The sequence below is a fragment of the Bacteroides sp. Phil13 genome (assembly GCF_001940965.1).
In the GTDB taxonomy this organism is placed as follows: Bacteria; Bacteroidota; Bacteroidia; order Bacteroidales; family Bacteroidaceae; genus Bacteroides; species Bacteroides intestinalis.
On record NZ_MSHA01000100.1, the window covers coordinates 57,672 to 115,342 of the forward strand.

The 57,671-nt window shown below is 40.4% G+C and carries 50 protein-coding genes and 1 pseudogene (2 of these 51 cut by a window edge); 40 read left to right on the forward strand and 11 right to left on the reverse strand.

Going from position 1 to position 57,671, the window contains the following annotated elements:
- Positions 1–720: the 5' portion of a DUF3298 and DUF4163 domain-containing protein gene (locus BWI44_RS19405; protein WP_195208865.1), read on the reverse strand. The gene continues 141 nt to the left of window position 1, outside the view; 720 of the gene's 861 nt are visible here — the first part of the coding sequence; it begins with the start codon at positions 718–720; the stop codon falls past the left edge of the window.
- A 139-nt stretch (positions 721–859) separates the two neighbouring features.
- On the opposite strand from BWI44_RS19405, the gene BWI44_RS19410 reads away from it, so the two are divergent.
- The 4 genes from BWI44_RS19410 (at position 860) to BWI44_RS19425 (ending at position 6,433) form a co-directional block, all read left to right on the forward strand.
- The gene (locus BWI44_RS19410; RefSeq protein ID WP_021967635.1) at positions 860–1,258 is read left to right on the forward strand and encodes a thioredoxin domain-containing protein; all 399 of its coding nucleotides are present in this window, start codon (positions 860–862) and stop codon (positions 1,256–1,258) included.
- Positions 1,259–1,485: 227 nt separating this feature from the next.
- The gene (locus BWI44_RS19415) at positions 1,486–3,702 is read left to right on the forward strand and encodes a TonB-dependent receptor (RefSeq protein ID WP_195208866.1); all 2,217 of its coding nucleotides are present in this window, start codon (positions 1,486–1,488) and stop codon (positions 3,700–3,702) included.
- Positions 3,703–3,755: 53 nt separating this feature from the next.
- Entirely contained in the window at positions 3,756–4,067 is a 312-nt protein-coding gene (locus BWI44_RS19420) for a heavy-metal-associated domain-containing protein (RefSeq protein ID WP_007663305.1), read from the forward strand.
- A gap of 158 nt (positions 4,068–4,225) precedes the next feature.
- Entirely contained in the window at positions 4,226–6,433 is a 2,208-nt protein-coding gene (locus BWI44_RS19425; RefSeq protein WP_118295888.1) for a heavy metal translocating P-type ATPase, read from the forward strand.
- Here BWI44_RS19425 and BWI44_RS19430 read toward each other — a convergent pair.
- Positions 6,430–7,263, reverse strand: a complete 834-nt coding sequence (locus BWI44_RS19430) for a helix-turn-helix domain-containing protein (RefSeq protein WP_117692125.1) — start codon at positions 7,261–7,263, stop codon at positions 6,430–6,432. The two genes, BWI44_RS19425 and BWI44_RS19430, sit on opposite strands and share 4 nt — an antisense overlap.
- 62 nt (positions 7,264–7,325) lie before the next feature.
- On the opposite strand from BWI44_RS19430, the gene lipB reads away from it, so the two are divergent.
- Positions 7,326–7,988: a lipoyl(octanoyl) transferase LipB gene (gene lipB, locus BWI44_RS19435; protein ID WP_117692123.1), complete on the forward strand. Its 663-nt coding sequence runs from the start codon at positions 7,326–7,328 to the stop codon at positions 7,986–7,988.
- Positions 7,989–8,057: 69 nt separating this feature from the next.
- Here the strand turns inward: lipB and dpp5 are convergent, their stop codons facing one another.
- The 4 genes from dpp5 to pyrG form a co-directional block, all read right to left on the reverse strand.
- A complete protein-coding gene (gene dpp5, locus BWI44_RS19440) occupies positions 8,058–10,166 on the reverse strand; it encodes a dipeptidyl-peptidase Dpp5 (protein ID WP_195208868.1) in 2,109 nt (702 codons plus the stop codon).
- A 41-nt stretch (positions 10,167–10,207) separates the two neighbouring features.
- On the reverse strand, positions 10,208–11,539 hold the full coding sequence (locus BWI44_RS19445) for an MATE family efflux transporter (RefSeq protein WP_286816032.1): 1,332 nt from the start codon (positions 11,537–11,539) through the stop codon (positions 10,208–10,210).
- A 93-nt stretch (positions 11,540–11,632) separates the two neighbouring features.
- On the reverse strand, positions 11,633–13,483 hold the full coding sequence (gene yidC / locus BWI44_RS19450) for a membrane protein insertase YidC (RefSeq protein WP_195208870.1): 1,851 nt from the start codon (positions 13,481–13,483) through the stop codon (positions 11,633–11,635).
- A 42-nt stretch (positions 13,484–13,525) separates the two neighbouring features.
- Positions 13,526–15,157 carry a CTP synthase gene (gene pyrG / locus BWI44_RS19455; RefSeq protein ID WP_115501825.1) on the reverse strand — a complete coding sequence of 544 codons (1,632 nt, stop codon included), beginning with the start codon at positions 15,155–15,157 and terminating at the stop codon, positions 13,526–13,528.
- Between the two features lie 233 nt (positions 15,158–15,390).
- On the opposite strand from pyrG, the gene BWI44_RS19460 reads away from it, so the two are divergent.
- The 9 genes from BWI44_RS19460 to galE all read left to right on the forward strand — a co-directional run bounded on the left by BWI44_RS19460 (position 15,391) and on the right by galE (position 24,186).
- Entirely contained in the window at positions 15,391–16,833 is a 1,443-nt protein-coding gene (locus BWI44_RS19460; RefSeq protein WP_195208871.1) for a DUF3078 domain-containing protein, read from the forward strand.
- A 500-nt stretch (positions 16,834–17,333) separates the two neighbouring features.
- Positions 17,334–17,753, forward strand: a complete 420-nt coding sequence (locus BWI44_RS19465) for a SoxR reducing system RseC family protein (protein ID WP_021966979.1) — start codon at positions 17,334–17,336, stop codon at positions 17,751–17,753.
- Positions 17,754–17,797: 44 nt separating this feature from the next.
- Entirely contained in the window at positions 17,798–18,772 is a 975-nt protein-coding gene (locus tag BWI44_RS19470; protein ID WP_138291945.1) for a Fe-S cluster domain-containing protein, read from the forward strand.
- A 38-nt stretch (positions 18,773–18,810) separates the two neighbouring features.
- Entirely contained in the window at positions 18,811–20,148 is a 1,338-nt protein-coding gene (rsxC, locus tag BWI44_RS19475; RefSeq protein WP_007663250.1) for an electron transport complex subunit RsxC, read from the forward strand.
- Positions 20,149–20,154: 6 nt separating this feature from the next.
- Entirely contained in the window at positions 20,155–21,147 is a 993-nt protein-coding gene (locus tag BWI44_RS19480; RefSeq protein ID WP_007663248.1) for an RnfABCDGE type electron transport complex subunit D, read from the forward strand.
- The gene (locus tag BWI44_RS19485; protein WP_195208872.1) at positions 21,144–21,806 is read left to right on the forward strand and encodes an RnfABCDGE type electron transport complex subunit G; all 663 of its coding nucleotides are present in this window, start codon (positions 21,144–21,146) and stop codon (positions 21,804–21,806) included. Before BWI44_RS19480 ends, BWI44_RS19485 begins: the two co-directional genes overlap by 4 nt.
- Positions 21,807–21,823: 17 nt before the next feature.
- A complete protein-coding gene (gene rsxE / locus BWI44_RS19490; RefSeq protein WP_007663246.1) occupies positions 21,824–22,408 on the forward strand; it encodes an electron transport complex subunit RsxE in 585 nt (194 codons plus the stop codon).
- A gap of 13 nt (positions 22,409–22,421) precedes the next feature.
- Positions 22,422–23,000 (forward strand): electron transport complex subunit RsxA, encoded by a 579-nt coding sequence (rsxA, locus tag BWI44_RS19495; RefSeq protein WP_007663245.1) that lies wholly within the window; start codon positions 22,422–22,424, stop codon positions 22,998–23,000.
- 151 nt (positions 23,001–23,151) lie between these two features.
- Positions 23,152–24,186: a UDP-glucose 4-epimerase GalE gene (gene galE / locus BWI44_RS19500; protein ID WP_044534918.1), complete on the forward strand. Its 1,035-nt coding sequence runs from the start codon at positions 23,152–23,154 to the stop codon at positions 24,184–24,186.
- A 223-nt stretch (positions 24,187–24,409) separates the two neighbouring features.
- Here galE and BWI44_RS19505 read toward each other — a convergent pair whose 3' ends face one another.
- A complete protein-coding gene (locus BWI44_RS19505) occupies positions 24,410–25,159 on the reverse strand; it encodes an IclR family transcriptional regulator (RefSeq protein ID WP_021966973.1) in 750 nt (249 codons plus the stop codon).
- A gap of 236 nt (positions 25,160–25,395) precedes the next feature.
- Between BWI44_RS19505 and BWI44_RS19510 the strand changes: the two genes are divergently transcribed.
- The 12 genes from BWI44_RS19510 to BWI44_RS19565 are packed head-to-tail and all read left to right on the forward strand — an operon-like array spanning position 25,396 to position 41,928.
- Positions 25,396–28,407 carry a SusC/RagA family TonB-linked outer membrane protein gene (locus tag BWI44_RS19510; protein WP_286816038.1) on the forward strand — a complete coding sequence of 1,004 codons (3,012 nt, stop codon included), beginning with the start codon at positions 25,396–25,398 and terminating at the stop codon, positions 28,405–28,407.
- 10 nt (positions 28,408–28,417) lie between these two features.
- Positions 28,418–30,088, forward strand: a complete 1,671-nt coding sequence (locus BWI44_RS19515; RefSeq protein WP_118220429.1) for a RagB/SusD family nutrient uptake outer membrane protein — start codon at positions 28,418–28,420, stop codon at positions 30,086–30,088.
- 21 nt (positions 30,089–30,109) lie between these two features.
- Positions 30,110–32,185 carry a GH39 family glycosyl hydrolase gene (locus tag BWI44_RS19520; protein WP_286816042.1) on the forward strand — a complete coding sequence of 692 codons (2,076 nt, stop codon included), beginning with the start codon at positions 30,110–30,112 and terminating at the stop codon, positions 32,183–32,185.
- 1 nt (position 32,186) lies between these two features.
- On the forward strand, positions 32,187–33,845 hold the full coding sequence (locus BWI44_RS19525) for a sodium:solute symporter family transporter (RefSeq protein ID WP_286816044.1): 1,659 nt from the start codon (positions 32,187–32,189) through the stop codon (positions 33,843–33,845).
- Between the two features lie 3 nt (positions 33,846–33,848).
- The gene (locus BWI44_RS19530) at positions 33,849–34,796 is read left to right on the forward strand and encodes a mannonate dehydratase (protein WP_021966968.1); all 948 of its coding nucleotides are present in this window, start codon (positions 33,849–33,851) and stop codon (positions 34,794–34,796) included.
- A gap of 8 nt (positions 34,797–34,804) precedes the next feature.
- Positions 34,805–35,527: an RraA family protein gene (locus BWI44_RS19535; protein WP_021966967.1), complete on the forward strand. Its 723-nt coding sequence runs from the start codon at positions 34,805–34,807 to the stop codon at positions 35,525–35,527.
- 12 nt (positions 35,528–35,539) lie between these two features.
- Positions 35,540–36,940: a glucuronate isomerase gene (uxaC, locus tag BWI44_RS19540; RefSeq protein ID WP_286816046.1), complete on the forward strand. Its 1,401-nt coding sequence runs from the start codon at positions 35,540–35,542 to the stop codon at positions 36,938–36,940.
- A 2-nt stretch (positions 36,941–36,942) separates the two neighbouring features.
- Complete coding sequence (locus BWI44_RS19545; protein ID WP_044532875.1) at positions 36,943–37,788, forward strand: SDR family NAD(P)-dependent oxidoreductase; 846 nt, start codon at positions 36,943–36,945, stop codon at positions 37,786–37,788.
- 30 nt (positions 37,789–37,818) lie between these two features.
- The gene (locus BWI44_RS19550) at positions 37,819–38,949 is read left to right on the forward strand and encodes a glycoside hydrolase family 88/105 protein (protein WP_286816047.1); all 1,131 of its coding nucleotides are present in this window, start codon (positions 37,819–37,821) and stop codon (positions 38,947–38,949) included.
- Between the two features lie 10 nt (positions 38,950–38,959).
- On the forward strand, positions 38,960–40,258 hold the full coding sequence (locus BWI44_RS19555; RefSeq protein WP_286816049.1) for an alpha-l-rhamnosidase: 1,299 nt from the start codon (positions 38,960–38,962) through the stop codon (positions 40,256–40,258).
- 6 nt (positions 40,259–40,264) lie between these two features.
- Positions 40,265–40,579, forward strand: coding sequence for an L-rhamnose mutarotase (gene rhaM / locus BWI44_RS19560; protein ID WP_007663220.1), 315 nt, complete (start codon positions 40,265–40,267; stop codon positions 40,577–40,579).
- Positions 40,580–40,620: 41 nt separating this feature from the next.
- Positions 40,621–41,928: an alpha/beta hydrolase family protein gene (locus tag BWI44_RS19565; protein ID WP_007663219.1), complete on the forward strand. Its 1,308-nt coding sequence runs from the start codon at positions 40,621–40,623 to the stop codon at positions 41,926–41,928.
- Positions 41,929–41,981: 53 nt separating this feature from the next.
- Here the strand turns inward: BWI44_RS19565 and ispE are convergent, their stop codons facing one another.
- From ispE to BWI44_RS19585, 4 genes are all read right to left on the reverse strand, one after another.
- On the reverse strand, positions 41,982–42,812 hold the full coding sequence (gene ispE, locus BWI44_RS19570) for a 4-(cytidine 5'-diphospho)-2-C-methyl-D-erythritol kinase (protein WP_195208880.1): 831 nt from the start codon (positions 42,810–42,812) through the stop codon (positions 41,982–41,984).
- A gap of 172 nt (positions 42,813–42,984) precedes the next feature.
- Complete coding sequence (locus BWI44_RS19575) at positions 42,985–43,686, reverse strand: DUF4373 domain-containing protein (protein ID WP_007663216.1); 702 nt, start codon at positions 43,684–43,686, stop codon at positions 42,985–42,987.
- Between the two features lie 31 nt (positions 43,687–43,717).
- Entirely contained in the window at positions 43,718–44,080 is a 363-nt protein-coding gene (locus tag BWI44_RS19580; RefSeq protein ID WP_044535398.1) for an SH3 beta-barrel fold-containing protein, read from the reverse strand.
- Positions 44,081–44,259: 179 nt separating this feature from the next.
- Entirely contained in the window at positions 44,260–44,427 is a 168-nt protein-coding gene (locus BWI44_RS19585) for a hypothetical protein (RefSeq protein ID WP_227073402.1), read from the reverse strand.
- A gap of 831 nt (positions 44,428–45,258) precedes the next feature.
- Between BWI44_RS19585 and BWI44_RS19590 the strand changes: the two genes are divergently transcribed.
- The 14 genes and pseudogenes from BWI44_RS19590 to BWI44_RS19660 form a co-directional block, all read left to right on the forward strand.
- Positions 45,259–45,795, forward strand: coding sequence for a UpxY family transcription antiterminator (locus BWI44_RS19590; protein ID WP_286816054.1), 537 nt, complete (start codon positions 45,259–45,261; stop codon positions 45,793–45,795).
- Positions 45,796–45,860: 65 nt separating this feature from the next.
- The gene (locus BWI44_RS19595) at positions 45,861–46,349 is read left to right on the forward strand and encodes a UpxZ family transcription anti-terminator antagonist (RefSeq protein ID WP_118448138.1); all 489 of its coding nucleotides are present in this window, start codon (positions 45,861–45,863) and stop codon (positions 46,347–46,349) included.
- A 187-nt stretch (positions 46,350–46,536) separates the two neighbouring features.
- Positions 46,537–47,431: pseudogene (locus BWI44_RS22405) on the forward strand (IS66 family transposase); the annotation flags it as partial.
- 213 nt (positions 47,432–47,644) lie between these two features.
- Complete coding sequence (locus BWI44_RS19610) at positions 47,645–49,108, forward strand: oligosaccharide flippase family protein (RefSeq protein WP_118448136.1); 1,464 nt, start codon at positions 47,645–47,647, stop codon at positions 49,106–49,108.
- 2 nt (positions 49,109–49,110) lie between these two features.
- A complete protein-coding gene (locus BWI44_RS19615; RefSeq protein WP_118448134.1) occupies positions 49,111–49,518 on the forward strand; it encodes a sugar 3,4-ketoisomerase in 408 nt (135 codons plus the stop codon).
- Positions 49,508–49,936, forward strand: a complete 429-nt coding sequence (locus BWI44_RS19620; protein WP_118448132.1) for a sugar 3,4-ketoisomerase — start codon at positions 49,508–49,510, stop codon at positions 49,934–49,936. Before BWI44_RS19615 ends, BWI44_RS19620 begins: the two co-directional genes overlap by 11 nt.
- Positions 49,923–50,381, forward strand: coding sequence for a MaoC family dehydratase (locus tag BWI44_RS19625; protein ID WP_118448130.1), 459 nt, complete (start codon positions 49,923–49,925; stop codon positions 50,379–50,381). Before BWI44_RS19620 ends, BWI44_RS19625 begins: the two co-directional genes overlap by 14 nt.
- 1 nt (position 50,382) lies before the next feature.
- Positions 50,383–51,276, forward strand: a complete 894-nt coding sequence (locus BWI44_RS19630; protein ID WP_286816061.1) for an HpcH/HpaI aldolase/citrate lyase family protein — start codon at positions 50,383–50,385, stop codon at positions 51,274–51,276.
- A 4-nt stretch (positions 51,277–51,280) separates the two neighbouring features.
- Positions 51,281–51,943, forward strand: coding sequence for a PglD-related sugar-binding protein (locus BWI44_RS19635; RefSeq protein WP_118448125.1), 663 nt, complete (start codon positions 51,281–51,283; stop codon positions 51,941–51,943).
- Positions 51,944–51,945: 2 nt separating this feature from the next.
- Entirely contained in the window at positions 51,946–53,055 is a 1,110-nt protein-coding gene (locus BWI44_RS19640; protein WP_286816064.1) for a DegT/DnrJ/EryC1/StrS family aminotransferase, read from the forward strand.
- Positions 53,056–53,277: 222 nt separating this feature from the next.
- Positions 53,278–54,405, forward strand: a complete 1,128-nt coding sequence (locus tag BWI44_RS19645; RefSeq protein WP_286816066.1) for a glycosyltransferase family protein — start codon at positions 53,278–53,280, stop codon at positions 54,403–54,405.
- 125 nt (positions 54,406–54,530) lie between these two features.
- On the forward strand, positions 54,531–55,586 hold the full coding sequence (locus tag BWI44_RS19650; RefSeq protein ID WP_118448119.1) for an EpsG family protein: 1,056 nt from the start codon (positions 54,531–54,533) through the stop codon (positions 55,584–55,586).
- Positions 55,583–56,743 carry a glycosyltransferase family 4 protein gene (locus tag BWI44_RS19655; RefSeq protein ID WP_118448117.1) on the forward strand — a complete coding sequence of 387 codons (1,161 nt, stop codon included), beginning with the start codon at positions 55,583–55,585 and terminating at the stop codon, positions 56,741–56,743. The genes BWI44_RS19650 and BWI44_RS19655 overlap by 4 nt, the downstream gene beginning before the upstream one ends.
- Positions 56,736–57,671 carry the 5' portion of a glycosyltransferase family 4 protein gene (locus tag BWI44_RS19660; RefSeq protein WP_118448115.1) on the forward strand. It continues 75 nt past the right edge of the window, so only the first 936 of its 1,011 coding nucleotides appear in the window; its start codon is at positions 56,736–56,738; its stop codon lies off the right edge, out of view. Before BWI44_RS19655 ends, BWI44_RS19660 begins: the two co-directional genes overlap by 8 nt.

Below are 57,671 nucleotides of genomic sequence, written 5' to 3' on the forward strand. Positions count from 1 at the left end.
TTTTTCGCTCAGGTAGAAGTTCTCGATTGGTTCCAAGTCTCCAGTGCTTGTATATCCCATTTCTTCTACTTCCTGGCGTGTAGTGGCCTTGTTATCTGCCATGAGTTGGTTCCACAGCAGGTCAGTGAGTGCTTCCTGATATTCTCCTACAAAAATATCGTCCAGACGTATCGGACTCAAAGTACGCAAGTCCATATTGAGGAAAGTGGACATATAAATGCCATGGGCGCCTCCGGTAAACTCGTTGTAATCGATGCGGTAAACCAGCAGATTCTTTTTGTAATATTGTACATGGCCTTCTACACCTTTATAATAGGAGTACCAGGCACTTATGGATGCTGAATCTTCTTTTTCCGCTTCATCTTTGGCATACATGGGTTCCAGATCTTTCAGATAATCCTGAATATAGGTTTCTTTATAAGCTTTTACAGCCTCTTCGGGTGTCATCGTCATGTACTTATCGCCGAAGCAGGCAGAGAGAAAATAGGTGTTGAGACTATCTTTCAGTTTCTCGTCGGACGATTTGCTGGCATAGGCAAAGTTGATGGTAATGTTACATCCGGGCTTTGCAGTATCTCCGAACAGGTGGGCAGTCTCATTTACCTGTATACTGTCGAACTCCAACGCACCGGCGTTTTTGTTCATGGTGTTACCACAAGAAAATAAAAAGCCACTTGCCGCAAGTAGAATGACAAGTAGGCTGACATATTGCTTTTTCATTTGGACTTTCTTCGTTAAATTCAACATTTCGGTTTCAGTTCGCTATCGACAAATATAGGACATATAAACGAATAGAACATATAAAAAATGAAAAAATAATAGGCATAAATGCTTTTATCTGCCTATCTTTGTATCAGATATGAAGAGACTTCGCTACATATTGGCAATATTATTGTCCCTGACGGTTGTGTATGCAGGGGCCGGAGTTTCTATTGTCCACTATTGTTGTGCACGTTGTGCCACAGAGCAGGCATGCTGCACCAATGGTTGTGCTAAATGTCACAAATCTTATCATAATCCGGAGAAATCTTGTAAGGATGAAGGCTGTACGGCTACCTTTTATAAGGTAAATCTTGTGAAGTATTCGTGCGAAAGTCCTGTTATAACTGTACCGGTTATTCAACTTTTCTGTGAAGCATTACCGGATTTCCAATACTCCTTGCCTACAGGTGAATTGGAGGAGGTAGCTTATAATGTACCTCCGCATCCTGACAGCTCAAGGCGGTATTTGGCTCTTTATTCTGTTCTCATCATTTAGAATTCCCTTATTACGGAGTGAATCCGCTCCTGTAAGTTTGAGAGATTTTCATTTCTTTCAAATAGGGTAGGCACTGTGCCCTAACTATACCAAGTCCGTATCAAGTCCATACCAAGTCCGTACCAAGTCCAAGCGTATAGACACGGAACAAGTACGGACCGGATAAGAAGCAAATACAGTGCAGGTCATTTAAAATGATTGCAAGAACTAATAGAATTTTAAGAATAATGAGATTTTTATATATTTTTCTTTTTCTCTCCATAACCTTGAACTTGCAGGCGCAAGTGACGGGTGTTGTAAAAGACACTGCCGGAGAACCCATTCCAGGTGCAAATGTTTTCTGGATAAATACAACCGAAGGAGCGACCACTAATGAAGATGGTAACTTCTCTATTCATAAACCTGCCCGCAGCCATCTGCTTGTAGTTAGCTTTATTGGATTTGAAAATGATACGGTACATGTGGATAAGGGCAATCAGCAACTTGAGATTGTGCTTCGTGAAGGAGTGGAATTAGGTGAAGTGAACATTGTAACCCGTAAAATGGGTACCATGAAGTTGCGCTCCAGTGTGATGAACGAAGATATGATCAGCAGTGCCGAACTGACACGTGCAGCCTGCTGTAACCTGGGCGAGAGTTTTGTGACAAACCCTTCTGTCGATGTAAGCTATTCGGATGCTGCTACGGGAGCCAAACAGATTAAACTATTGGGGCTCTCCGGCACCTATGTACAGATGATGACTGAGAATATTCCGAATTTCCGTGGAGCAGCCGCTCCTTATGGATTAGGATATGTACCAGGACCATGGATGCAGAGTATACAGGTCAGTAAAGGAAGTTCATCCGTGAAGAATGGCTATGAGTCTATAACCGGACAAATTAATGTGGAGTTCAAGAAGCCTCAGTTGCCGGAAGCGGATTGGGTGTCGGCAAATCTTTTTGCCAGCAGCACAAACCGGTATGAAGCTAATGCGGATGCTACGGTGAAGCTTTCGAAGCGCTGGAGTACTTCTTTGCTGGCGCATTATGAAAATGAGACGAAATCTCACGACTCCAATGATGATGGTTTTGTGGATATTCCGCGTGTGGAGCAGTATAACTTCTGGAACCGATGGGCGTATATGGGCGATCATTATGTATTTCAGGCAGGTATAAAGGCTTTGCATGAAACCCGTAACAGTGGTCAGACAGCTCATGGACAGACACCTACTCATGACCTATACGAAATAGGCATCCAGACAAACCGTTACGAAGCCTTCACCAAGAATGCTTATATTTTCGATAAAGAAAAGAATACGAATCTTGCCTTGATTCTGCAAGGAACTTTGCATAATCAGGATGCCACTTACGGACGTAAACTGTATGATGTGGATCAAAGCAATTTCTATGCTTCGTTGCTTTTTGAAACGGAGTTCAGCAAACAGCATAGTCTATCCACGGGATTGAGTTTCAATTATGATGGTTTCGATCAGCATTACCGGCTGACAAACCAGGTAGAAGACGGATTGACGAAGAAATATGTAAAGGAGTCTGTTCCGGGAGCATATGTACAGTATACATTCAATCTGAATGACCAGTTGATGTTGATGGGGGGTATCCGAGGGGATTACAGCAGCGAACATGGTTTCTTTGTAACACCGCGTGCACACGTCAAGTATAATCCGAATGAGTATCTGCATTTTCGTTTGTCTGCCGGTAAGGGATACCGTACCAATCATGTATTGGCGGAGAATAACTATCTCCTGGCAAGCAGCCGTAAAATGAAGATTGCCCCTCATCTGGATCAGGAGGAAGCGTGGAATTACGGAGCGAGCGTGTCTACTTACATTCCTGTTTTTGGCAAGACGCTGAATGTGAATGCCGAATATTACTATACGGATTTTCTGAAACAGGTGGTTGTGGATATGGATAGCAATCCGCATGAAGTGGCCTTTTATAATCTGGATGGACGTTCTTATTCACATGTGTTCCAGGTAGAGGCAAGTTATCCGTTTTTCAAAGGTTTCAACCTTACGGCAGCCTACCGTCTGACAGACGCGAAGACCACCTACAATGGTAAACTAATGGAGAAACCACTTACCGGAAAGTATAAGGGTTTATTGACAGCTTCCTATCAGACACCTCTGGGACTATGGCAGTTTGATGCTACCCTTCAGTTGAATGGGGGTGGAAGGATGCCCGATCCTTACGAACTCGCTGACGGCAGTCTTTCGTGGGAACGTCGTTATGGCAGCTTCCAGCAACTTAGTGCCCAGGTAACGCGTTATTTCCGTCGCTGGTCTATTTATGTTGGTGGTGAAAACCTGACTAACTTTAAGCAGAAGAATCCGATAATCGATGCCTCTAATCCATGGGGAGAGAACTTCGATGCTACCATGGTGTGGGGACCGATGCATGGTGCTAAGGCATATATCGGGTTGAGGTTTAATCTGGCAAGAAACTAGTAGCTTGTAGCTCGTAACTAAAATAATATTAACCAATAACTAAGGAGATATTTATGAAAACAAGAAGAATGATGGCTGCTCTCGTAGTAGCTTTATTGAGTGTAACAGCAGTGATGGCAAAAGATATCCGTACCGCTGTTTTTAAAGTTTCACAGATGCATTGCGAAAACTGTGAACGGAAGGTGAAAAACAACATTAAATTTGAGAAAGGGGTAAAAGAATTCTCTACAGACTTGAAAACAAAAACTGTGTCTATTACCTACGATGCTGAAAAGACAAATGTAGACAAATTGAAAGCTGGTTTCAAGAAGTTCAACTACGAAGTTGAGTTCGTTAAGGAGACGAAGCAAGAGGATAAGAAGTAGTCGAACAATCGGCCTGTAGAGATTGTTATTTACTGCATGAGTATGGGCTGAATGATAATTTGCAATAGGCATATAAGCCTTTCAGCCTGTTATATTATCATTCCTCCCATTCTTGTACAATTATCAGCTAATTTTGATAAATCATAAAAACAATATATATGGCTAATTTAAAGAAACAGACGTTTCCCGTACTGAACATGCATTGTGCGGGATGCGCCAATAACGTAGAAAAGACTGTTCGCAAGTTGGTGGGCATTACGGATGCTTCGGTCAACTTCGCTTCCAATACACTGTCTGTCTCATACGAGATGGATAAGCTGACACCCGGAGAAATTCGTGCTGCCGTACTGGCTGCGGGCTATGACCTCATTATTGAAGAAGATCATGTCGAAGAGCGCCAGGAGGAAGAACAACAGAAGCGTTACCGTCGCCTGAAAGGGCGGGTGATAGGAGCGTGGCTATTTGCTATTCCTCTGCTGTTGCTTTCCATGGTCTTTATGCATGTACCTTATTCCAACGAAATACAGATGGTATTGGCTATTCCAGTACTGGTGTTGTTCGGTACACCGTTCTATACCGGTGCCTGGAAACAGGCTCGTTTGGGACGCAGTAATATGGATACCTTGGTTGCACTGAGTACATCCATTGCTTTTTTGTTCAGTGTTTTTAATACCTTCTTCCCCGATTTCTGGTATAGCCGTGGCTTGGAGCCTCATGTTTATTATGAAGCTGCTGTGGTTATTATCGCTTTCGTACTGACTGGTAAGCTGATGGAAGAGCGTGCTAAAGGTAACACCTCTACCGCCATCCGCAAGCTGATGGGATTACAGCCCAAGATAGCCCGTGTGGTGCGCAACGGTAAGGAAGAGGATATTCCTTTGGAACAGCTGAGAATTGACGACCTGGTCAGCGTACGTCCCGGTGAGCAAATTCCCGTTGACGGCTTTTTAACTGAAGGAGATTCTTATGTCGATGAAAGTATGATCAGCGGTGAACCTATCCCGGTAGAAAAGAAGGCCGGTTCGCACGTATTGGCTGGAACCATCAATCAGAAAGGTTCATTCATTATTCGCGCCGAGAAAGTCGGTAGTGAAACGGTGCTGGCGCGTATCATCCGTATGGTGCAGGAAGCACAGGGCAGTAAAGCTCCCGTACAACGTATCGTGGATAAGGTGACAGGTATCTTTGTTCCTGTAGTATTGGGCTTGTCCGTACTGACATTCTTTATTTGGATGTTCTTCGGTGGTGTAGATATGCTTTCCCATGCCATGTTATCAGCGGTTTCCGTATTGGTGATTGCTTGTCCCTGTGCATTGGGGTTGGCTACGCCTACGGCTTTGATGGTAGGTATTGGTAAAGCTGCCGATCATCATATCCTGATAAAAGATGCTGTGGCACTGGAACAGATGCGAAAGGTGAATGTGGTGGTGTTGGATAAGACCGGCACATTGACTGAAGGGCATCCCACTGTTACCGGATGGTTATGGGCACAGCCGCAGGAGGAGCACTATAAAGATGTTCTTCTGGCTGCCGAACTTAAATCCGAACATCCGTTGGCAGCTGCTATTGTGACTGCCCTGCAAGAACAGGAGCATATCGAACCGGCAGCTTTGGACAGCTTTGAAAGTATTACCGGAAAAGGGATTAAAGTTTCTTATCAGGGTACTGAGTACTGGGCTGGTAGTCATAAACTATTGAAAGATTATCATGCCGCTCTTACTGATGTATTAGGAGAGATGCTGGCACAGTATGAATCGGATAGTTGCAGTATCATTTATTTCGGACGTAAGAATGAGCTGCTTGCCATTGTAGCTATCAAGGACCAGATAAAAGCTACATCCGTCGAGGCTGTCCGCGAACTTCGTACTCAGGGTATCGATGTATATATGCTGACGGGAGACGGAGAACGCACTGCGTCTTCTGTTGCCGCACGCTTGGGCAATATCCAATACATTTCTGATGCTATGCCGGATGATAAGGAAGAGTTTGTCCGTCAGCTCCAGCTTCAAGGAAAGACGGTGGCGATGGTAGGCGATGGAATCAATGACTCACAGGCTTTGGCTTGTGCCGATGTCAGCATTGCCATGGGTAAAGGAACTGATATTGCTATGGATGTAGCAATGGTAACCCTTATGACTTCGGACCTGTTACTATTGCCGAAAGCGTTCAACCTCTCCCGGCAAACTGTACGTTTGATTCATCAGAATCTGTTTTGGGCATTTATCTACAACCTGATAGGTATTCCTATTGCAGCAGGACTGCTTTACCCCATCAATGGATTATTGCTGAACCCTATGCTGGCAAGTGCGGCTATGGCGTTCTCCAGTGTATCGGTGGTATTGAATAGCCTTCGACTGAGGTACTAACTATTTCTATATTCCAACGGACTCATTCCCATGTGCCTCTTGAAGTACTTTCCAAAGAAAGAGGCACTGGGGAAGTTCAGTGAATAGGCTATCTCCTGGATAGTCATATCTGTAGATTTCAACCGTGCCTTGACGTCGATGATGACTACATGTGAAATGATATCAAGCACGTTCCTTCCAGTTACTTGTTTTACAGTGGTACTGAGGTGCTGCAATGAAATTCCTAATTTGTCGGCATAGAACTGGGCACGACGTTCGGTCATATAGTTCTCGATAACCAGTTGTACAAACTTATGGCAAATTTCCTCTTTACGGCTTTTGGCAAGAATGTTTTGCGGACGACGGGCATAGAGAGTATTTATCCCAAGCAAAATGCTGTGAAGTACACTTTGTCCCATAGCTGTGCTGGTGGGGTGTGCAATGGATATACGCGTCAGTAGTGCGAAATAATCTATAAAATAAGAGGCTACAGTATCGTTGACATTGATAATAGGGTTGTCCCATATTTTGGAGAATGACCCCATAGTAGCTTGCAGCAGGTTGATGCCGTTGACACAATGAGCGGAGAAGCCTACGAAACAAAGCCGCACTTTTTCTTTTTGTTCATTGAGTTGTATGATAGTGCCCGGCATTAGGATAATCAAATCATTCTTCTTTATCTCGTATTCCATCAGGTTGATAGATGCCTTAATGGTTCCTTCGGTACATAATGCAAAAATACAAGCCTTTAATCGGCACGACTGGCGATAGAGATTCAGAATATCTTCTGTAACATCTCTCCATGCCAGCATTTCGACCGGCAAATCTACTTGTGGGAAGTTATGTTTCATCTTTTTTCATTTTGCTGTCGGCAAATATACGATTTTATCCCTAAAATCTTAACTTTGTCGGCATGAAACTGAATGTTACAGACTGGAATATTATTCCGTATGCCGATGCATGGACTCGGCAGACTGAGTGGTTTGATACTCTTGTTCGCGCCAAGCAGGCGGGGGAGGAGTATGAAAATCACATTATTTTGTGTGAACATCCGCATGTTTATACTTTAGGCCGTAGTGGTAAAGAAGGGAATATGTTGCTGAGTGAGGAACAACTTCAGAAGATAGGAGCTACGCTCTATCATATTGACCGTGGCGGAGATATTACCTATCACGGTCCGGGACAGCTGGTATGTTATCCTATCCTGAATCTTGAAGAATTCTCATTGGGACTGAAGGAGTATGTGCATTTGCTGGAGGAAGCAGTCATCCGTGTGTGTGCCTCTTATGGAATCATTGCTGGAAGGTTAGAGAAAGCAACAGGCGTGTGGCTGGAAGGGGATATGCCACGTGCCCGTAAGATATGTGCCATTGGTGTGCGTAGCAGCCACTTTGTCACCATGCACGGGCTGGCACTGAATGTGAATACGGATTTACGTTATTTCAGTTATATCCATCCTTGCGGATTTATAGATAAGGGAGTCACTTCACTTCAGCAGGAGCTGAAACGGGAGATGCCGATGGAAGAGGTGAAACAGCGACTATGCAGGGAATTACAAGAATTACTTCATAGATAAAAAACAGTCCATCTATTTACAACGGATAGATGGACTGTTTTCAGAATAATTATTAATTGCTTTTATCTTTTATTTCAGCCATTCGTCCAGCCATTCGAAGAATGTGCGCTGCCAGAGAATACCATTCTGAGGTTTCAATACCCAGTGGTTCTCGTCTGGATAGATCAGCAGTTTGGCAGGAACACCACGCATTACGGCAGCATCAAAAGCAGCCATTGCCTGGTTGGCAAGAATGCGGTAATCCTTTTCACCGTGAATACAAAGGATAGGCGTATCCCATTTGTCTACAAACTGGTGTGGAGAGTTGGCGAATGTGCGTTGAGCCACCGGATTCTGTTTTTCCCAGTATGCGCCACCCATATCCCAGTTGGCAAACCATTTTTCTTCAGTTTCCAGATATTGCATTTCCATGTTGAAGATACCATCATGTGCGATGAATGCTTTGAATCGCTTGTCATGATGTCCGGCAAGCCAGTAAACGGAGAAGCCGCCGAAGCTGGCGCCTACACAACCGAGACAGTCTTTGTCTACAAACGGTTCTTTCGCCATTTCATCAATCGCTGTGAAATAATCCTTCATACACTGACCGCCGTAATCTCCACTGATAGCCTCATTCCATTCTACTCCGAAACCCGGAAGACCGCGGCGGTTGGGAGCTACGATGATATAATCGTTGGCAGCCATAATCTGGAAGTTCCAGCGATAGCTCCAGAACTGGCTTACGGGGCTTTGCGGACCACCTTCACAGAACAGGAGGGTGGGGTATTTCTTATTCGGGTCAAACTGTGGCGGATAGATTACCCATGTCAGCATCTGTTTGCCGTCTGTAGTCTTCATCCAGCGAGCTTCAACCTTACCCATTTCCAATTGGTCGTAAATCTGCTTGTTTTCGAAGGTCAGTTGCTTTGCTTCGGCAAAAGCATCACCGTTGCGGGTGGCAGATACGGCATAGATTTCATCACCCATACTCATTGAATGGCGTAAAGCGATTACCTTATCTCCTGCAAGGGCAAGGGAAGCATAGTCATACATGCCGTCTGTCAATTGTGTAATCTTATCATTGGCAGCAAGGTCTACATTATAAATCTGTGTTTCACCATGCCAGACACCGATGAAATAAATACTTTTAGAGTCTTTATTCCATAAGAAACCGTCTACATTCGATTCAAATTCCTTGCTGACGAAACGTTTCTCACCTGTTTCCAGATTCATAATGAAGAGGCGGTTTAAGTCTGCTTCATAACCGTCACGTTCCATGCTCTGCCAGGCAATGTATTTACCATCGGGAGAGTATTGAGGATTCGTGTCGTAACCTTTGTTTTCTTCGGTGATATTGTCTGTCTTCTTAGTTGCAAGGTCATAGATGTAAATATCCGAGTTGGTGGAGATGGCATAAGCCAGACCGTTTTTTTTACGGCAAGTATATGCTACCTTGTCTCCGGCAGGACTCCATGCCAGTTGCTCGATGCCACCCCAAGGTCTCATCGGGCTTTCGTAAGGTTTCCCTTCCAGTATATCTTTTATATTACTGATACTGTTTCCATCAAAATCGGCTACAAAAGGATGTGGAGCACCGGTTACCCATTCATCCCAGTGTTTGTACATCAGGTCGGTAACGATGATCCCCGTTGCTTTAGGCAGATCAGGATACTTATCCGCGGTACTTGGTTTAGTTTTCACTTGTGCAATGAAAAGCAACTTCTTGCCGTCGGGAGAGAAAGAATAACCTTCGATATCACCATCATATTGCGTCAATTGCTTGCGTCCGCTGCCATCAGGATTCATTTCCCACAACTGACTGCTGCCACTTTCATTAGAAAGGAACGCCAGTTTAGTACCGCCTTTTATCCAGTTTACTTCGTTCTCCTGCCAAGGAGTACGGGTGATTTGTTGGTTGCCTGTTCCATCTGTGTTCATCACAAAGACTTCACGGTTGCTCTTGTTCTCCGGCACACTGTAGTAAGCTACCGTGTAAGCAATCTGCTTTTCATCGGGAGATACGGCTACACCGCCGATACGCCCCATAGCCCAGAGAGCTTCGGGAGTCATGCGCTTGCCTTCAATCTTGATGTTCGACCGCTCGATAAGTGGTACTCCGGCTTGCCCTGCGTCTTTTGTCCCGCCGCAGGCAGCCAATGTCATAGCTGCTGACATAAGCAATAAGTTTACTTGTTTCATATAGGTTGTTCGTTACAGTTATTTTGCGACAAATATACAAATTATATGCGTTTCTTCTGCCATTGTCCTCGTTTAATATACCGCCAGCAAAATAGTAGAATAAAGATGGAATACACCATTTCTGATGTCCAGCATAGGGCTACATCCAACTTAAGGTAAAGAATGGTGTAAGTAATATAGGCCACATAGATCACCAGTGTGGCTAGTTCCATTACCAGTGCTGTGCGTGTATTTCCAGTTCCGGAAACTGACTGGAAATATACATTGGCAGGTACGAGAAATAAATATGCAGAACACATCACCCAAAGTGAGTGTACGGCTGCATCCTGTAAATCGGTCATATCGGTGTAGATGCCCAGTATCAATTTGGGGAATAGTACGAAGAGCAATGCCAATGGTAAGACAAATATATAGGTAAGACGTATATGTTGCCGGATAGTCCCTTCTACACAATCTTTCTCGCCGGCACCTATTAGGTTGCTGACTAGTGAACCGCATGTCGAGGCAAATGCCATCATTACCATAAACAGTATACCGGATACACTCCGGACAATGTTTGTAACGGCAAGCGACCGCTCTCCCAGGTGCTCTACATAGAGGAAGAATAAAAACCAAGTGGACAAAGAAATAACATTCTGTATCATTGTCCAGAAAGAGATGTTTAACATCCGTTTTAATACTTCCGGACGGAACTTAGGAATACGATCCAGTCCATACTTGCGGCAATCGATGCGACTACGGGTATAGAGGATGAAAAATGCCAATGAAACTAATTCTGCAAGCGATGAGCCAATGGCTGCACCTGCAATACCGAGGGCTGGGAAACCGAACTTTCCAAAAATCAATATATAGTTGAACACTACGTTGCTCAATACCATAACTATTGAGTTCAGGGTCAGGGTTTTTGTTTGTGTAGTTCCCAGAAAGAAAGCACGGAATATGACTGCACTGAATGAGAAGAAAGCTCCGAAGACACGCCAGTTCAGGTAGCTAATAGCTGCTTCATAAATGTGTTCGGAGGCAACGATACGCTTTAGTATAATCGGCGACAGGAAGTAGGAGAGCAGGAACATGATTGTTGCCAATCCTATCTGGAAGTAAATTCCCTGATAGAAAAGGTCACCAATTTCCCGGTACTGTTTTTCACCGTTTCGCCGTGCTATCAGTATCTGTGCTCCGATGCTGAAGCCGAAAGCTGCCATAAAGATTACCATATAGAAAACACCTGCAATGGCTGATGCTCCTAGTTCTACTTCGCCTACCCGTCCTAGAAAGACGGTGTCTGTCATACCTATCATTTGTTCCATCAGCAGGCTGATAAGGATCGGATAGGCTATCATCCAAATCTGTTTGTTGGTGTATTTAGTTTTCATTTAAATTATAGTTATAGTTGTTATAAGAGAAAGAAAGCCGGACAATTACATCAATTGCCCGGCTTTTATTATCAAGTGATGAAAAACGGAGACTTACTTTTTATTCTGTCTCTCTTTCATCAACTGTTCCTGTTGTTTCTGCATTGCCTCCAGGCGAGCGGCAAAGCCGGTTTTCTTAGCTTTCTTCGGATCTTTCTTTCGGGCTTCCAATTGGGCAAGAAGTTTCTCTTCATTCGTAGTCTTGCGCAGAATGAGAGTAGTCACCACACTAATCAATGTCGATATGAAGTAGTAATAGTTCAAACCTGAAGGATAGCTGTTCAAGATAAACAACATCATAATCGGCATGAGATAGGTCATCCACTTCATCGCTGCCATCTGCGGGTTTGCTCCGGTATCCTGTTGTTGCATCATGAACTTGGAGTTCAGAATATTCACAACGGTCATCAGTAAGCAGAACAAACTGAGGTGACTGCCCAGAAACGGGATATTGAACGGGAAGTTGATGAAAGCATCATACGTTGAAAGGTCATCAGCCCATAAGAAGCTCTGTTGACGTAATTCGATAGCACTTGGCACGAACATGAACAGCGCAATCAGAACGGGAAATTGTACCAACATCGGCAAACAACCACCCATCGGACTCACACCATACTGGCTGTACATTCCCATTACCTCCTGTTGCTTCTTCATCGCATCTTCCTGCTTGGGGTATTTCTTGTTGATTTCGTCTATTTTCGGTTTCAACACGCGCATCTTGGCAGAAGATATATACGTTTTCCAGGTAGCGGGGAATACGACTGCTTTTACAATCAATGTCATCAGTAACAATACGATACCCATGCTCAGACCCCAACCGGACAACCAGTCAAAGATATTAATAGTAAACCATTTGTTAATCCAGCGAATCAACGGCCAACCTAAATAAACCAGACGGTTCAGTTCCCATTTTTCCGAACGTCCCTTATCCAGTGCGGTCAGTGTCTTGTAATGGTTCGGGCCGAAGTAAAAGAACATCTGTGTAGGCTGTTTGCCTGTCGGGTCAAAGCTCGTACTCATTTCAGCAGAGTAGTCCTTGATGTATCCACTGCCTTCTCTCTCCATTTTAGATACTAACTTCGTTTTTTCAAAGTCGGTGTCTGCAATAAATACTGAAGAGAAGAACTGATTCTTGAAAGCAATCCAGTCCAGACGTTCCGGTACTTCTTTTTCATCATCTTTATTGGCTGATAAATAATCTGTACCATCACCCATGAACTTGTAAGTCAGTTCAGACAGACGGTTCTCGTATACATAACCCTTTTCGATCTGACGGGCGCGTTGTGCCCATTCGATGTCTACATAGTTATTACTTGCTGCCAACTTATCTGCCATGCCTTTAGCTTCGATGCTGAAGTCCACCAGGTAAGTGTTGGGATGCAATGCATACTTGAAGTCTATAAAACTTGCACTGTCAGCAGACAGACGCATCGTTACAGTGCTGTCCGTACGGTTCACAGTGGTGAAGTAATAGTCCTTAGTCTGTATTGTTTCCTTTTTATTATAGAAAAGGAAATTCATGGAAACATCGTTTCCGGTGAATAAGGTTACAGGAGTCTTCTTGTCCTGCTCCATATACTCTTTCAATACAGCGGAGAATATGGAACCGCCTTTGGTGCTGAGGGTCAACTCAGCCACGTCGTTCTGAATAGTAATCAGCGAATCTGTTCCTTGGAGAGCATTGAAGAAGAGTGAAGTAGAATCCACAGTTTCTACATCTTTTTCATTTGCCAATGCTGCATCCGCTTTGGCTTTCAGTGCTTCTTCACGTTGCTGTACCAGCGCAATGGAATCATAATAACGCTGCTGTGCCTCCAATTGCTCTTTGCTGGGGCGACTCAGAAAACTGAAGCCGACTAACAAAATTGCTATTAAAACAAGACCTGTAATGGTGTTTTTATCCATGAATAATTTCTAGTTTACAATTTTATAATTATTGAAATAATCTTATTTCTTTGCTTTTTCCTTTTCCTCGAAACTTTCGATAGATGCTTTAATGAAAGCCACGAACAACGGATGGGGATTCAATACCGTACTGCTGTATTCCGGATGGAATTGAGTTCCGACAAACCACTTCAGTTCCGGTATTTCTACGATTTCCACCAAGTCCGATTCCGGGTTGATACCTACACATTTCATGCCGGCTGCTTCATACTCCGTTTTATACTGGTTATTGAATTCATAGCGATGGCGGTGGCGTTCCTGGATGTGTTCTGTTCCGTATGCCTCGTATGCCTTGCTGCCTTTTTGCAAAATACATTCGTAAGCTCCCAGACGCATCGTTCCACCCATATTGGTGATGGATTTCTGCTCTTCCATGATGTCAATCACATTATGCGGAGTTTTCTCATTCATTTCGCGTGAGTCAGCATCAGTATATCCCAGTACGTTGCGTGCAAATTCGATAGCAATGCATTGCATTCCCAGGCAGATACCGAAAGTCGGAATATCATGCGTGCGTGCATATTTGATAGCTACGAACTTACCGGCAACACCACGTTCGCCGAATCCCGGGCCAATCAATATACCTGCCATGCCTTTCAATGCTTCCGCTACATTTTCTTCCGTGAGCTTTTCACTGTTCACGAAGTCTACAGATACCTTACAGTCATTGTACGTACCGGCTTGTGACAGGGCTTCACGGATGGATTTGTATGCATCCTGCAAATCATATTTGCCAACTAGTGCGATGTGCAGCGGTTCTGTATTTTCCGCTTTATGACGGCGTTCAAGAAAAGCACGCCACGGGCCCAGTCCCGGTGTGTCGCCTACGGGCAATCCCATTTTCTTCAATATTGTTTCATCCAGTTTCTGAGCCTGCATCAGGATGGGAACTTCGTAGATGGTAGGAGCATCGATGCTCTGTACTACTGCGTTTTCATCCACATTACAGAACAAAGCAACTTTCTTGCGTACGTTGCTACTCAATTCGTGTTCCGTGCGCAAAACCAATATATCCGGTTGGATACCTGCACTCTGCAATTCCTTTACGGAGTGTTGTGTCGGTTTGGTTTTCAATTCACCGGCGGCTGTGAGGTAAGGCACATATGTAAGGTGTACACACAATGCGTCACGTCCCAGTTCCCACTTCAACTGACGGATACTTTCCAGATATGGCAAGGATTCGATGTCGCCCACCGTACCGCCGATTTCTGTAATTACAAAATCGAATTTATATTTGTTACCCAGCAACTTTACGTTTCGTTTGATTTCGTCCGTGATATGAGGAATGACTTGAATGGTCTTACCTAAATAATCACCACGGCGTTCTTTATCGATAACGCTTTTATAGATGCGTCCGGTTGTGATGTTATTGGCTTTTGTAGTCTGGATGCCAAGAAAACGTTCGTAGTGGCCTAAGTCAAGGTCAGCTTCATGTCCGTCTACAGTCACATAACATTCTCCGTGTTCGTAGGGGTTTAAAGTACCCGGGTCAATATTGATATACGGGTCAAACTTTTGAATGGTTACTTTGTAACCTCTTGCTTGTAGCAATTTACCAATGGATGAGGCGATGATACCTTTACCTAAAGATGAGGCAACGCCACCGGTGACGAAAATATACTTTGTTTCTCCCACAGCTATACTGTTTTTAATATTATTGTTTTGTTTTGGTGCGATGTACACATTTGTGTATCTATCTGTCTACACGTGAGACTTAAAAAGCGCAAAATTACAAAAAAAAGAGGAAGTACATAAAGTTTCGGCGAAACAATTATAAAAAAAGCATGTTTTCTTTTTCTTTCTCTATTTCTATGTTTTCTAAACATTTTAATTTAATTTTGCGCTCAAAACATAGATTTTAGGGCGTTATGAAGAATAAATTTTTATCTTTATGGGCAATCGCTGTGCTTTTTTCTTCGTCGGCTATGGCGCAGAATTCGGTGAAGCCTGTATTAAAAACCGGTGAAAAAACGGCTGTAGTACAAGCGGATACTTTATCGGACTTAATGAAGCAATATTTTGTTTTAAAGTTGAAGCCGGGAAGTGCTACCCCAGAATTGGATACAGTTTCCATATCCTATGAAAAACATTTGGGAGTATTAAATTACCTGAATGATCCTTCCACTCCGGAGCGTTACATTGCGGACAATCCTGATTATTACCGCTTGTTTATCCCGTTGACTTATTATAATTCTCCCATGGAGAGCATTTCAATATTGAAATGGAAATTCCAGCCTTTTGATACAGCAAAAACTTCTGTAAAGGAACCATTGATGTTTGATGAAGCTCCTTTTACTTCGAAGAAACGTGCCAATGAAGTGGTGGACCGTGCGCTGTTATATCTTTATGCTAATGAGAACCCGCGTAAGATTGTGGCATGGGAAGATGAATTAATGCAGGTGAAAAGCTTCAGAGATAATATTGAAAAAGAAGTTTCATCTAAACCTTCTGTTATAAAATTATTTGTCCAGGAAGATATGGTCAATGTAAAAGAGGATGCGGAGGTTGTGATCCATAAGCCCAATTGGTGGGTGACGGGTGGAAGTGGTTCTTTGCAGATTACTCAGAACTATATTTCTGACAATTGGTATAAAGGTGGTGAAAGTACAAATTCTTTCCTGGCGAATCTGCAGCTGTTTGCTAATTATAATGATCGCGAGAAAGTGCAATGGGAAAATATGTTGGAGGCTAAGTTAGGTTTTGGTTCCACTCCTTCGGACAAGTATCACGATTATCTGGTAAACACTGACCTGCTACGCTTGTATAGTAAAATGGGTATTCAGGCAGCTTCTAATTGGTACTATACCATTTCAACAGAATTTAAAACCCAGTTCTGCCATGGTTATAAGGCGAACAGCGAAAAGTTGGTTTCAGCTTTCTTTGCTCCGGCGGATTTATCCACCAGTGTCGGTATGGACTACAAGTTGAAGAAGAAAAAGTTTAGTCTGTCTGTTTTTATGGCTCCGTTGACTTGGACGATGCGTTATATAGGCAATAAAGATGTGAATGAGGTGGACTTCGGTTTGGAGGAAGGCAAGTGTGTACGTCACAACTGGGGTTCGCAAATACAACCCACATTGGAGTGGACCATCATTCCTTCCATCGTATTGAATTCCCGTCTGAATTATCTGACCAGCTACGAATGGACTCGTGTAGAATGGGAGAATACGATCAATTTCATATTGAACCGTTATCTTTCTACAAAATTGTATGTACATGCACGTTATGATGACAGTAGCAAGCCGACTACAGGAGATAGTCACTTCCAGGTGAATGAAATTCTGAGTTTTGGTATTAATTATAAGTGGTAATTATAAATACTTGATATAAATAATGAAGCTGCTTCCTTTTGGGGGCAGCTTTATTTATAATATCCCTCCATTAGTGGAATTAATGGCTTCCTTTCCGTGCCCCAAAAGGGACCAAGGCTGGAGTTGGGCAATATCCGGTCCGTACCAACTCCGTACCAAATTCGGTTGAAGGTACCTCTATCCGGGGATGGTACGGAGCAAACAGGGGGGTGAACCTTTTTTGGTAGGGATCTGACAGGATGCTGAGCAGCCTCTGATTCCTGCCAATGAGTATAGTATAAATGTAGTAAATGAGGTTGTTTCTTTTGAACAATAGTGCAAAGTGATACATCAATCCCTGTTTTTTAACAGCTTTTCTGGCTTTTCCTGTGAAAAAAATGAGGAAAAACAGTTAAAACGGGAAAAAGTGCGTTAGCGTACACATAAAAAAGTAGGTGAAAGCCTTGCAGTTCACAAATAATGCGTAAATTTGCCGCAATTTGTAATGCACAGTTTGCAAAATGGCAGATATTATAAAACATCAAGGTATTGTGGAAAACATAAACGGTTCTCATGTTATGGTGAGAATTGTCCAAACGTCAGCTTGTGCAGCGTGTAGCGCTAAAGGACATTGTGCCTCGGCTGATACCAAAGAAAAAATGATTGATGTAATCAGTAATGATGCATCTTCCTACCAACCCGGTGACCGGGTAATCGTCTTCGGAGAACTATCCATGGGGATGATGGCGGTGTTACTGGCCTTTATAATACCTTTCTGTGTTCTGATTATTTCTCTCTTTATATTTATGGCTATCTGGAACGACGAACTTCTCTCTGCGATTTGTTCGTTAGCTTTCCTTATACCTTACTATTATATATTATGGCTGAATAAAACACGTATGGGGAAAAAGTTCTCTTTTTCCATAAAGCCGATAGACTAACTATTAGAACATTAAAAACAAATAATTAAATAAATAACTAATTTATGAATGTAATTCTGATTGCAGTGATTTCATTGGGAGCTATAGCGCTGGTTTCGGCTGCTATTCTGTATATCGCTTCCAAGAAATTCGCCGTGTACGAAGACCCGCGAATTGCACAGGTAGGAGAGGTGTTGCCTCAAGCAAATTGCGGTGGATGTGGTTACCCGGGTTGTAGTGGTTTTGCCGATGCTTGTGTAAAAGCAGGTTCGTTGGACGGAAAATTCTGTCCGGTAGGCGGACAACCTGTCATGACGCAAATTGCCGAAATCCTTGGTTTGGATGCTACTGCGGCCGAACCGATGGTTGCGGTTGTGAGATGTAATGGAACCTGTGCCAATCGCCCGCGTGTAAATGTGTACGATGGCGCGAAGAGTTGTGCTATTGCAGCTTCTCTTTATGGTGGTGAAACAGGTTGTAGTTTTGGATGTCTGGGCTGTGGCGACTGTGTGGAAGCCTGTCAGTTTGATGCTATCCACATGAATCCCGAAACAGGACTTCCGGAAGTGGATGAAGCCAAATGTACGGCTTGTGGTGCTTGTGCAAAGGCTTGCCCGAAGAATATTATTGAAATCCGCCCGCAGGGTAAGAAGTCACGCCGTGTCTATGTGCAATGCGTGAACAAAGACAAGGGTGCCGTAGCGCGTAAGGCTTGTACGGTTGCTTGTATCGGTTGTGGCAAGTGCGTGAAAGCTTGTCCGTTCGAGGCCATTACGCTGGAGAATAATCTGGCTTACATTGACCCGAACAAATGTAAATCATGTCGTAAGTGCGAGGAAGTTTGTCCGCAGAACACGATTGTCGCACTCAATTTCCCGCCGCGCAAGCCGAAGGCGGAAGGTGCTGCTCCGGCTGCTGCTAAAGTAGCTGCTGCGCCAAAAGCTACAGAAACTCCTAAAGCAGCAGAGGCTCCTAAGGCTGTAGAAACCCCGAAAGTAGTTGAAACCCCTCAAGTGGAAACTCCGAAGGCGGAAGCTTAATAATCAAGAAGTAATAAACGACTAAAATACAGAATTGTATGTTGAAGACATTTTCAATCGGTGGTGTTCATCCACACGAAAATAAACTTTCAGCACATCAGCCCATCATCAAGGCGGAAGTTCCTGCCAAAGCTGTGATTCTGCTGGGACAGCACATCGGTGCACCTGCAAAACCGCTTGTGGCTAAAGGAGATGTGGTGAAAGTCGGCACAAAGATTGCTGAACCCGGTGGTTTTGTATCTGCAGCCATCCACTCGTCTGTCAGCGGCAAGGTTGCTAAGATCGATTCGATTATCGATGCCAGCGGTTATCCGAAGCCAGCTATTTTTATCGACGTAGAAGGTGACGAATGGGAAGAAAGCATTGACCGCACAGAAACTTTGGTGAAGGAATGTAATCTTACCTCTGAAGAAATTGTGAAAAAGATTGCCGATGCCGGTATTGTAGGTTTGGGTGGTGCTTGTTTCCCTACTCAAGTGAAACTTTGTCCGCCGCCTGCATTCAAGGCAGAATGTGTGATCATTAATGCCGTAGAATGTGAACCCTACCTGACAGCTGATCACCAGTTAATGCTGGAACATGCAGAAGAAATTATGGTAGGTGTATCTATCCTGATGAAGGCCGTAAAGGTTAATAAGGCATTTATCGGTATTGAAAATAATAAGCCGGATGCTATTCAGTTGATGACAAAAGTTGCTTCCAGCTATGCAGGTATTGAGGTGGTTGCTTTGAAAGTGCAATATCCGCAAGGAGGTGAAAAGCAGTTGATTGATGCCATCACCAGCCGTCAGGTAGCAAGTGGCGCATTGCCTATCTCTACAGGTGCTGTGGTACAGAATGTGGGTACTGCATTTGCCGTATATCAAGCTGTACAGAAGAATAAGCCATTGTTTGAACGTGTGATTACCGTAACAGGAAAATCGGTGGCAAAACCCTCCAACTTCCTGGCACGTATCGGTACACCGATGAAGCAGTTGATTGATGCTTGCGGTGGTTTGCCCGAAGATACAGGTAAGATTATCGGTGGTGGCCCGATGATGGGAAAGGCGTTGATAAATACAGATGTACCAACTGCTAAAGGTAGTTCTGGTATTCTGATAATGAACAATAAGGAAGCCAAGCGCGGTGAAATTCAACCTTGCATCCGTTGCGCAAAGTGCGTGGGTGCTTGTCCGATGGGATTGGAGCCTTATTTGTTGTCGGCGCTTGCTGAACATACCGAATTCGAGAGAATGGAGAAAGAAAGAATAATGGATTGTATCGAGTGCGGTTCTTGCCAGTTCACCTGTCCTGCGAACCGTCCGTTGCTGGACTATTGCCGTTTGGGTAAAGGTAAAGTAGGAGCGATCATCCGTGCACGTCAAGCTAAAAAATAACGAAGTATGGAAAATAAATTAATAGTATCACTTTCGCCCCACGTCCATGGTGGTGACAGCGTGAAAAAGAATATGTATGGCGTGCTCATTGCATTGATTCCTGCATTTCTCGTATCACTCTATTTCTTCGGACTGGGTGCGCTGATTGTTACGGCTACTTCGGTAGCTGCCTGTTTGTTCTTTGAATGGGCTATCGGCAAATTCCTTTTAAAGAAAGAAACCACGACTATTTGTGACGGTTCTGCCGTAATCACAGGTGTGTTGCTGGCATTCAACTTACCTTCCAATCTGCCTATCTGGATTATTATTCTGGGTGCATTGTTTGCAATAGGTGTCGGTAAAATGTCTTTTGGCGGACTGGGTTGTAATCCGTTCAACCCCGCATTGGCGGGCCGTGTATTCCTGTTGCTCTCTTTCCCTGTGCAGATGACGAGCTGGCCGGTTGTCGGACAGTTGACTTCTTATACAGATGCAACGACGGCGGCTACACCTCTTAACCTGATGAAGCAGATTGCCGGTGGAAATATAGAAGCTTTAAAAGATTTGCCTTCTTCTTTTGACTTATTGATTGGTAATAATGGAGGTTGCTTGGGTGAAGTAAGTGCCTTGGCATTGCTGTTGGGATTGGCTTATATGCTTTGGAAGAAAATTATAACCTGGCATATTCCTATTTCTATATTGGCAACAGTATTTGTATTCTCAGGTATCATGCATCTGGTAGATCCGGAAGTATATGTATCTCCGGTGCTTCAACTGCTTACAGGTGGTTTGATGTTGGGTGCTATCTTTATGGCTACGGATTATGTCACTTCTCCGATGAGCAAGAAAGGGATGTTGATCTATGGTGTGTGTATCGGTCTGCTGACAGTGATTATCCGTTTGTTCGGTGCTTATCCTGAGGGTATGTCATTCGCCATCCTGATTATGAATGCCTTTACTCCGTTGATAAATACATATTGTAAACCTAAACGCTTTGGGGAGGTAGCGAAGAAGAAATGAAAAAGTTAGAATCATCCTTGAAGAATATGTTGCTGGTACTCACGGGTGTTACCGCTATTTCTGTGGCGTTGCTGGCGTATGTAAATGAGCTGACGAAAGAACCTATTGCACAAGCCAATGCAAAGACATTGAGTGATGCGGTAAGTGCGGTTGTTCCTGGTTTTGATAACGATCCGATTGCGGAAAAAAAGGTGCAGGCTGTGAATGGTGTGGATTATGCCGTGTATCCTGCAACGAAAGACGGACAATTTATTGGTGCCGCTGTAGAAGCCAGTTCAATGGCATTTGGCGGTGAACTGAAGGTACTGGTCGGTTTTGATGCAGAAGGAAACATTATAGATTATTCTTTGTTGTCGCATGCGGAAACTCCGGGATTGGGTTCCAAAGCTGCCGATTGGTTTAAAGAAGGCAACAAAGGAAGTATTAAGGGAATGAATCCGGGTAAGGCTCCTTTGTCTGTTAGCAAAGACGGGGGACAGGTAGATGCTATTACCGCTTCTACCATTACTTCACGTGCTTTCCTGAATGCTGTGAATGCTGCTTATGCTGCTTATGCGGGTCAGAATGAGTCTGATGCTGCTACGGGCGCTACACAAAAAGTTGTTGAACCTGCTGAAAACGCAGCTACTGAGGCTACGAATTCCATCAGCGCTAAATAAAGAAAGGAGTAGAAGATATGAATAATTTTAAAGTTATGATGAACGGGATTATTAAAGAGAATCCTACGTTTGTACTCCTGCTTGGTATGTGTCCTACGCTGGGTACTACCTCTTCCGCCATTAATGGTATGGGTATGGGATTGGCAACCATGTTCGTGTTGATTTGCTCTAATATTGTAATCTCGGCTATTAAGAATGTTATCCCTGATATGGTGCGTATTCCATCTTTTATCGTAGTTATCGCATCTTTTGTAACGTTGTTGCAAATGGTGATGCAGGCTTATGTTCCTGCTCTGTATGCTACGCTGGGTCTGTTTATTCCGCTGATTGTGGTAAACTGTATCGTACTGGGACGTGCCGAAGCTTTTGCTGCAAAGAATACTCCGGTAGCTTCTTTCTTTGATGGTTTGGGAATGGGACTTGGTTTTACCTTGGCTCTTACTCTGTTGGGTGCCGTACGTGAGTTTCTGGGAACAGGCAAAATCTTCAATCTGACTATTCTTCCTGAAGAATACGGTATGTTGATATTTGTACTTGCGCCGGGTGCATTCATCGCGTTGGGTTATCTGATTGCATTGATTAACAGCTTTAAAAAAGCATAATTAAGAACTTAGTATGGAATATATATTGATATTTATTTCGGCAATCTTTGTTAACAACATCGTGTTGTCACAATTCCTGGGAATTTGTCCGTTCCTCGGAGTATCCAAGAAAGTGGAAACTGCATTGGGTATGTCGGCTGCTGTAGCATTCGTACTTACTATTGCTACTATAGTGACATTCCTTATTCAAAAGTTTGTTCTTGATGCTTTCGGTTTGGAATACCTGCAAACAATTACCTTTATTTTGGTAATTGCAGCCTTGGTTCAGATGGTAGAAATCATTCTTAAAAAAGTATCACCTTCCCTATATCAGGCACTGGGTGTATTTTTACCTTTGATTACTACAAACTGCTGTATTCTTGGTGTGGCCATTCTTGTAATTCAAAAGGATTATGACCTGTTGACGGGTGTAGTTTATGCATTCTCTACTGCTATTGGCTTTGGCTTGGCACTGACACTCTTTGCGGGTTTGCGTGAACAGATGAGTTTGGTGAATATTCCGAAAGGCATGAAAGGAACTCCGATTGCTTTAATTACAGCCGGTCTTTTGGCTATGGCTTTCATGGGATTCTCCGGTGTAGTAAAGATCTGAAAAAAAGAACATTCAGTAATAGATAAGGGGTAGAAGAAATTCTGCCCCTTTTTAATTTAAACTAAAAAAATACTCTTTTTTCTTTTTATCTAAAATTAATTTCCTTAAATTTGCCGCCACAACGATGATAACCTATAAGAATAAATCACTGATGAAAGAAAAAATCTTGGTTACAGGTGGAACTGGTTATATTGGTTCACATACTGTAGTAGAACTTCAAAACGCAGGTTATGAAGTAGTGATAATAGATAATTTGTCAAACTCTAGCGCCGATGTAGTTGATAACATCGAAAAAGTATCAGGTATTCGTCCTGCATTCGAGAAATTGGATTGTTTGGATTTCGCTGGTCTTGACGCTGTGTTTACTAAATATAAAGGCATTAAAGCCATCATCCACTTTGCAGCCAGTAAGGCTGTAGGCGAGTCGGTTCAGAAACCATTGCTTTATTATCGCAATAATCTGGTTTCATTGATTAACCTGCTTGAGTTGATGCCAAAGCACGGAGTGGAAGGTATTGTGTTCTCTTCTTCTTGTACAGTTTATGGTCAGCCGGACGAATTGCCGGTAACGGAGAAAGCCCCGATTAAGAAAGCTGAATCTCCTTACGGTAATACGAAGCAGATCAATGAAGAAATCGTTCGTGATACAGTGGCTTCAGGTGCTCCTATCAATGCAATTTTGCTGCGCTATTTCAATCCGATTGGTGCGCATCCGACAGCATTGCTTGGTGAGTTACCCAATGGTGTGCCTCAGAACTTGATACCTTATCTGACCCAGACCGCTATCGGTATCCGTGAGAAACTGAGCGTCTTTGGTGATGATTATGATACGCCCGATGGCTCTTGTATACGCGACTTCATTAATGTAGTCGATTTGGCAAAAGCACATGTTATCGCTATCCGCCGTATTTTGGAAAAGAAACAAAAGGAAACAGTGGAAGTGTTTAATATCGGAACGGGACGCGGTCTTTCAGTATTGGAATTGATTAACGCTTTCGAAAAGGCAACCGGTGTGAAACTGAATTATCAGATTGTCGGTCGTCGTGCGGGAGATATTGAAAAGGTATGGGCCGATCCTAAATTCGCTAATGAAGAGTTGGGTTGGAAAGCTGTTGAAACCATCGAAGATACATTGCGTTCTGCATGGAACTGGCAATTGAAGCTTCGTGAGAGAGGTATTCAATAAGCGATAAAAGAGATTTTTGTTTTTATTAACAAATAGGAAATGAACAAATGCTTCCCCGCATTTGTTTATATGTTGCAAATCAGCCTGACGCTGTTTATGTATATGTGAATATCCGTAACTAGTACTTATGCCTCCCCGGCATAGACAGGTAAGATTGCATAGTAGTTTTGTCGTGTTTTATTTTGTGTTTGTGTTGTGAATAAGCCTTGTCGGGAGACAGGGCTTATTTTTTTTCTTGTTCTTCTATTGCCTTATTCAGTAAAAAAGTCGTTTCTTTAAGTTTTTCGACAATCTTTATTTTAGTAGTTTCGTCAAACCGAATATCTGGCAAATAAATCCCCAGACTTGCGATGATTGTCTTGTTTTTATAAATAGGAGTTGCTAGGCTAACAACATGGTTGGCATTGGAAGTGATTTCCACTTCTTTAGCTCTAATTTCACTTAAGGCAGCAACCAGATTTTGTGTATTCTTTATTTCCGGCCACAATTCTTTATCAGGTAATCCGTATTTTCCAGTGAAATAGTTTAATTCCTTTAGGGAGTAGTGGGCTAGTATCATTCTTCCGGTAGTAGCTTTATAAACGCTGGATTCTTGAGTGGTTCTGACCTGGATTTCGTGGGTACATTCTGCTTCATATAATAAAATTCGTTTCCCCCCTTCAATAATGGAGAGAATAACCGTTTCATTTATACTATCCCGAAGCCGTTCAATAAGAGGCTTTGCGATTTCTTTCAGTTCAGCATAATAGGTATATGAGTTGGTTAATTGATAAGCCATATAGCCTAGTTTGTATCCCTTCTTTGCGCCTATCTGTTCTACATAGTTTCTGTTTACCAATGTTTTTAATATGTTGGCACATGTTCCATGGTTTAATTGAAGTGAATCTGCAATTTCGGACAAGCTTAGGTCTTCTTTGGGGCTGGAAGCTATTACTTCAAGAATGCTTAGGGCCCGATGTATGACTTGTATCATATCTATAATATAAAAGTTATTTTTTAATAGTTTTATAATGCAAAATTAGGAATTATAATTCTATTGCCAATTTTTAGGTTTTGTTTTTAACTACTATTGTGTGTATGGCCTCGTGTAGAGCCCTTTTGATGGCTTATTCTTATGTTCTACAGCAGAAATCGCATTTTTTTTCTGCTGATTGTTTTGATCCTAAAAGACTAATAGTAATTTTGCATTGAAAAATTAAATTTTATATTATGAAAACAAGATGTTATTTGTTACTGTGTATGTTTGTTTGCACCACGGCTTTTGCTCAGCATGGTGTAAAAGGCAAAATTGTGGATGCCGGTACCGGAGAGTCTTTGGTAGGCGTGAATGTTACGGTAAAAAATGAGAGTTCCGTAGGTACGATTTCCGATTTGGACGGAAATTATTCTTTGGTTGTTTCTAAAACTGCTACTTTGGTATTTTCGTATATAGGTTACATAAGCCAGGAGATACCGGTAGGAGAGAAAAACATGATTAATGTTTCATTGGTTGAGGATTCAAAAACCTTAAGTGAAGTTGTTGTGATTGGTTATGGAACCATGAAAAAATCAGATTTAACTGGTTCTGTGGTCAAAGCAGATTTGAATACTATGAAAGATTCTCCAAATACAAGTATCATTCAGTCTCTTCATGGTAACGTGGCTGGCATACAAGTAGGGCAAGTGAATACAGCAGGAGAAGAACCGACTATGCAAGTACGTGGTCAGACTACCATCAATGGTAATAAGGATTTGTTAATTGTATTGGATGGAGTTATCTATAACGGTAGAATCGGCGATATAAATCCTTCAGATGTTACATCCATTGATATATTGAAGGATGCCAGTAGTAAGGCTGTATATGGTGCTAAGGCAGCTAATGGTGTATTGATGATTTCTACTAAATCCGGACGACGTGGGGCTGCTCCGCGAATCAGTTATTCCAGTAATTGGTCATTTAGTAATCCTACCAAAAACTTCCGTCCACTGAATCGTGAAGAATGGTTGCGAAAAGTCCGCGACGTAGAATATGAAAAGGCTTATACGCAATCTTCCGGTTATACGGAAATAAATCCTGCTTGGGAGTTTTCTAGCAGCTCGTTGAATATTTCTCAGATGAATGGGATAGATGATGGAATTGAATACGACTGGTGGGGAAATGCCAAGCAGACAGGCCATGTCTATACAAATACCATTAATGTGGATGGAGGGAATGAACAGGTATCCTATTTCCTTTCGGGTAGTTTTACGGATCAAGCAGGCATTATAAAGAATGATAAATATAAGCGAACTACGTTCCGGACTAATGTGGATGTTAGAATAGCTCCTTGGTTAAAAGTAGGAACGAATACATTTATCTCTTTTCTTAACTATTCCGGAGAATGTCCGAATATAAACAGTATAGTCCGGATGCCAAGTGTTGTTATGCCTCAAAATGATGAAGGTGAATGGATAGTTAGTCCAAACGGCGGAAACATAAAGAATCCATTCCTTGCTTATCTTTCGGATGATTTGGACAAAAGGCATCAAATAAATACAACCGTTTATGGTATAGTGAATATTCCTTTCGTTAAGGGATTAAGTTATAGAATTAATTACAATTATACGACGGGAGTTACCAATCAGTATAATTACAATCAATATGAGGCCAGTGAGAAAGGAGAAGCTTCAAAATATATCGGCAATACTTATTATTGGCTGGTTGATAATATTGTAAACTATTCCAACACATTTGGTAATCACCATTTGGATGCGACGTTTGTTTACGGTTGTAACAGGCGAAGCGGAGATGGAACCCGAGCATTGGGAGAACAATACTCGAATACAGCCACAGGATATAATGACTTGGGACAAGCTATTATTCAGAAAATTAGTTCATCTGCTTGGAAAGAAAGCAATCTATATCAGATGGGACGTTTCTCGTACAATTATATGGGTAAATATTTCATGACCGGAACATTAAGGCGTGATGGCTTTTCCGGTTTTGCTTCCAATCATAAGTTCGGATGGTTTCCGTCATTTGGCTTAGGCTGGACATTATCTCAAGAATCTTTTATGGAGAGATTCAAGCATTTGGATAATTTGAAACTCCGTGCAAGTTATGGAGTGACTGGTAATCAAACAGACCGATATTCTTCTTTGGCTAAAGTCGTATTGGGAGGTGAGCACAGTTATGTGTTTGGAGATGGTGCTGTGACGGCTTTGGGTTCTAATGTCTCAACCATGGGTAATGTGGATTTGAAGTGGGAAACGACATCCGAATATAATGTAGGCATTGACTTTGCATGTTATGGAAACAGGATTTCAGGTTCTATCGACTATTATAATGCCACTACCAAGAATCTGCTTTGGAATGTCGTGATTCCTTCAATAACCGGTTTTAAGTCGGTTCGAAGTAATGTTGGAAAATTGAGAAACCAAGGTTTGGAAATTGTGCTCAATACCATTCCTGTCAAAACAAAGGATTTTGAATGGTCGTTGGGATTTAACTTTGCGACTAATCAAAACAAGATTGTTTCATTGTTGGGAGAAGATAATGATAAAGATGGGAAAGAGGATGATTTGATATCAAGTGGTCTTTTTATAGGAGAATCAATAGGCACGATATATGGGTACGAGATAGAAGGTATTTGGCAAATTGCCGATAAGGAGAATGGCAGCATTATGGAAGGGTTTTATCCCGGTACCTATAAGATAAAAGATCAGAATAATGACGGGAAAATATCCGCTGATAAAGACAGGGTAATACTAGGACATCAAGAGCCTGCTTATACTCTTGGCATCAAAAACAGGTTCAGTTACAAAGGATTTGATCTTAATCTTTTTATTAATGTAATCCAAGGAGGGAAGAAAGGATATATGAGCTACAATAAACGTCCGGATTATATAGGCAATTCCATAGGCAATGCAGAAAATCAAAACTGGACGAATGCATATGATTATTGGTCACCGCGCAATCCGAACGCTAAATTCGCAACAGTATGGTCTTCACCGACGATGGAGGGAGAGATTGTACAGCAAAGGAGTTTTGTCCGTTTGCAGGATGCTTCCTTAGGATATACTTTAGAACAGAAATTCATCAAGAAATTGGGTATTGACAATCTCAGGCTCTTTATGAGCGGGCAAAATCTGTTGACATTTACCGGTTGGGATGGTTGGGATCCGGAAGTCGGTTTAGGAATTGCGTCAACCGCTTATCCTGTTATGCGAACATATTCTTTGGGTATAGATATAACTTTTTAAAGATAATAAAATGAAACTAAATAGATTAATCATTGGATTGTTATCCATATGTTTTGTCGCTTCTTGCGATGAAAGTGCTTTTTTGAAAGAAGAACCGTTAGATTTTTTAGGTCTTGAAAATGCTTATAAATCATACGATGATTGTCAAACAGCCATCAATGGTCTTTATGCCAAGGTACGGGCTAATTTCTATAATAGTGATTTCATTTTTTTCATGAGTACGGATGTTGCCAAGAATGCGCGTCACAATAACAATTTTATGGGAAATATGAAGGACTGGATGATACCCGAACAAGCAGGCATTGCTGATTTGTGGGATAGGGAATACAAACTGATAAGCAATGCAAACACTTTGATAGACAGGGTGGCTGCATTGTCGATTACTGATGAGCAAAAATCTCTTGTTACAGCAGAAGCCAAGTTCTTCAGAGCTTTCGGATACAGGACGTTGGTGTATTGTTTTGGAGGGGTACCTCTTGTTCTGGAGGAAAATAAAGTTCCCAAAACGGACTATACACGCAATACGAAAGAAGAAGTATTGAAAGCCATGAAAGAGGACTTTGAGGAGGCCACAAAAAAACTTCCGGATATTGAAGTTGTGGCAGATGGAAAAATATCCAATCTGGTAGCCAAACACTATTTGGCGGAAACTCTTATTTCATTGGGAGAATATTCGGCTGCAGTCAAGTATTTGAGTGAAATAATCGATGCTCCCCATGTCGCATTAATGAAGACTCGTTTCGGATCACATAAGAATGAAGCAGGAGATGTGTTTTGGGATTTGTTCAGAAGAAAGAACCAGAATCGTTCAACTAACGGGAATACAGAAGCACTTTGGGTTATTCAGATGGAAGTGGATACGGAAGGAGGATATCTGGTTTCGACTAAATACCGACCCTACTATCTTGAGCGTTTTGCTGCTCCTGTCACTTATTCATTGAAGGATCCCGAAGGAAAGGTGGCATTTTTGTCGACGAACGGCCGTTCCGATTTGAATGTAGGAGGTCGTGGCGTATCGAACATGTGTAATACCGATTGGTGGTTGAATGATTTGTGGGAGAGCGATTTTGATAATGACATACGGAATTCCAAGTACAATATTGTCCGTAATGCCTATTATGATTTGCCTTCTTCCAAATACTATGGAAAAAGTGTGTTCGGCGAAGACTCGTATAGTAAGACTTTGAAGGAAAATTGGTGGCGTTGGTTTCCATGGCCGTCAAAAATCACTACTCCGGGAGAGCATCCTGAAGCATTGTATGAGGATAAGGAGAACCTGCTTTTGAAATCGACGGCTGGTGGTACCTATCTTGACCAATATATGCTTCGGCTGCCCGAATGCTATCTTCTTCGTGCCGAAGCCTATCTGGATATGGGGGACAAGGACAAAGCTGCCGCTGATATAAACGTGGTAAGAAACAGGTCGCATGCAAAAGATATCGTAGCGGAAGATGTGACTATCGATTATATTTTGGATGAACGTGCACGGGAAATGGTTTACGAGGAGTTTCGCCGTATTACACTGGGACGTTTGGGAAAATATGTGGAGCGTACACGTAAATGCAACGAATACAATGGTCTGCAAATGGAAGATTACCACGAGCTGTTTCCCATTCCATACAGTGTGATTGAGGCTAACAAGAATGCGGTTCTGGAGCAAAATCCCGGATATTCCGATTAATTAATCTTTAACTATACAATTATGCTACGTTTACTAATTGTTTGTTTAATGTTTGTTTTAGGCACCGGAGTTTCTTCCGGTGCCCAGAAAGATACAATCAGGGTTCTTTTCATCGGGAATAGCTATACTCATTTCAACAGAATGGTACAGACGGTACAAGAACTTGGTCAAAGTGTGAATGTGCCTGTTTATGCTCAAAAGGTGGCTGTCGGTGGATGGTTTCTGAAACAACATGCTGCCAGTTCGCATACAATTGACGCTATTAAACAAGGTCGTTGGGACTATGTCGTGTTGCAGGAGCAGAGTTTGGCAATGGCATGGGAGTATGAGTACTTGCAAAAACAGGTTATGCCGTCAGTTGTAAAATTGGACAGCATTGTCCGGAAATATAATACGGAAGGAAAAGTGCTGCTCTACATGACGTGGGGACGAAATAATGATAGTTTTGACAATATGCAGAAGCGTATTACGGCTGCATATACTTCCGTGGCAGACAGCATAGGCTGCGAATGTATACCTGTGGGGCTGGCTTTTGAGCGGGTAAGGAAAGAACGCCCCGAATTGAGTATTTATCAGTCTGATGACAGTCATCCCACTCATATTGGAAGTTATTTAATTGCCAATATGTTTCTTTCTTATTTCACTTCCAAGCAATATGTGAGCCATTGCTACGGTCGGTTAATGCAGGATGATGCACTCTATTTGCAGCGGGTGGCTCAAGAAGTTACCAAAAACTGGAAAAGAGACAGGACGTTCCCGCTCATTGGTCATTTAAAGCCTAAATCGGTGGCCGATACACGCAATCATTTGACAATTGGCTGTGAGGTCTTAGACCGTGATTATGCGGACTATGAACAATACAAGAAATACCTGGCTCCATTAGGTATGCGTAAGATAAGGCTTCAAGCAGGATGGGCAAAAACGGAGAAGGTGAAGGGGCATTATGATTTCAGATGGCTCGACACTATCATAGACGACGCTTTAGGACGCGGACTGGAAATCTGGTTGGAAGTTTCGTACGGAAATCCTATATATCAAGGTGGAGGAACTCCTTTTTTGAAAGGAGGATGGCCTGTTTCGGAGGAAGGAAAAACTGGATGGAATAATTGGGTGCGAGCATTGGCGCAACATTATAAAGGGAGAGTACATGAATGGGAAATCTGGAATGAACCAGACATAAACAAGGAACTGGGCAAGGACTATGAAAGCCTTGCAGAACTGAATATTCGTACTGCGGAAATCATTAAGGAAGTAGATCCTAAGGCTAAAATTGCAGCATTGGCTCTTGCGTTGATTACTGATACGACATTGACTGAAAATTGTCTTAAGGAGTTTAAGAAACGTGGTAAACTGGATTTGTTCGATTGGATTTCGTATCATCAATACATGTTCCGTCCAGAGGACATGTATCCTTTGGTGGAGAGGCTTCGGACAGTAGTCGGTAAATACTCATCTCACATAAAGCTGTGGCAGGGAGAAAGCGGTGCCCCGTCAAGAGGACGGATGGGGGGAGCACTGAGTGCTTATGACTGGACTGAAACCTCTCAGGCCAAATGGGCGTTAAGGCGGATATTGGGTGATCATGGACGAGACATTGCAACGGGAATATTTTGTATTTCAGATATGAATTATGCGGCAACTGATGCCATTAAAAAGAAAAACGTGAAGGGATTGCTGCAAACAGATGATGAGAAACGGGTGATACGTCCTAAAATGGCTTATTTTGCGGTTCAGAATCTGATGTCGGTGTTTGATTTATTCAACTACAGGCTTGATGCGGAAAAAATCAGTCTGAATCGTGATTATTCATGTAGTAAATTCTTGTATGAGACAGAAAAAGATGGACTGCAATCATGCCTGTTATGGTGGGACGATTCTACTCCATTTAATTTTAATGCACCTATTCCAACGGAAGTAAGAGTTAAAAGTGGAAAGTTTGAATGTCCGGTAATTGTAGATATTCTTTCGGGAACAGTTAAAAAAATACCTGAGGATAAAATTACGAAAAAGGGGAAGGAATACATCTTCAGTGGCATTCAGATATATGATTCACCTATATTGATAACGGATAAGAGCTTGATTCAATTTGACAAATAATATGGAGTTACAATTACAGGAACTGGATTACTGGGCCATTGGTGTTTATATATTATTGATGGCAGGGATAGGGTTATCTTTCGGTTGGTTTATTAAAGATGTCGGTGCTTATTTCAAGGGAAATGGCACTATCCCCTGGGTGATGGCTACCGTTACCAATTTTATGGGATTGTTCAGTACGTTTGTCTTCGTGGCTTATGCCGGGATTGCTTACGAGTACGGGTTGGTCTCTGTTACGGTATTTTGGTCCACTGTACCGGCATGTATCATTGGCAGCCTGTGGCTTGGCGGACGTTGGCGGCGGACTGGTTGCGTCACTCCCATCGAATATTTGGAACAGCGTTATAGTTTCTCTGTTCGTGAAATAATGACGTGGGTAGGATTACTGGTGAGGCTGTTAGACAATATGGTGCGGTTGTATGCTATTGGTGTGTTCATTACTGTAGTCACTCCTCTGTCATTGGAATGGGCCATCATCGTTTCGGGTGTAATTGTTACGCTGTTCAATATTATTGGCGGTATCTGGACTGTAACGATTATGAGTACGGTACAGTTTGTGATCTTAATACTTATTACCTGTGTACTGTTGCCCGTGTCCTTACGTGAAGTGGGAGGTATCGGTGGACTTTATCAGCAGATTCCTGAGAAGATGACGTGGTTTAATGGTCCCAAAGGAGCATTTTTCTGGTTGGCAATCTATTATGTGATGACGATGATAAAATACAATGAGAACTGGACATTTATTCAGAAATTTTTTTGTGTGAAAGACGAAAAAGCAGCTAAGAAAATGGGAGTTCTGACGGGTATCCTCTTTTTAGTGTTTACCCCGATATTCCTCATTCCGGCTGTTGCCTCTTCTTTAATAGTTCCGGAACTGGAGAATCCGGAGATGTCCTATATATCGGTTGCCATTCGCTTGCTTCCTGCCGGTATTATGGGTATCATGTTTTCTTCGATGTTTGCGGCAACTATGTCTTCACTGAATGCCGAGTACAATGTTATGTCGAGTGTTTTTACAAAGGATGTATATCAGCGGTTGTTTAATACGGAAGCTGCTGAAAAACGCCTTCTGGTTGTGGCTCGTTGGTCTACATTAGTTATCGGAGCACTGATTACAGTAGGTGCTATCTATATCGAAGGGTTTGGAGGAGCTTTTGAAGCCAATAAACTGTTTACGGGAATATTCTGTATTCCTATAGGTATTCCTTTGGTATTGGGTATTGTAAGCCGCAAGCCGAATGCCAAGGCGGCTATAATTACGATCAGTGCTGGAATTGTAGTAGGGATTGTCTTGAATGCACTTCCCGAAGTGGATTGGGAGATGGCAACACTTATCGAGTTAATAGTTTGTTTGGTTCTTTATTATCTGCCGGTTTATGGGCAGATGGATATGAAAGACAAAGTGAAAGTGGATGAACTGTTTGATGCCTTGAGTGTGAATATAGACCCTAAAAAGGTTCCTTCCATTTCATCGCAATATGTTAAAGCACTGATGATATTACTGTTGGTATCTCTTGTTGTATCCGGTGGGCTTTTTATAGGAATGAGCATTCCCAATCTACGTTCTATGGGTGGAGATTTGAGTTTATGTGCCGGCATTTTGAGTCTTTTACTGGCAGTGGCTCTGTGTGTTGTTTATAAATTGAAAATAAAAAAGTAAATAATGAAACTAGCATGGTATTTACCTACTTTGCCATCGGTAAAGTGGAAGATTGCAACCCAATTGGGTGTAGAATATGCGGTAGCGGCATTGCCTGCCGAACGGTATTATATGAAACCGTGGGATTTCAAGGCTCTGCTTTATGCTAAAGAGAGTTTGAATGATGCAGGTCTGAAGCTTGAAGTGATTGAACCGGCTCCTCCCCATTATAAGATTAAGCTGGGATTGCCAGGCAGGGATGAAGAAATAGAGATATTCAAGCAAGTACTGAGAAATATGGCGGCTTTGGATATTCCTGTTTTATGTTACAATTTCATGCCCCAATCCGGTTGGTATCGTACCTCTTTTGCTAAAAAAGGGAGAGGTGGGGCACTGGTAACGGCATTTGATTCAAAATTGATGCAGGCAGCCCCGCAGTTGACTGAAGCCGGGACACAAACTGACATACAGATATGGGACAATTATAAATACTTTATGGATAAGGTATTACCCGTAGCAGAAGCATGTAAAGTGAAACTGGCTCTTCATCCGGATGATCCTCCGGTACCTTCCTTGCAGGGAGTGTCGCGTATCTTTAGAAATGTAGAGAATTTCGACAAAGCCTTAGAACTTTATCCCAGCGATTACAACGGGATAACATTTTGCCAAGGTTCTTTTGCAGCCATGAATGAGGACATACCTTCTTTGATAAGACATTTCGGTCGGAAGATTTTCTTTGTCCATTTCCGAGATATACGTGGAGATGCAGATGCTTTTGAAGAGACATTCCATGATGAAGGGCAGACTGACATGAAAGCCTGCATGCGTGCATATAAGGAAATTGGGTTTGATGGAGTGATCCGTACAGACCATGCTCCTGTTATGGCTGGTGAGTCAGGAGAAAATCCGGCGTATGAGATGCTGGGACATATATTTGCGACAGGATATTTAAAAGGTTTATTAGAAGAATAAAAATGATTATGGACAATAATTTAATGAAGTTAGAGAAATTGATTGAGAAATTGGATAGGATAGATGGTATAGAGTTTCCGATTTCAGATCAAGAATTGTGTGAACGTTACGAAAATCTTTATACAGGAGCTGTAAACGATGTTTTGCGTGAAGCCACATTGATGGATCAAGCTTTGCCGATTACTATCTTGCCATTGCAGTTTGAAATGCGCGCGGCAGGCATCGCATTCACTATTCGCAGTAATCCGGATCCCACTGTCAAGGGGGAAATGGATATCAGGGCACAGATGCTGGATGATATGCCGAAAAATTGTTGTGTGGTATGGGACGCAGGTAATGAAGATGAAGCAGCTCATTGGGGAGAGGTAATGACAGCTTCCGCTATAGCCCGCGGAGCAAGATGTGCTGTGGTCAACGGTGGGCTGCGTGATACGATTCAGGTATTGAAGCAAGACTTTCCTATATTCTACCGTTACCGCAGTTCGAACGGTTCTTTAGGGAGAACTAAAATAACAGGATATAATATACCGGTTAGGATTGGAAAAGTTTATATAAAGCCGGGAGATGTCATTTTTGGTGATGTGGATGGTGTGGTAGCCATTCCGCGTAGCATCGCCTATGACGTATTGTTGAGAGCTGAAGCTATCAAGCAGCAGGAGAGGGAGATGCGTACTTGGGTACATGAAGGCTTTTCTGCTCAGGAGATGGTAAAGAATGGTGGCTATTTTTAAAGCAGCTTGAGTATGGATAGTTTTATTAATGAGGATTTTTTGCTGACGACCCATATTTCCAGGCAACTCTATCATGAGATTGCTGAAAATCTTCCGGTTATAGACTTTCATAACCATCTGGACCCGCGAAAACTGGCAGAAAATCATAAATTCGTTGATTTGGCAGAATTGTGGATTCATGCTGATCCTTACAAACATCGTGTGATGCGTATAGCCGGTATTGACGAAGAGATGATTACAGGGGTTGGCATATCCGGTAAAGAACGGTATGATACGTGGGCCTCCATATTCACACGTACCATTGGTAATCCTTTGTTCCATTGGTCATGTCTGGAGTTAAAACGCTTTTTCGGTATTGACGAAATCTTGAATCGGGAAAATGCGGGGGAGATATGGAAGGTGTGCAATGACATCCTCCGGCAGCCGGGATGGGGAATGCTGGACATCCTGAAGAAATGTCGGGCGGAAATGTTATGTACTTCCGATGATTTATTGGCCGATTTCACTTGGCATCGCCAGGCATCCCTACAACCTCAGAATATTATAGTGAAGCCTTCGCTGCGGGCGGATTCGGTAATTTCTTTTACAACTCCTTCTTTCAAGGATTTCGTTTCGCAGTTAGCGGAGCTTTCAGGTATGAAAATAAAGTGTCTGGAAGATTATCTGAATGCAATAGATATTCGTCTGAACCTTTTTTCTGATGCAGGATGCGAGTACGCCGACCATTCTTTGGATGCGGGTTTCAGGTTTGTACCGGTTTTATCGGGAGAGGCTTCGTCCTTATTCGGTAAATTGTTGCAGATTGGGGAAATCTCTCCTGCGGAAACGGTGAAATTACAGTCGTATGTCTTGTTGTTCATGGGGCGCTGCTATGCACGGAGAAACTGGAACATGCAATTACATATTGGGGCCAAACGGGATACCAATACTCAGTTGCGGACACGGCTTGGTCCGGCGGGAGGATATGCGGCGATCGGTTCGGCGTGCGATGTGAACAGTTTGGTTTGCTTCCTAGACACATTGAATGAGGAGGATTCGTTGCCTCGGACCATTTTGTATACATTAAATCCGGCGGACAATGCTGTTTTTGCCACACTGACCGGTTCATATTCGGGCAGTGGTATTTTAGGAAAAGTGCAATTTGGTCCTGCTTGGTGGTACAATGATCATTTGGAAGGAATGACGCAACAATTGCAATCCCTATCTTCTTATGGACTTTTGAGCTGTTTTGTCGGTATGACGACAGATTCACGGAGTGTACTTTCCTTCTCACGTCATGAATATTTCCGCAGGGTGCTTTGCCGGTTTATCGGTGAAAAGGTAGTCGGCGGAGAGTTCCCGTCGGATATGACTTTATTAGGCGATATAGTAAGAGACATTTGTTATAGAAATTGTAAAAATTGGAGGAAATAGGTATGAACAATATAAAAAAAGAAGAAGTGGCTGTCGTTACGGGAGCCGGTGGTACGTTATGTTCGGAGTTAGCTGTAGACTTGGCTCGGAAGGGCTATCGAGTAGCCCTTATAGGTCGTAGTCTGGAAAAGCTGCGGAAGACGGAGAAGATGATAAAAGAGGCGGACGGGAATGTTTTGTCCGTTTCGTGTGATGTTCGCAATTTAGCGGAAGTAAAGAGGGCACATGCTTTGATTAACGAACAGTTTGGTGCATGTTCGATTCTTATTAACGGGGCGGGAGGTAACCAGCCGGAGGCGGTGACTAACATCAATGAATTTAACGAACGGGAATTGGAAGAGGAGCAAGGAGAATTGCGCGGTTTCTTTAATCTGGACATGAGCCGTTTCTTGGATGTGATTGATGTAAATATTATGGGCACGGTTATTCCTTGTCAGGTTTTTGCCCCGGATATGGTTCGGTTGGGCAAAGGATGTATCATCAATTTTGCATCAATGAATACTTATCGGCCTTTGTCGCGGGTACCGGCTTATGCCTTGAGCAAAGCAGGTATTGCAAATTTCACCCAATGGTTGGCTGCCTATCTGGCACCGGCCCATATACGTGTGAATGCCATTGCTCCGGGATTTTTTCTGAATGACAGGAGCCGTAAGCTGTTGATGACTCCGGATGGTAACTTTTCGGAAAGGGGAAGTAACATTTTGCGTCAAACACCCATGAAGCATTTTGGGGAAGCGCAAGAGCTGGTAGGTTGTATGAACTGGCTTATCAATGAAGAAGCTTCCGGCTTTGTAACCGGCATTACCATACCAATTGACGGAGGCTTTCTGGCTTGTAGCGGAGTCTGATTTTAAATTTTGATTAATGAAATGTTTATTATGAAAAACAAGTTTGTAATTCTACCGATTATTGTGTTCTTTAATTTTCTTGCGCTGAATTCACAGCAAATACCGAAGCAGGAAGAAACTTTGAAACACATGCTGTTGGCCAATAATTATTTTATGGTCAAATATCCGGATCCTTGTCAACCTACATTTGTACATACCTTACGGCCAAGCAATATATGGACTAGGGCTGTATATTTTGAAGGTTTAATGGCTTTTCATGCTATTTATCCCCAAAAGGAATTTTACGATTATGCATTGAAATGGGCGGAATTCCATAAATGGGGGTTGGATAAAGGGACTGTTACTCGTCATGCAGACAATCAGTGTTGTGGGCAGACTTATATTGATTTGTATAACATTTGTCCTGATGATCCCAATAAAATCAAGGATATAAAATTATCCATTGACATGATGGTGAATACACCTCAGAACGATGACTGGTGGTGGGTAGATGCCATCCAGATGTCTATGCCTGTATTTGCTAAGTTGGGCAGACTGACTGGAGAACAATCTTATTATGACAAGATGTGGGATTTGTATTCATTCACACGCAACCGTCATGGCGATAAGGGGTTGTACAATCATAAAGACGGGCTTTGGTATCGCGATAAGAGATTTGCCCCGCCTTATAAAGAGCCTAACGGACGAGACTGCTACTGGTCCAGGGGTAATGGATGGGCATACGCTGCGCTGGCGCGTGTCATGAATCTGATTCCCCGAAAAGATAAGCATTACAAGGATTATCTGAAAGACTTTTTGCAGATGAGCAAGGCCATTAAACTTTGCCAGCGCGAAGACGGTTTTTGGAATGTAAGCCTACATGATCCCGGTAATTTTGGTGGAAAGGAAGGTACCGGTACCGCTTTATTTGTATATGGTTTGGCATGGGGAATAAGGAACGGTATTTTGGACCGTGACGAATATCTGCCAATGACCTTGAAGGCTTGGAATGCTTTGGTAAAGGACTGTATGCATCCGAATGGTGCATTGGGATATATGCAAGGGAGAAGTAATAGTCCCAAGGCCGGTCAGCCCTTAACTTACGATTGTATACATGAACCGGAGGATTTTGCAGTAGGCTGCTTTTTGTTAGCCGCTTCGGAAATATATAAATTGAAATAGCATAAATATTATGTATAGAAAAATTTTATTACTCATATGCGGGCTGTTGGGGAGTGTCTCTCTGTTACATGCTCAGAAACTGGTCAAAGCTGGTATGGGATATAGCAGTACGTCTGTTAATACTGCCATTTTTCGGACAAACTCCGTTACTTCGAAAGGAAATATGCAATTTATTGCCTATTATGACGAAGATGGATATCTGACCTTGGGAAAACGCCGTTTAGGAAACGACCGTTTTGAAATACTCCGTTCACCTTATAAAGGAAAATGCGAGGATGCCCACAACGTTATCAGTATTGGTATCGACGGTAAAGGTTATCTGCATGTGGCTTTCAATCATCACAATGCTCCGTTGCAATATTGTAAGAGTGTAGAAGCTTATTCCCTCCGGCTGGATACGTTGCAATCTATGTTGGGTAAAGATGAAAGGAAGGTGACCTATCCCGAATTTTATACATTGAAAAATGGTGATTTGCTGTTTGCTTACCGTTTGGGTAAGTCCGGTCAGGGCAATCTTGTACTGAATAGGTACGATGTGCGGAAAGGCCAGTGGAATCGCTTGCAGGATACTTTGATTGATGGTGAAGGACAGAGAAATGCATACTGGCAAATGTGTGTTGACAGGAAAGGAACCATACATGTTTCCTGGGTGTGGCGTGAGACGTCTGCTGTAGAGACGAACCATGATTTATGCTATGCCTGTTCCAAGGATGGAGGAATCACTTGGCAGAAGTCAACCGGTGAGCAGTATCACCTTCCCATTAATGTGAGAAATGCAGAATATGCATTTAAAATTCCTCAGAAAAGTGAGTTGATAAACCAGACAAGTATGGCTACTGATAAAGAAGGCAATCCTTTTATTGCCGCATATTGGAAAGAACCCGGAGATGCTTGTCCGCAATATCGATTAGTCTTCATAGGAAAAGAAAATTGGCAAATGGTAAAGGTTGCCGATAGGCATACGGATTTTACGTTAAGTGGGCGCGGTACCAAGATGATTCCTATGTCACGTCCTCGTTTGGCTGTTGATACCCGGGGAAAAGGAATATATTATATATATCGTGATGTAGACCGTAATAGCCGGGTGACGGTAGCATACTCGGGTGACCTTTCAAAAGGGAACTGGAATGTGAGTGATCTGACGGATTTTTCGGTTGATGCATGGGAACCAAGTTATGATACAAATTTGTGGAACAAGCGGGGAATGCTGCATCTTTTTGTACAATGTACCTCACAGGGAGACGGAGAGAAAGTGAAGCAATCGGTTCCCCAACAAGTATATGTATTGGAAGTAGATACAAAACAATAAATAATTATGAAACGGGAAGCATTTAAAATGTTTTTGAAGCCGGGGTGCGAAGCTGAATATGAAAGAAGGCATGCACAGATATGGCCCGAATTGAAACAATTATTGTCAGAAAACGGAGTTTATGATTATTCCATTTATTGGGATAAGGATACCAATATCCTTTATGCTTGTCAGAAGATCAAAGGAGAAGCTTCATCCCAAGAAATGGGAAATACTCCTATTGTACAAAAATGGTGGGATTATATGGCTGATATAATGGAAGTCAATCCGGATAATTCTCCAATAAGTATTCCACTTATAGAAGTCTTTCACATGGAATGAAATAGAGATAAGTCTTAAGATTGAATTACACGGACAACTTTATGAAAAAGAATATAGTAATTCTATTTTTGTTGATTGCCGGTTGGGGGTATGCTCAAAAACCAGCTTATCTGGCTTCGAAGTTTACAAATGGATTACGCGATTTTTTTGTTTATTATGATAGTTGTTTTGAGGCAAGACATCATTTACCCGGACTTTTTCCTTGGTTGGAGAAAGATAGAGTGGAAATTAAGGAAATTGTACGAAAGTCACTTGCCATAAAAGAGGAATGGATTCCGGTGATTAAGACCCGAATAAATGGAGTCACACGAAATCGGGACTTCATAGTGCAGCATTTGCAATCCGTTTCGTGGAATAATTGTTACGGTGCAGCTCATTTGTATATTCCGTCCAATAATGATGCGGATAAAGGTTTACCTGTTGTATTGCTGGCTTGCGGGCATGGAAATAACGGTAAACTCTATCCTGCTTATCGGAAAATGGCAGAATATTTGGCTTCCAGCGGCATTGCGGTATTAGTACCGGACAATATTGGTCAGGGTGAACGTCATTTCATGGGACATTATTCCGCTCCCGGAGTTTTTGAGTGTGGACTGACTGTACAGGGATTGATAGTTATGGAAACCATAGGATGGCTCAATTGGATAAGAAAGCAAAGAAATTTTAATATCGAAAAGATTGCTGTATGTGGTAATTCTGGTGGAGGGGCGCTGGGACTATTCTTGGCATCTGTTGTACCTGAAAAATTCTCTGTACTGATTTCATCTGGCTATCCTTCTACGTTCGAGTATGTTGCCCGCAAGGAGAAACGGCATTGCCATTGTAACATTGTTCCGGGAATTATTGGAAAAGTGGAGATGTGGCAGGTTTTGGGGTGTTTTGCACCTAAACCAATGTACCTCCTGCAAGGAAAATCGGATGAATTCTTCCCGGTAGATATCTTTTATCGAGTATGTAGACAAGTAGGAGATGTTTATCACGAATCGAAGGTTTCAGTGAATTTTAAGGCAGATGTATTTAACGGAACTCATGACTGGGATGATACACGTATTTTGGGGATCGCACAATATCTTTGTAGACAATTTGATACTTTTTGTAAGCAATGGGATGAATTTATGGGTAGTACCCGATTAATAGCTTCTGACTGCTATGATAAATGGCCAATCAATGCGCTTGATATAAACAAACTTGCCGAACAAATTTCAGGCAATAAAATTAAAGCCAATAAATTGAGAGATGTTTTTCCGCCATTTCACATTCCAATAGAAAAATCAGAAGTAAATTACAGGCTACCTCGCGGGGATTGTGGAGAAATCTTTGCACAGTTTAATGCTTTTCTTGGATTATAAAAAGTTATTAAGAATAGGGGGACTCTCCATGCTGTTGTGAAGAGTCCCTTTATTTATTTTAATGTTCCTTGGTATACAAAGGCCTTTTCTCCGAAATCTTCTTTAACAGATTTATTATATTCCGGTTTGAACAATCCGAATACGGATGAACCGGACCCTGTCATTGCTGCATATATGGCTCCTTCCTGATAGAGTTTTTCTTTTATCTCTTTGATAGCGGGGAATTGGGGGAATACGCTTTCTTCGAAATCGTTTACCATTCGTTCTTTCCATTCCTCTATAGGCTGCTTTATGACTTCTTTCAATGGAATTTCCTGCCGATGAGGCTTTATTTGCGCAAAAGCATCACGAGTGGATACAAAGATATCCGGTTTTACTAAAACAATCTGATATCCTTTTAAGGATAAGGAAATAGGAGAGAAGATGTTTCCTATTCCCTCTGCATAGGTTGGAGTGTTCCGGATGAAAAAGGCGCAATCCGCTCCTAATCTGGCGGCATACTCTTCTAAGTTCTCATCCGACAATTTCAAATTGAACTTTTCATTCAGCAATTTCAGCATATAAGCTGCGTCCGATGAACCGCCGCCTAATCCTGCACCGGAAGGGATATGCTTGAACAGGTGAATATCTACGGGAGGAAGGTTGAATCTTTCATCTAAAAGCTTATAAGCTTTCACTACTAAGTTGTTTTCTGCTTCTCCCGCAATTTCTAATCCCGCCTGATGCAGACGAAACTTCTGCGTGCTTTCATTCCATATATTGACTTCTAACGCATCTTCTACAGGGACGGGATAGAATACTGTTTCCAGATTATGATATCCATCAGGACGTTTCTCTACAATGTTCAGTCCCAGATTTATTTTAGCATTCGGAAATGTTATCATGGTGTTTTCTATCCATATTCAAAGTGATTTATGTAGCAAATATACGAATTTGTTTAAAGCAGAAAGCAAAATCTGGATATTTTTGTTTATAAAAGAAAGCAGTTTGAACTTGATTGATTTGAAAATAGTAAAAAGGTTGCTCTTGGGGGAGAGCTAACCTTTTTGAGATTTTCTAGTTCTGTAGTAGCTTTAAGATATATTTTCCCGGCATAACAATCCGTGCCTTCATCTGTGGTGAATTGTTGATGTCATAGATGATTTTCCAAATTTTGCCTCCCAATCTTCCGAAGTCCGTCAGTCTGAGAATAGCGTTTTTCTCTTTTATGGATGCAACTTTTTGCCGTTCCAATTCTGCTATCAATCCTTCGTAGTTGTGCGTCTGCCTGTTGAGTGCATACTCTGGAGGAACAAGAAGAATCTCCTCATTCTTCACTGTCTCCCCTTGGGGAGATATAGAGGGGTCTGTTTTATTTTCTTTATTCTCTTTATTTGTTGCTAAAGCGTTGCTTGCCTTTGCATCTCTGATTTTCTGTTGGTTAGCCAGTCCTCCATGCTTGCCTGCCTCTCTGTTCGCTTCGCGCTTGGCTTCCAGTGGTCTCATCCGCAGGATAAGACCGGGCGATGAAAAGGCTGTATCGTCTACCTCAAAGAGTTTATAATTGTAGATAATTCGCTTCGAGGTAGTCACTGTCACTCTCATCTTTTGTGCCAGGATAGGCAGTACCCTCAGATCGGCTTTATATCCGTTCTGTAACCTCAGGAATTCAAGCAGCATCCAGTAGATGCCATATCCTTTCATTCCTTCTTTTTGTATCATCATCATAATTTTAAAGTTATTGCCTGCATTGGCATCATGTAATAAATATGAATCCATAATTCTTCATTCTTAATTTTTCATTCTTCATTTAAACAATCGGTCTCCATTCCAGGAAGTTTTCAATTTGGAAAGTCCTCCATCCTTGCTGTTCCATATCCCAGTATGCTACATGGTTTTTGATGCGCTCAATATCATATTTCCGATGGAAATCGGATTCATAATAAATAAGTGTTCCTCTTGCCATGTAGAATTCGCCATTTTGTTTTCTGTAGGCTATCAGCGCACATCCGTATGGCATGTACTCGGTCAACTGTCGGATACGTAGTGCCATCCATGCAATGGTTTCTTCGGATAAATCGGTTTCTTGCCTGATAAGTTTTTTCCATAGATTTTCTACTCTTTCTTCTTTCGTTACATGATTTGGTTGGTGACCCAACATCTTTTTCTCCATTTTAATAATTTTAGTTGAATATAAATTGTTAATAATCAACCTACTGTGATGGCTACACCTTTTACTCCGGATAGCTACACCCTTTTATGCTTAGGGCTACACCATCCGGGTGAAAGGGTGTAGCCCTTCCACTGTCAGGTTGACGGGGCAAAGTTATGCCCTTTCTTTGGAGTAAACTATCAATGATTTATCCTTACATCATATCCATAGGGGTCTATATGTTCCGTATCTTCCTTTTGTATCACTGCCCATATCTTTCTTAGTTCTGTCATTAAACTGCTTAGTTCCAATAAAGTATCTTCTCCTTTTTCGTGCTTTAAACCATCACCCGATTCGTATAAATGCATTCCCAAAGCGCTTATGGTGTTAATATTTAGACCTCTGAAATAGCCTAATTTGAAACTTCTTAGAACTCCTACATACATGTGGGTTTTTGTACCTGCATAATACCGTTCAGCCAGTAAATTTTCGTCGACTATACTAATTCTGCTTACTGTTCTACTACTGCTTGTGCTCTGATTTACAACTTGATGTGACCTTTTCTTTGTGTCAGATCCATTCTGATTCTCTTTTTTTTAAATCTTTCATATTGCATAAATTTTAATTATGGATTTAACTGATATTTACAGTTAAAAATGTCGCAAAAGTAGAAAATAAAGTTCAGATATGATAATGGAGAGAAGGAAAGTGAAAAGAATGTAATTTTTTGTTGGATTCAAATAGCTGTAAATTAGATTGGTAACTTCGTTTTTGAAGGTGTTTAAAAAAACGTTCGTTTAATGGACGCAAAGATAGAGGTGTTTTTGGAAACGACAAAATGTTTGATAAAAAATCTTCTTGTGATTACTTCTTTTATATGCTAATATTCTGATTATGAGCAATAAAATGGGACTAAAAATATCAGTTAACATCTATTCATTTTATTGTTTTCTTCATCTCCCACTTTTAAAAATAATTGACGTCCATTAAACGAACGTCTAAAAGATACTTTTTATTTGTGACTGGTTCGTTTATAGCTTTTTACCTGTAAGGTAATGAACTACTGCAGAAAATCTGTTGGCAAGAAGGACGCAAAGCTTGCTATATTCTACATAAAGCGTTCGCAAATGATTGAATTTCAAGTGTATGCAAGGAATTCAAAGCCCCGGGAGAACACCCTTTTCTGAAATAATCATAAAATGGAAGTGGAGAAAGAGAGCGAAATATGGTATGCCATGCGTGCTACTTATCGTAGGGAGTTGGATGCTATGCGACTACTTGAAAAAGAAAAGTTGGGTTGCTTTATTCCGATGCAATATAAGATAAGTGTAAAGAAAGGTAAGAAAGTTCGTGTTTTGATGCCCGTCATCCACAATCTGGTTTTTGTTCATGCCTGTCCTTCTGAAGTGAAGCGTGTTAAATCACAGATCAATTACTTGCAATATATAACTGATACTCGTAGTGGGCAGAAAATAATTATCCCAGACAACGATATGCAGCGTTTCATTGCTGTTGCCGGTACCTACAACGACCATCTCTTATACTTCCAACCCGATGAACTGAATTTGTCTAAGGGTACCAGAGTTCGTATTATCGGTGGTGATTTCGAAGGGCAGGAGGGGCTTTTCTTGAAAGTAAAAGGTGCACGCGATCGTCGTGTGGTTATCGAAGTACAAGGGGTTATCGCTGTCGCTTTGGCCACTATCCATCCGGATCTTATAGAAGTCATGACATAACATGCATTCTGCTGTACATCAGTCAACAAGTCAGAATTTATAAATAAATATCAATCATAAACAACATGTCTCTTTCTGAAGAAACACTTACGCTTCAGCGTGCGGCGCACGATCTGATGTATTTGGGTATGGACGGCAGCCCCGTCTACAGCGATGACCTTTTCCGTCGTAACAGTGAGGTTTATCGTTTGACTACCTCTTTATATAATTCCGGAGTTCAAGGTTCTACGGTCAAGGAGCAAGCTGATATCTGTCTCGCTCTTCTGATGGGTTACAACGCTTCCTTTATCGACCATGGTGAAAAACAAGAACATGTTCAGGAAGTCCTGAACCGCTGTTGGGATATTCTTGAAGTTCTTCCCGCTTCACTGTTGAAACTTCGCTTGCTTACCGCCTGCTATGGTGAAGTTTATGATGACCCCTTGGCTGATGAAGCCCGTAAAATCATCGCCGGTTGGACTTCAACTTCACTCACTTCCGAACAACAGGAAGCTATCGAGGAGTTTCAGAATGTGGTGGATAATCCTTATCCGTGGGAATATATTGAGGAGTAGAAAAAACAACAAATAAGTCTTTTCTTAGAAGAAAAAGTTCTTTTTTCACTCTGCCCGACGAGTATCAGCGATTTTTGAGCGATGTCCTCAAGATATCGCAAGGTAGGTAAGCGTCCAAAAATGGCGTCTTGACCTGTTCTCGTTTAGTCTTTACCTTTGCTGCACACTTTAAAAACAACTTTATGAAGTGTATCTTCCTTGTGATGATGACAGCCAATTCCATCTGTATGACGAGGTTGTTCCCAGTACTCATATCACCGCCTCTTTATTATCATATCTCCTGTTCAACCGTTATCAGATGTGCTTTCCCGATTATGGCAAATCGAAGAACTGTCTATTTGATATGGACTGGAATGCTTGCCGCCAGAATCTGGTCAATTGGGCAGATAAGGGTTCTGTTCAACTCAACAAGTTGATCCTTGCTTTGAAGAGTATCGCTTTAGAGTCGGGGGCTAATGTGAATGTTGATGAGACCTGGTGCCGTTACCAGAGACTCACTTCGGCCATAGGAAAACCTATATGTGGTGCCTTGTGAACAGGAAATCGTGTATTGTGATCTTCTTTCATCAAAGCTGTGAAAAGGGCTGTTTCTTCTTGGAACAGATTGCTAAACTTTATAAGTGTGAAGATGACTACCGTCGGATAAATTGACGGCAACCGAGACTAAGGGAAAACGTAACGATGTTTATACGAATGGAATTGTAGAGCGTTTACGGAGCGAGCTTTATGATTTGCTTGCATTACCCGAAGAAGAGATGAGCGATTTAATGCGAACGGTTTTGAATTATCTCCATAAGTTTTGGAATCAACTTTTTGTTTATCGCAAAGACGGAGAATATACAATTGATAATCTTGCTGCCGAACGGACGATACGCCCCTTGACCGTTTAGAGAAAAAACTGTTTATTTTTCTGTAGTACGAAAGGTGCTTTGCGATCGGCAGTTTACAATACTTTTATTGAAACCTGCAAGCAGGCGGGAATCTGCTTCCGATCATTCTTCTGCAAGTATATGACGGAGATCAGGAAGGACCGAACGGATTATGAAAACCTGCTTCCTATGACAATATGTCTAACGAATTAGTGAAAACAATTTAAAACTTAATATCCAAGACAAGTGACGAGTGCCTACTAGCACTCGCCTGAAAGGTGTATACCATGTTTTGGACGCTTACAGGTAGATGACAGAGGTGTCATATTTATTGAAAATATAGTTTTGGCTATGAAAAAATAATAAACTTGAAAAATTACTCGCATTTTAATATGCTTTATTAGGAAATTTATCTTTCTTACTTTCATGATAGATAATAGCTTAAACAAACAGAGAGGATACAGAACTGCTTTTAAAGCAACTAGTTTATTTGGTGGTGTTCAATTAATTACTATTGTTATTAGTGTTCTGAAATCAAAACTTATTGCAGTCTGGCTGGGAACAACTGGATTTGGTATAATGGGGTTGTTTAACTCTTCTATAGCCTTGCTCTCGTCTATAACCAACTTGGGGTTGCAAAATAGTGCAGTTAGAGAAATAGCAGCTGCAAGTGCAGAAAGTAATTTGTTTAAATTTTCAGCTTTAGTTAAAGCTATTAATCGATGGGTCTTATTGACAGGTTTATTGGGGGCTTTAGTAACCATTGCATTAGCTCCTTGGTTGAGTCGTTGGGTCTTCGCTTCTGATAAATTTGTTTTTTCTTTTGCTTTACTGTCTATTATTGTCCTTTTAACAGGTATATACACTAATCATTATGCTTTGTTACAGGGAACAAGAAAGCTTAGAGCAATGGCGTTAGCTAATGTTTATGGTGCTTCTATTGGTTTCCTTTGTTCTGTTCCTATGTTCTATTTTTTCAGAGAAGACGGAATTGTATATGCTCTGATATTGTCAACCATCTCTATAACTATTGTTAGTTATTCTTATGCAAAGCAAGTAAAAACGGTAACGATCAGTCAAACTCTTAAAGAATCGTTTGTAATAGGTTTGCCTACAGTAAAGTTAGGGTTTTTGATGGCCTTAAGTAGTATTTCTGTTTACTTGGTTCAATTTATTGTTAAAACGTTTATAACACAATATGGTAGTTTGGAGGATGCAGGCTTATACGAAGCGGGTTGGGCAATAAATGCTCAGTATTTAGGCTTGGTTTTTACGGCAATGTCAAAGGATTATTATCCCCGTTTATCTCAATTGTCAAGTGATAATATAAAGATGATGAATGCTGTAAATCAGCAGGGTGAAATTGCAATTCTGATATTAGCACCTATGATTATTGCTTTGGTGGTATTTCTGCCTTTTGTAATTAATTTGCTATACTCCAGTGACTTTTTAGATATTATACCAATGACTAAATGGCTATTAGTGGGTTCTATGTTGAAAGCTGGTTCTTGGGCTATTTCCTATGTCTTCTTGGCTAAGGGAGCAGGCAAGATTTATTTGTTTAATGAAATGGGAATCAAATGTATTACTTTACCTTCCTATTTATTAGGTTATGCTTTTGGTGGACTATTAGGTATAGGTTATGCTTTTGTTTTCTGCTATTTCTGTTATTTCATTTGGGTTGCTGTTGTTGCTTTTAAGCGATACAACATAATTTATTCTTCAGTTTTTCTAAAAGTTCTTTTGTTTACATGCTTCTTCTTGTTTTTTTACGCTATATCTGAGGTGTATTACCCTACGGCTCTCGTGCGGTATTTAGTCGGCTGTACTGTGCTTTTTATTATTAGTATTTATTCTTTTGGGGAATTAAAAAAACGTTTAATAAGTTGATTATGGATCTTACAAATAGTAAAATAATAGATTTACCCAAGATTTTGGATAAACGAGGTAATCTGTCTATCATTGAGCAATACAAGAATATACCTTTCAAAATAGCCCGTACTTATTGGATTTATGATGTCCCTGGTGGTGAAAAAAGAGGCGGGCATGCTTATAGAGAAAATGAAGAGTTTATAGTTGCGTTATCCGGTAGCTTTGATGTTGTGTTGGATGATGGGAAGAACAGAAAAACCTTTTCGCTGAATCGATCTTATTATGGTTTGTATGTTCCTAAAGGGTTGTGGCGGGAGATGAATAATTTTTCTACTAACTCATTGGCATTAGTATTGGCTTCTCGACCCTATGATGCTGATGATTACATTTATGATTATCAATCATTCTTGAAATATAATGAGGAATAATACTACAGTTTTCAGTTGTTCAATAATTGAACTTCCTAAAATAGAAAATCGCTCAGGTAATATAACTCCTATTCATGGTAATGTTAATATTCCATTTGATATTAAGCGTATATTTTATTCATATGATATTCCTGGTGGCGAAGCCCGTGGAGCTCATGCTCATAAGGAATGTCACCAGTTTTTGATTGCTGCAAGTGGTAGTTATGAAGTGGTGTTAGATGATGGAATAAATAAGCGTACAGTATTATTGAATCGTCCATTCTATGGGTTACATATTCCTCCTGGTATTTGGGCTTCAGAACAAGGGTTTTCTTCAGGTTCCATCTGCCTTGTATTGGCTTCTCATGGTTATGATGAGAAAGATTATATAAGAGATTATAAACAATTCATAACATATAAAGAAAATGAAAGCAAGTAAACTCGGATTATATTTTGAAGAATTTGAAGTTGGTGAAAAAATTCAGCATTCGTTGTCTAAGACTATATTTGAAAGTGACAATAATTTCTTTAGTCTATTGACCATGAATCATCATCCTGTTCATACCAACATGGATTATGCTCAAAGTAATCAATATGGAAAAATTTTGGTAGTAGGTACTTTAGTCTTCTCATTAGTAGTTGGGATGACAGTACCTGATATTAGCGGTAAAGCTATAGCAAATCTAGGTTATGAGGACATAAAACATTTAGCTCCTGTTTTTATTGGAGACACGCTTTATGCAGAAACAACAGTTCTTTCGAAACGTGAATCTCAAACGAAAAAAGATAGAGGCATTGTTTCTGTTGAGACTATTGGATATAATCAACGTGGAGAAAATGTAATAAGTTTTTGCCGTAATGTTTTAATAAAGAGAATAAGCTGATATGGAACATTTATTTCGGAGTTTAATGTTTGTCCCTGCTCATAATGAGAGATTATTGAATAGTGCTTCTCGAAGTAATGCAGATGTTTTGTTGCTTGATATAGAAGATTCAGTTCCTGGTATTGATAAACAGTCTGCAAGAGATAATATAATCCGTTATATTACGGATGGGATTTTTAAGGGCCGTGCAGTTTATCCAAGGATAAATGACCGAGAGAGCGGTGAATTATTAAGAGATGTGTATCAATTGACAATTCCCGGCATAACAGGTTTTATGTATCCAAAATCTGTTAAAGGTGATGACATTTATTTTATTGGTAAATTACTTGAAACTGTTGAGTATGAAAAGGGATATCCGATTGGAACATTCAAATTAATTCCTTTAATAGAAACAACTGGTGCTGTTATGAATATAAAGGATATTTGTATGGCATGCAGCCGTGTGGTTGCAGTTGCTTTCGGTTGTGAGGATTATGTGACTAATTTACAAGGTAAACATGATTTAGTAGGTGACAGTATTTTCACAGCACGTTCATTAATAGCATTGAGTGCACGTGCTTGCGGTATACAACCTATTGATACTGTTCATATTAAGGTACATGATTTGGACGATCTGGAAAGAAATTTAGTTATTTCTAAAAAATTGGGATTTGAAGGAATGCTTGTCTTAAATCCGAAGGAGTTGGATTTGGTTCATCGGTATTTCTCTCCTACAAATGAGGAAGTGGAATGGGCTGCAGAGATGATTACTTTGTCTAATGAAGCTATTCATGCAGGTAAAGGGGTTGCTGTAAAAGATAACAAGTTTATTGGTCCTCCAATGGTAAAGATGGCTAATAACATCCTACAAAAAAATGAGTTAGTACGAAATGCTGATAAAAATATAAAGAAATAGGGTTATGAGTAAGAAAGTTGTGATAATAGGTGGCGAGGGCAATGGAGGGGTCATAGCCGCATGTATAGAGGATAATCGCATTCGGTTTAATGATTTGGAATGGGAAGTTGTTGGCTTTGTTAATGATTATGAGAAAGAGGTTTGTGGTTATCCTGTTTTAAGTGGAACTGATAATATAAAAAAGTTGTTGGATAATTCAGAGTATTATTTTATGTGGGGCATTCACATGATTGGTCGGAATGTTTTGACAGAAAAAGTGTTTAGAAAAGTAGATATACCTAAGGAACGCTTTGCAACAATCATTCATAAGACAGCTTTTGTTTCTCAAAGTGCAATATTGGAACCTGGGGTATTTATCATGTCTAACTGTTATGTAGGCCCTCAATCTCATATAGGACAATGCACATTAATGATGGCCAATTCCTTAATAGGTCATAACACGACGGTTGGCCCTTTATGTCACTTCTCTGTGGGTTCTATTACTAGTTCTTATATAACAATAGGAAAATGTTCGGATGTCACTTTGGGAGCAAAGGTTATTGAGAAAAGAAAAATTGGTGACTTTGCAGTAGCTGGTGCTGGCAGTTTGGTAACCCATGATATTCCGGATTATGAGATTCATGTAGGTACACCTGCTAAGTTTATGAAACGTGTTAGAGAGGATTAGTTATGATAAAGTTTTTAGATTTACAAAAGATAACTCAGAAATATTCTGATGAGATTCACGAAGCGGTTAATCGTGTAGTAGATTCTGGCTGGTATTTGCAGGGAAAAGAAAATGAGACATTTGAAATGAACTATGCGCAATATATCGGTACTAAATATACTATTGGTTGTGCCAATGGTTTGGATGCACTTATTTTGATTTTTCGTGCTTATATAGAAATGGGTATAATGGATCCTGGTGATGAAGTTATCGTCCCAGCCAATACTTATATAGCGTCCATATTGGCTATTTCAGAGAATGGTTTAAAGCCTGTTTTGGTAGAACCAAGCTTTGAAACTTATCAAATAGATGATTCTAAAATAGAAGAAGTGATAACTGCAAGAACAAAAGCTATTCTGATAGTTCATCTTTATGGTCAATGTGCTTATACAGATAAGATTGGAGAGTTGTGTAAAAAGTACAATTTGAAATTGGTGGAGGATAATGCACAGGCTCATGGGTGTAAGTTCAATGGTAGAAAGACGGGTTCTTTAGGTGATGCGGCTGGACATAGCTTTTATCCGGGCAAAAATCTTGGTGCATTTGGTGACGCCGGTGCGGTGACTACTAGTGATGATGAGTTGGCAAAAGCAGTGCGGGCGATGGCTAATTATGGTTCGCAAAAGAAATATGTCTTCAAATACTGTGGAAGAAATAGTCGGTTAGATGAAGTTCAGGCAGCAGTTTTGGATGTAAAGTTGAAACATTTGGATGAAGATATAGCGATTCGTAAAAAAGTGGCGAAGTATTATATAGAACATATTACTAATCCTCAGATAATACTTCCTATAATAAAGAACTGGGATGCACATGTATTTCATATTTTCACTATTCGTACAAATAAACGTGATGAATTACAGAAATATTTACTGGATAATGGAGTGCAGACTATAATTCATTATCCAATACCTCCTCATAAACAAGAATGTTATAAAGAGTGGAATCATCTTACATTATCTATTACGGAAAAGATTCATAATGAGGAACTTAGCTTGCCAATGAGTCCTGTGATGACAGAGGAAGAGGCTAAAAAGGTGGTAGAAGTGATTGATAATTGGAAGTGTGAAAATTGATGAGGAAATTACCTTATTATTTTATGCCATACATGTATGAAGGTCTTCTTTTTACTGTCATATCTACTTAAATGAGAATGCTAATAAGCTTGATTAGTGTAGATTGTTGCTACCATAATTGGAACAGTTAATGATGTCTTAGTGGAGTAACTTATATTGCATCTATTGTCTGATAATAATGGTGGTTTTGTTTTGGAAAATAATTTTATTAAATCATAATTAATGCGAATCTTAATAATTGGCGAATATAGTGCTTTTGCTAAGAACTTGAGTAGTGGATTGAAAAAACTAGATCATACAGTACTAGTCTTTTCGTGGGGTGATGGTTTTAAGGAGATTAAAGATGAAGGAAGCGTAAACATTAATGTTAGTAACTATAGATGTTTGGGTATTCAGATAAAAAAGAGTCATAAATTACGTTCTTTGTTTGCCTCATTGGATTTACAAAGAGTAGTTAGGAAATTATCAGCTCAAGAGAAGTGGGATATTGTTTTAGTGATAAATTCTTCTTTTCTAAGAAAAGAGCACCAAATATGGAAACCTCTATTTTCGAAGAGTATGATTATTTCTCTAATACAGGATCCATCAAATATCTTCTTGTCTGCATGTGGTAATGATGTGGTTTATGATTCATATATGCCAATGTTGGGGAGGAAAGGTAAAGAACAAAAGCGTTTTACACCGGATGTAGAAAGAAATGAGCTGAAATTGTATAATGATTATCAGACTTATATTTCTAAGGTAATACCAGTTACTTATAGTTATGCTGAAGCATATAGAAAATCTCTATATGGAAAATGTTTTCATTTGTTACCTACGATTCCACTTCCTATAGATATTAGTAAGCTGGACTTTGGAAATGAAATATCTGATCGTATTGTAATATTTCACGGTATAAATAGACCTTTTAAAGGTACTAAAATAATTATGAAGGCGATGGGCATGCTTAAGGCTAAATACCCCAATAAAGTGGAAGTGATAGCAAAAGGAAAAATGCCTCTAAGTGAGTATTTGGATTTGATGAAAAGAACTAATATAGTGGTGGATCAATGTAATAGTATTTCTTATGGGATGAATGCTCTTTATGCTATGGCTATGGGAAAGGTTGTTTTGAGTGGAAATGAACCTGTAAACTTAAAGGAATTCAATGTAGATTATATTCCTGTTGTGAATATTTGTCCAAATGAGGAGCAAATATTTCAAGAATTAGAAAGATTGATTTTGGATAGAAATCTTATAGTCCAATTAGGTCATGAGTCAAGAAAGTATGTGGAAAAAAATCATGATTGTATGATTATTGCAAAGAGATATTTAGAGCAGTTTCGTGTATACGTAGATACACAAGTTTAGCACAGCATTATTAATAGTGTTGAACAACATAATGCTTTATTAAGGATATAAATATCAATTAAAAAATAAGTGTTGTTCAATGAAAATACCTAAAATCAATAGATAGTTCTAAACTGAGTGTCCAAATGATTTATAATGCATTATTATTTGTACCACTATTAGGTGTAATGGTAGAAACTATATATACTTCTAAAGTTACAGTACTATCTAATCGTTATTTTTTATTGATTTCTCTTTTTTTTATAGGGGTGGGGGGATTGACTAAAACAAATGGATTGGATATTAATGCTTATACAGCAATATTTGAAAGCCCAATAACGGCAAATGATATATGGGAATTTGGTCAGTTTGAACCATTTTTTTTATTACTTTGTAATTGTTTTCCATCATATGAATCGTTTATATTTGTGTTTATGGTTATTAATTTGATTTTCATATCAAGAACAATAAAACGATACTCGCCTTATACCTGTTTATCCCTTTTTGTATATATTACAGGGTATTATTTGTTAGGACCTATGGGACAAATACGACAAGCAATTGCAATTTCAATAATGATATATGCATGGAGATATTTTAATGAAAAAAGAATATTATTCTGGGTAGCTATAGCTAGTCTTTTTCATTACTCTGCTATAATTTGCATTTTGTTATATTTTATTCCCGATAAACTAAAAAGTGTAAAGTTTTATGTGTTAATAGTGGCTATTTCAGTAATTGTATATATTCCAATACAAGGAATTATGATGAATTTATTAGCAAATGTCATGGGAAATAGTCTAGGTGTCGCAGGTGCTAAAGTAGCTTTGTATTTATCTACTGAATCAACGCAGATTAGTATATTATACTTAATGTATAAGTTATTGATTTTATCTCTTCTACTTTGGAAGAGAAATGCACTGCTTAGTATAAGAATTTTTCCAAAACTATTGAATATTTATGTTGTGTCAATACTTATGTGGCTTTTTCTATCTTTTTCAGGGAGTCTAGGTGGAAGATTATCTTTATATTTTTCTATGACTGAGATATTGCTATTACCTTATATATTTTGGGCTTTTCGTAACGCCCAACTTAGGTTTATTGTTTATCCAATATTTATAACTCTTTGTATTTATCAGTATTATTCATTTCTATATGAATATGCTTTTATATTTTTACCATATAAATCAATTTTCTCATGAAAATTTTATATCTTATAACTGGCATGTTTAATTCAGCTGGGATGGAACGCACAGTTGCCAATAAAGCTAACTACTTTTCTGAGAGAGGACATGATGTAACAATTATTACTACTGACCAGTGTAAGCAAGAATATTTTTATTATATATCTCCAATGGTAACTAAAGTTGATTTAGATATAGACTTTTCAAAGGAGGATGACAGGGACATAATTACTAGAACATTGGTGTTTTATAAAAAGAATAAACTATTTAAGAAACGATTAAAAGAATATCTATGTCTTCATAAACAAGATGTAGTAGTTTCACTTATGTTTAAAAGTGTTGATTTTTTATACAAAATTAAGGATGGTAGTATAAAAATCATAGAGCATCATTTTTCTAGAGATATCTATATTCAACAAAGTGAAGCATTACAGTGGGGTTTGTTAAAAAAAATAATTTATAAGGTAAGAGAATATTTTATAATACATAATTTGGCGAGGTATGCTTGTTTTGTTGTATTGACTCATGAGGATGCAGTAGAGTGGAGAAAATGTTTAAAGAATGTAATAGTCATGCCAAACAGTATTGAGTATCATAAAGAATTGTTGGCACCTTTGCAGAATAAAATTGTAGTTTCTATAGGACGGTTGGATTATCAAAAGGGATATGATCTTTTTCTTCCTATATGGAAAGCTGTTGTATCTGAACATCCAGAATGGAAGCTTAGTATTTACGGGAATGGAGTGATGAGAGATGCTTTATTTGATAAAATTGAGGAACTTGATTTAATATCATCTGTTAGCATCTATGATTCCGTTACTGATGTGAATTCAGTTTTAATGGAGGGGGGGATTTATGTACTTCCTTCTAGATATGAAGGTCTTCCTATGGTGATGCTTGAATCTATGAGTGTTGGGTTACCAGTAATTGCTTTTAAATGTAAATGTGGTCCTCTTGATATTATTGAAGATGGTAAAGATGGATATTTGATAGAGTGTTTTGATAGCCAGTCTTTTATAGAAAAATTAAACTATTTAATGGATTATGAGGAGGTTAGGATATCTATGGGGATAGAATGTAAGCGAAAAATGGCAAACTATTCACATGACGTGATATGTAAAAGATGGGAACAATTATATCGAGACTTAATAAATAAAAGTTATATATATGAGTAAGAGGGTGCTTTTTTATTCAAGCGTAACCTCAAAAAAGTTGTTTGATACGCAAAAATTTTATCGAATAGATATTGATATACTTAGGGATTTAGGATATACTGTGATCTTGTCAAACAAAGTCTTTGACGTTCTCTCATTTTGGAAATACGATTTTGTATTTGCTTATTTCTATCGAAAAGCTTTTTTGGTAGCTTTGTTTGCACGGCTTTATGGCAAAGATACTTATTTTACTGGGGGAATTGATGACTTAGATGAAAGTTATGCTTCATCTAAACGATATCTTATTCAGAAAATATTATTCAATTTATGTTACCTAATTTCTAAATCTTGTATTATAGTATCTCATTCAGATTTAAAAAATATAAAGAAGTGTTTATGTTACAAAACACTTAAGAAAACTTCCTTTTCAGAACATGCAATTAATACTGATGTTTTTTCTAATTCATTAAGTAAGAAGGATTATTTTCTATCCATTGGCTGGATGGGAAGCATAGAAAATGTGCAAAGAAAGGGGATTGATACTGCCATTAAACTTTTTGCACGAATAAGAGAAATACCCAAATTTGAACACTATAAATTTTTTATTATTGGTAAAGAAGGAGATGGAACCTCATATCTTCAGTCGTTGATAAAAAAGCTAAATTTGAATGATTCTGTTAAACTGATAGGGGAATGCCCAGAAAATGAAAAGATAATGTATTTGAAGCAAAGTCGGTATTATTTTCAGCTTTCTAAATATGAAGGCTTTGGGCTGGCTGCATTAGAAGCATTATGCGCAAATTGTATCCTAATTCATTCTGGTAAGGGAGGATTATCTAATCCTGTCTATTCAAATCAACTTCTCTTTGATATTGATAATGTTTTTGACAATGAACTCTCTGTGCTAATTGAGAAGATAAGTTCCTTTAGTCCTCCAATCCTAAATAAT

Bases quoted from the DNA above. Each gene is read 5' to 3' on its own strand.
- BWI44_RS19410 (WP_021967635.1), top strand. From the start codon at position 860: ATGAAGAGACTTCGCTACATATTGGCAATATTATTGTCCCTGACGGTT.
- BWI44_RS19415 (WP_195208866.1), top strand. From the start codon at position 1,486: ATGAGATTTTTATATATTTTTCTTTTTCTCTCCATAACCTTGAACTTG.
- BWI44_RS19420 (WP_007663305.1), top strand. From the start codon at position 3,756: ATGAAAACAAGAAGAATGATGGCTGCTCTCGTAGTAGCTTTATTGAGT.
- BWI44_RS19425 (WP_118295888.1), top strand. From the start codon at position 4,226: ATGGCTAATTTAAAGAAACAGACGTTTCCCGTACTGAACATGCATTGT.
- BWI44_RS19430 (WP_117692125.1), bottom strand. From the start codon at position 7,263: ATGAAACATAACTTCCCACAAGTAGATTTGCCGGTCGAAATGCTGGCA.
- lipB (WP_117692123.1), top strand. From the start codon at position 7,326: ATGAAACTGAATGTTACAGACTGGAATATTATTCCGTATGCCGATGCA.
- dpp5 (WP_195208868.1), bottom strand. From the start codon at position 10,166: ATGAAACAAGTAAACTTATTGCTTATGTCAGCAGCTATGACATTGGCT.
- BWI44_RS19445 (WP_286816032.1), bottom strand. From the start codon at position 11,539: ATGAAAACTAAATACACCAACAAACAGATTTGGATGATAGCCTATCCG.
- yidC (WP_195208870.1), bottom strand. From the start codon at position 13,483: ATGGATAAAAACACCATTACAGGTCTTGTTTTAATAGCAATTTTGTTA.
- BWI44_RS19460 (WP_195208871.1), top strand. From the start codon at position 15,391: ATGAAGAATAAATTTTTATCTTTATGGGCAATCGCTGTGCTTTTTTCT.
- BWI44_RS19465 (WP_021966979.1), top strand. From the start codon at position 17,334: ATGGCAGATATTATAAAACATCAAGGTATTGTGGAAAACATAAACGGT.
- BWI44_RS19470 (WP_138291945.1), top strand. From the start codon at position 17,798: ATGAATGTAATTCTGATTGCAGTGATTTCATTGGGAGCTATAGCGCTG.
- rsxC (WP_007663250.1), top strand. From the start codon at position 18,811: ATGTTGAAGACATTTTCAATCGGTGGTGTTCATCCACACGAAAATAAA.
- BWI44_RS19480 (WP_007663248.1), top strand. From the start codon at position 20,155: ATGGAAAATAAATTAATAGTATCACTTTCGCCCCACGTCCATGGTGGT.
- BWI44_RS19485 (WP_195208872.1), top strand. From the start codon at position 21,144: ATGAAAAAGTTAGAATCATCCTTGAAGAATATGTTGCTGGTACTCACG.
- rsxE (WP_007663246.1), top strand. From the start codon at position 21,824: ATGAATAATTTTAAAGTTATGATGAACGGGATTATTAAAGAGAATCCT.
- rsxA (WP_007663245.1), top strand. From the start codon at position 22,422: ATGGAATATATATTGATATTTATTTCGGCAATCTTTGTTAACAACATC.
- galE (WP_044534918.1), top strand. From the start codon at position 23,152: ATGAAAGAAAAAATCTTGGTTACAGGTGGAACTGGTTATATTGGTTCA.
- BWI44_RS19505 (WP_021966973.1), bottom strand. From the start codon at position 25,159: ATGATACAAGTCATACATCGGGCCCTAAGCATTCTTGAAGTAATAGCT.
- BWI44_RS19510 (WP_286816038.1), top strand. From the start codon at position 25,396: ATGAAAACAAGATGTTATTTGTTACTGTGTATGTTTGTTTGCACCACG.
- BWI44_RS19515 (WP_118220429.1), top strand. From the start codon at position 28,418: ATGAAACTAAATAGATTAATCATTGGATTGTTATCCATATGTTTTGTC.
- BWI44_RS19520 (WP_286816042.1), top strand. From the start codon at position 30,110: ATGCTACGTTTACTAATTGTTTGTTTAATGTTTGTTTTAGGCACCGGA.
- BWI44_RS19525 (WP_286816044.1), top strand. From the start codon at position 32,187: ATGGAGTTACAATTACAGGAACTGGATTACTGGGCCATTGGTGTTTAT.
- BWI44_RS19530 (WP_021966968.1), top strand. From the start codon at position 33,849: ATGAAACTAGCATGGTATTTACCTACTTTGCCATCGGTAAAGTGGAAG.
- BWI44_RS19535 (WP_021966967.1), top strand. From the start codon at position 34,805: ATGGACAATAATTTAATGAAGTTAGAGAAATTGATTGAGAAATTGGAT.
- uxaC (WP_286816046.1), top strand. From the start codon at position 35,540: ATGGATAGTTTTATTAATGAGGATTTTTTGCTGACGACCCATATTTCC.
- BWI44_RS19545 (WP_044532875.1), top strand. From the start codon at position 36,943: ATGAACAATATAAAAAAAGAAGAAGTGGCTGTCGTTACGGGAGCCGGT.
- BWI44_RS19550 (WP_286816047.1), top strand. From the start codon at position 37,819: ATGAAAAACAAGTTTGTAATTCTACCGATTATTGTGTTCTTTAATTTT.
- BWI44_RS19555 (WP_286816049.1), top strand. From the start codon at position 38,960: ATGTATAGAAAAATTTTATTACTCATATGCGGGCTGTTGGGGAGTGTC.
- rhaM (WP_007663220.1), top strand. From the start codon at position 40,265: ATGAAACGGGAAGCATTTAAAATGTTTTTGAAGCCGGGGTGCGAAGCT.
- BWI44_RS19565 (WP_007663219.1), top strand. From the start codon at position 40,621: ATGAAAAAGAATATAGTAATTCTATTTTTGTTGATTGCCGGTTGGGGG.
- ispE (WP_195208880.1), bottom strand. From the start codon at position 42,812: ATGATAACATTTCCGAATGCTAAAATAAATCTGGGACTGAACATTGTA.
- BWI44_RS19575 (WP_007663216.1), bottom strand. From the start codon at position 43,686: ATGGATTCATATTTATTACATGATGCCAATGCAGGCAATAACTTTAAA.
- BWI44_RS19580 (WP_044535398.1), bottom strand. From the start codon at position 44,080: ATGGAGAAAAAGATGTTGGGTCACCAACCAAATCATGTAACGAAAGAA.
- BWI44_RS19585 (WP_227073402.1), bottom strand. From the start codon at position 44,427: ATGCATTTATACGAATCGGGTGATGGTTTAAAGCACGAAAAAGGAGAA.
- BWI44_RS19590 (WP_286816054.1), top strand. From the start codon at position 45,259: ATGGAAGTGGAGAAAGAGAGCGAAATATGGTATGCCATGCGTGCTACT.
- BWI44_RS19595 (WP_118448138.1), top strand. From the start codon at position 45,861: ATGTCTCTTTCTGAAGAAACACTTACGCTTCAGCGTGCGGCGCACGAT.
- BWI44_RS19610 (WP_118448136.1), top strand. From the start codon at position 47,645: ATGATAGATAATAGCTTAAACAAACAGAGAGGATACAGAACTGCTTTT.
- BWI44_RS19615 (WP_118448134.1), top strand. From the start codon at position 49,111: ATGGATCTTACAAATAGTAAAATAATAGATTTACCCAAGATTTTGGAT.
- BWI44_RS19620 (WP_118448132.1), top strand. From the start codon at position 49,508: ATGAGGAATAATACTACAGTTTTCAGTTGTTCAATAATTGAACTTCCT.
- BWI44_RS19625 (WP_118448130.1), top strand. From the start codon at position 49,923: ATGAAAGCAAGTAAACTCGGATTATATTTTGAAGAATTTGAAGTTGGT.
- BWI44_RS19630 (WP_286816061.1), top strand. From the start codon at position 50,383: ATGGAACATTTATTTCGGAGTTTAATGTTTGTCCCTGCTCATAATGAG.
- BWI44_RS19635 (WP_118448125.1), top strand. From the start codon at position 51,281: ATGAGTAAGAAAGTTGTGATAATAGGTGGCGAGGGCAATGGAGGGGTC.
- BWI44_RS19640 (WP_286816064.1), top strand. From the start codon at position 51,946: ATGATAAAGTTTTTAGATTTACAAAAGATAACTCAGAAATATTCTGAT.
- BWI44_RS19645 (WP_286816066.1), top strand. From the start codon at position 53,278: ATGCGAATCTTAATAATTGGCGAATATAGTGCTTTTGCTAAGAACTTG.
- BWI44_RS19650 (WP_118448119.1), top strand. From the start codon at position 54,531: ATGATTTATAATGCATTATTATTTGTACCACTATTAGGTGTAATGGTA.
- BWI44_RS19655 (WP_118448117.1), top strand. From the start codon at position 55,583: ATGAAAATTTTATATCTTATAACTGGCATGTTTAATTCAGCTGGGATG.